The organism is Mycoplasmopsis bovigenitalium (assembly GCF_002356075.1).
Taxonomy (GTDB): Bacteria; Bacillota_I; Bacilli_A; order Mycoplasmatales; family Metamycoplasmataceae; genus Mycoplasmopsis; species Mycoplasmopsis bovigenitalium_A.
This window is the reverse complement of sequence record NZ_AP017902.1, coordinates 461,372-519,042: the sequence shown is the minus strand read 5'-3', so window position 1 is coordinate 519,042 and position 57,671 is coordinate 461,372. Positions and strand designations below refer to the sequence as shown.

The following is a 57,671-nucleotide window of genomic DNA, read 5'->3' as shown; positions in this document are numbered from 1 at the left end:
TTAATCGTTATTTCATTATTTTTAAATGCGTCTTTATAGGCTTTATTGTATTTAAAAGTCAAAATTTTAGACACTGACCCATCTGGCATAATTTTATCTTTAATTTGTACATCATTAATAGCAAATAATTGATAATTATTAAATAGCTGCTTATAATTTCTTGTTTTAATAGCTGCTTTATAATCTATTTTCTCAGGAATATGATTTGTGTAATGTTTATCCCTAATTGTTCCTTTGGTTTTCTCTTTTTTATTATCTACAGTATTGTCACGAGAGTGACTGTTGCCTCTATGGTCTGTATGTTCGATATCAAAAGGAGGGAATTTAATAGGTACATGTTCATTTTTCACATTAAAATCAATTCATTGATTAAAAAGATTACTAAATTCAGTAGTTTCTATAATATTTTCTGCAATTCTTGATTTAAAAACTGTAGTGTTTTTTGATTCAAAGTTACCTGATTCTGATAAATTTTTGTTTAATGCCTCCAAAAAGTTGAAATTATCGATATTTCTAATTGAATTTGAATTTGTATCACTTGTCTCGAAGTTTTTTATTAACCTATAGTTTCTTGATTCATTAAGAAAATTGCTATAAATACCAAGAAAAGCTAAATATTCCTGCTCTACATTTTTTATGATGTTATCAGAAACGTAATTTTTATCTGTAATAGTATTGAAAAAATCAAACAAAACTTCTTTAACATCTGTCATTAATTTATAGTTTTTTATTGGATGTAATTTCTCATTTGGAAAAAAATTGTTAATTTGGCTGGTATTTAAATCAATTGAAAACGCTGTTCAAATAGGGTCTGTGTCTTTTACTTCCTTAAATATATTTTCTTTATCATTTTTTTCATTTTCAATTGGTTTTTCAATGTTTTTGTTACATGATGAAGCAATTAAAACTGGTGAAAGAGTTGATAATAGTAATAGTGACTTATATAATTTATTCATTTACTACCTCGTAATATCATAGAAAATCAGTATTTGAATTTAAATAATCTATATAAAGCTTCTTAATTAAATAATCTGTGTCAACGTATCAATTTTTTTGATAATGGTAATGATATTTGTGTGTCCAAAATCTTGTTTCAGGTAAATATGATTCTTTGAGATTATTATCTTTTATATATTTTTTAAGAGCAAATAAAATACTTTCCATATCATTGAACTTTAATTTCACGTTAATTGTTGCAGCCGGCGAATATTTATAATTGCTAAAATAAACTCTCTCTATTTCAGAGTATGGATCATTGCTAATTGAAATTTTTCTTTCAGGAGCATTACCATTAATGATATCTAAGCTAGAATAAACTTCAAATGTATTTCCATTATTAAATCAATTGTTTGTGTTTAGGTTTTCACCATATACATATTTAATGGCATTAGGTAGAAAAATTTTTAGGTTTGAATAATCGTGATTGAGAGCAAAATCATAGAAATTATTTTTATGTATTTTAACTAAGGTGTTTGTGAAATGTTTAAATTTATCAAGAATATCAATTTGTTCTAAAATTAAATCATTGCCAGTTTGTTCAATGTATTTATATGATCGAAAATCTTGGATTTTTTTGATCTTATTTTTTTGAGCTATATCAAGCATTTTAAAAAACTTAGGAATTCCGTACCCAGACTTATTTTTTGCTCGGTTTTTTCTAAAAAATTCTGTTTTTTCTTTATATTCTAAATCAGTAGTGATTAAAGGGTCTGGTTTTTTTGAAGCATAAGTAGATGATGCACTAAGTAGTAACTTTGCTTCTGCAAGACTGATTTCCCTATTTAATTTATTTTGAAGAAGAGATAATAAACCAGTGATGAGCGGGGCCGACTTGCTAGTGCCACTAAAGTTATATAAATATCTAAATTTATTTTTTAGTTCTTTGTTCGCGGCACCAAGTGTATTATTATCGTTAAAAAGTAAGTCTTTAATTGAATTTTGGTCATGAGTATGCTTATTATTTTTAATAATAACTGGATAATCATGTCTATTGCTATTACCATATGCTGAAACAAGTGGTGCTAATTTGTTATCTTTATAGGAATAAGAACTGAATGATGTAATTGTGTTATCAATATCTACCGAACCGACAAAAATAATATTCTCATTGTAGTTTTGATTTTGAATTTTGTTAGGTGATTGAACAACCGTTTTTCATATATCTTTATTTTTAATAAATTTATAGAAATCAAAATCCAAATAATTTTTATTATTGTCTTCGTGGCTTCTTTTGCCATTTTTATAGTCGATTATTAATTTAAGAGTTCATAAATCACCGACGTATTCAGTTAATTTATTTATAGCATTCTTTGTTTCTGTGTCATCTATTTTTATAGTCTTATCTTCTAAGTCAAAATAATACTCAAATATTGCATTAAGAGATCTTTTCATTAAATCATAAAAATTGCTTAAATCATCATTGTTTATGTTTATTAAATTATTTATTACACCAAAATCTCAAGTTAACCAATTTTCATCATATAAGTCAGACTCATTACCACTTGACATTATTACTTTTAAATTATTTTTAGCAGCGTAAGCGTCTATTTTTTGATGATCATCAATCATTTCCTCATCAGATATAAACAAATCAAAATAATTATTGTTAACTGAAAATAAATAATAGGAAATTGCCTTTGCTAAAGTCACTGCTGATTTTAATTCTTTTAAAGTTATTAAATTGGTACTTATATCGCGCGATATTAGGTCATCTGCAATTTTTTCCTTTGATGTTTTTGAATCATAAACTGAGTCAAAACGTCGTTTTGTGTAAAAACTAGGTTTGCCATTATAACCTAAACTTAAATTAAATATTTTTATATTGTGTTTTTCATGCATTTCTTTAATGACACTAAACTTTGACCTGCCGTTTAAATAAGTGAAATATAATTCCGCATCCGGATTGACACCAATATCAGTGCCTATAATAGAAGTCACCGCCCAAGCATGATTACCATATTTTTTACTCGATAATTGGTCTGTCTCTTTTACTACTTTAAATTTTTCATCTTTTGAAACGAGATATTTTACATCTAAATCTTCAAGCTCAATTATTCCGACTTTGTTTAAATCCGCGTTATCTGTTTTATTATACTTACCAATATCTCTATTTATAACCCCTAGCTTACGGTAGTAAGGCTCATAAATTTTTATGATTTTGTTGTAATCATCAATATCTAGATCAATATTACTAGACACATTTGTTTTTCTAAATTTTGAATTACTTGTAACAGCAACACTTGCCGAAAAAAGCGGCAATGTTGCAATAATAGTTCCGATTTTTATCAAATTAATATTTTTAATCATTTATACCTCTTATATCTATATTCTACTATATATCAAAATCAATATATAAAGCGCATATGGCAATTTCCATATTCAGGCTCAATTCGGAATAAAATATTAAAAATTATTGAAAAGTTCAATGTAGTGGTGGACGGCGATACAAAAATTTTAATAAATGTTATTTATTTTTAATTTCACTGATCTTTTTAATACCATCCACAAATTAATGCAAGCTTGAACTTTCAAAAATATCATTATGCAAATTACAAATAGTTTACTTTGTGGAATTTTTATTTTTTATAAAGCAAATTAGCTTGATTGGCAAAATAAACAATGCATATTTGTATATAATTGCAATCATGAAGATAAGCGTATTAGAGCATGGTGTTTTAACTGAAAAAAACGGATACAAAAAAACTTATAAAAATTTAGAAAATTTGTGTAAATTTGCAGAAGATTTGGGTTTTTATTCATTCTGAATTAGTGAACAACATGATGTTAATGCACTAGTGATTACTAATCCACTTATTCTTCTAAATCATTTAGCAAATAAAACTAAAAAAATTCACATTGGTTGCGGCGGAATAATGTTAAAACATTATCAACCATTTTCTATCGCCGAGCAAATAAACACATTGAATTTGTTGCACGAAAATAGGTTTATTTTTGGTTTTGGAAGCAACGCTTCGACACCAAAAATAACAAAATTATTGAAAAGCGATGAATCAAATTCAAGTTTTTACCAAAAAATGATTAAAACAATTAATTTTGTCAATAACTCAGAAAACATTAATGTTAAAGTTAACCCGCATATTGAACAAAAAATAGATCCAGTTATGTTGATAACTAGTGAACAAAGTGCAATATTTGCTGCAGAAAATAAGTTCAAAATTATTTATGGTTGATTTTTACAACCAATAAAAACCTATGCAAAAGCAGTTATTCAAACATATATTAATGTATATCAAAAAAAATGAGGGATTACGCCCCAGGATATAGGTATAAGCGTAAATGTTGTGGCTGGGAAAAATGACCAAGTTATTGAAGACAATAGAAAAGCTTTAGCTCTCTTTAGAATGGGGCAAAATGATTGAAATGAATTTGAGATTTTTCCATCTGGCAATGATTTAAAAAATTATTCATTTAAGCCCGAGCAAAAATCAATTTTCGAAAGATTTTATTCAAACATTTTTACACTCAAAAATAAGTTTGATGTTAAAAAAATTGATCAATTATGCACAGAGTTAAAAATTCAACACTTAATCATTATGCCAACTATGACTAATGTGCAAGACCGCAAAATTGCTTTAAAAAATGTAGCAAATTACTACAAATTGGGAGACAAACATGAAAAAAATTGTTAAGTATTTAATTGTTGAAAAATTAGAAAACAAAGACCAATACTATTTAAGAATGACACCTGAAATGCAAGATGACATTGGTACAGTTGGACATATTCAATTCAGAAACACCGATAAATCAATGCTTAAGGAAAATGACGAATTCATGGCTTTTGAAGCGTCAAAAGCTATACTAACATTAAAAATGCCTTTTGACGCCAAAGTTGTTGAATGAAACAATGCGGAACTTGCAAAACCTTCTTTAGTTTCTTCACATAAAGATTCAGAAAACTGAATTATGATTATTAGCGATATTGACCCAGAAATATTAGCTAATCTTGAAGACTTTTAATTATGAATAAAGAATTTAACGCAAAGAAACTAAACAATTTAATATCACAAGCAGATGCTATAGTACTTGGAATTGGTTCGGGAATGACGGCTGCTGATGGTATAGGTTATACTGGCAAGCGTTTTCAGGAAAACTTTAGTGATTTTATAAAAGCTTTTGGCTTTTTAGATATGCTTCAAGCTAGCGTCTATCATTTTGATGATATTCAAAATTATTGAGCATTTCATTCTAGATTTATGAAACTTAATTACTTTGACCAACAACCTAGTCAAAGTTTCATAAATCTAAAACAATATTTAGCAGACAAAAATTATTTTATTATTACTACTAATTCAGATAATGCTTTAGAAGCAGCGGAATTTGACGAACAAAAAATATTTTATATTCAAGGTAAATATAATTTATTACAATGCGAAAAAATGTGTCACAACCAACGTTATTCTAATGATGCGGCAGTTTATCAAATGATTGAAAAACAATCAAACATGAAAGTTCCATTAGACTTAATTCCACGTTGTCCTAAGTGCAATTCATTTCTGGAAGTTAATAAAAGACTTAAAGAAAAAGGTATGGTTGAAGATCAACAATTTTTTGATGAAAAAGCTCGTTATGAATCGTTTATTGAAAAATATAAAGATAAAAAAATCTTGTTTTGAGAAATTGGTGTTGGTTATTCAACACCAATGTTAATCAAGCATCCATTCTGATTAATGACCGAACAAATCCCAAAAGCTCAATATTTAGCAATGAATAATAGAGTTTACCGTCTGCCACAACAAATTAGATCAAAAACAATAGTTGAAACTAACGATATTAAAGACTCAATAGCTTCATTATTGGAGGTTAAAAATGATATTGATAGAACCAATTAGAAATGGAAAATACGTCAAAGATGGCGCATATTGATTAGCAATTCAAGTATGAGCCTTAAATCATTTACGTGTTGATGAAACAATAGTTTTTCCAACGGTTGCTGACCCACATATTCAAATTGGATACTTCCAAAACCCTGAAGTTGAAATCAACTTCAATTATTTGAAAGAGAAAAATTTACAAGTTGTTCGCAGAGACACTGGTGGTGGCGCAATTTATATTGACTCAAATTCAGTTAATGTTTGTTATTTAATGCCTTATAAAGATAATGAAAGTATTATTGGCAATTTTGCCAAGTTTTATGAACCAATTATCAAAATATTAAAAGATTTGGGCGCTAAAAATGTTGCTCAAACTGGCAAAAATGACTTAACTATAGATGGGCGCAAAGTTTCAGGTGCTGCCATGATGCTAATCAATAATGTAATTTATGGCGGAAATTCAATTCTTTATAATATTGACTACGATGCCATGTTACAAGTCTTGAATCCAAATCGAAAAAAAATTCAATCACAAGGCATTAAATCAGTGCGTCAAAGAGTTGCTGGATTGAGCGAATATTTTGACGAACCATACAGAAATTTAGATATTTTTGAATTCAAAGATTTAATCATAAAACGTTTATTCAACACTGACGATTTAAGTTCAATAAAACGTTATGTTATGAGTGAAGAAGATTGACTGCAAGTTGATGAATTGATTGAGAAAAAATATAAAAATTGAGATTGAACATACGGAAAAAGCCCACGTTATGAATACAATCGCGATGCGCGATTGTCAATTGGTACAATCAACTTTTCATTGTCAATTAACAACCAACGCATTGAAAAAATAAAAATAAGTGGCGACTTTTTCCCACGAAACAATATTGAGACACTTGAAAAAGATTTAATTGGTACAAAAATGACTTATAACGATTTGCTAAATGCACTTAAAAATGCTGATTTGCAATCTTATTTCTTTACAGAAGTTAGTCCTGAAGAAGTTGCAAAAATAATTCTAGACGAGGAATAATGAATAAATATAAACCATTATTTGAACCTTTCAAATTGGGCAAACACACTCTTTCAAATCGCTTTGTTTTGTCTCCGATGACTCTTTCATTAACAACTATTGATGGCAAAATGACTTCACAAGAAGCAAATTATGCATTAAGAAGGGCCAATAGTGCGCCAATAGCAATTACAGGCGCAGCATATATTGATGAATTTGGCCAACTTTTTGAATATGGTTATAGCGCTAAAGATGACAATGATATTGAGTCACTAAAAGTTTTGGCAAATGCTATGAAGGCTAAAGGTAATCTTGCAATTTTGCAACTTGGCCATGCCGGCAAATTTTCACAAGCTAGTCTAAAAAAATATGGCCATTTATATGGCCCAAGTTATGAGAAAAATCATTTCCCATTTGAACATGAAGTTTTTGAACTCACTTATAAACAAATCAAAGAAAGTATTGAATCTTATGCAAATGCAACGTTAAGAGCAATTAAAGCAGGTTTTGATGGTGTTGAAATCTCTATGGCTCAAAGACTGCTTATTCAAACATTTTTCAGTAAAATCGTCAATAAAAGACACGATTTATATGGAATTGATACATTTGAAAATCGTTCTCGTTTATGTATTGAAGTCGTCGAATCAATAAGAAATGTAATTGAAATTCATGCTCCAGAAGGATTTATTTTTGGCTTTAGAGCTACGCCTGAAGAAACTTATGGAGCTGAATTAGGTTATTCAATTGAAGAATTTTGCCAATTGATTGATTTAACAATTGAAAAAGGAAAAATTGATTACCTAGCAATTGCTAGTTGAGGACACGATATTTACCTAAATAAAGTTCGTTCTGAATGCAAATTTAAAGGTCAATTAATAAATAAAGTTGTTTATGATCATTTTAAAAATAGATTGCCAATAATTTCTTCGGGCGGAATCAATACCCCAGATAAATGTCTACAAGCTCTTGAGAATTGTGATTTAGTAGGCTTAAGTTCAGTATTTGTAGCAGACCCTGATTTTGTTCATAAAATCAAAACAGGAGAAATTGAGAAAATTAATTTAGCAATTATACCCGAACAATTAGATGATCTAGCTATCCCGAAAGATTCATTTAAAGGAATTGTTAATATGTTTGGTTACTGTGAAACAATCCCTGATAAAGCAATGAAAACACTGACTGATAACTCTTTACAAAATAAAAACAAATAATAATTTAAACGAATAGGCATTAATCAAGTCTATTCGTTTTTTTACCAAAATTATTTATATATCAATAGTATATGTGCCAAGTATACATGGTTATTAAATCATTTTTTTGTGATTTTATAAATAAAAAACTAAGCAATGCTAGTGTTTATCCAAATTAATTGTTGTCTAATATTTCCTTGAATTTACCTAAACCATTTCCTGCGTTTCCCAGTTTTAAGCGATAAATTAATCTAATTTAACTATTTTTTTCACTCCATACTATATATAGTATGGAATTTTTCATATTTTTTAATTTTATAATTGCATTTAATTACATTTATGATATAATAAGAATATGGAAAAACAAGATTTGATGCTATTTAATGTTCATGGAAATAAAAAGGGCGTTTTATATAAATATGTTGGCTGGTCAAACGGATTCAATAAAAATCCAACAAGATGGTTTAGTTTAGGAAATGTAGAAAAACTACTTGAAATTAACGAAAACGCAATCGAGATAATAAAAAACAAACTTAAAAACTTCACTAGACAGGATAATCCAGATAAAGTTAAACATGCGCTTCTACACTCGATTGAAAAAGAAAAAATCCAACATACAAGTATTTGCGTTGGCAATGAATTAATAAGTGAATTTATTGAAAAACACAACATATTTAAACAATTAAAAGCCACAAGACATAAAAATATGAATGAAATATTTAATTTCTTAGTGGCGAAAAGAATTATTAATCCCACAAGTATATACAACTCATTTAATGAATCAGATGAATATTCAACAAATATCTTTTCTTCTAAGAATAGCTTTTATAGACTTTTAGACATTGTTCACGAAAACAAAGACCAATTGCTTTTTTCAATAAATAAATTAGTTGAATCGGAAACAAAAAGTAAATTAGATGAAATCTATTTTGATTCATCTACAGTGTATTTTGAAAGTTTTAGCCGCGAAGGACTTAGGGTTCCTGGGTATTCTAAAGATGCCAAATTCAAAGAAGATCAGATTGTGATTGGTCTTGCGTGCGACAAAAATGGTATTCCTATTTACATGAAAGTTTTCAAGGGAAATACAGGGGATTCAAGAACAATGATTCCATTTATATTAGAACTTGAAACTAAATTTGGCATAAAAAATATAACAATTATTGCTGATAGAGGGATGAGTACAAATGCAAATATCCGTTTTTTAGAACAAAGAGGACACAATTTTATAATCTCATATAGAGCAAAATCTGGTAGTCAGAATTTTAAAAATTGGATTTTAGATCGCGAAGGATACATTGGAGATTCTGAATTTAGATACAAAGAAACAGAATATGAATCTAATTGAAAAAATACAAGATTTAATGGTAAATTAAGAAGAAGAATTGTAACTTATTCAAAAACAAGAGCAAAAAAAGATAGAGAAGATCGCGGAATTTTGATTGATAATTTCCGTAAAAAACAAGACAAAAGCGGTTATGTTGATTCAACAAAAATGTTGGGTACAAAAAAATGCAAATTCTTTAAACAAATATCTAAGTTTAAATTTGAATTAGACTTTGAAAAAGTCACAAAAGATTCTGAATTTGATGGTATCTATGTTTATGAAACAAATATTTCAAATATTTCTGCTGAAAAAATCATTGAAAAGTACGCGAACCAATGAAAAATTGAAACAAATTTTAGAGCATTAAAAAGTTTTTTACAAATTAGACCGGTTTATGTGAGACTAGACGAACACATAATAGCACACTCAATATTATGTTTTATATCACTTGTTTTATTAAAACTTATTACTTATAAGATAAACAAGTTTTATGAGGATTATGGTGTAATTGACCATTTATCTGAACAAAAACTTATTAATATATTATCCAAACTAAGAGAAAGAGTTGATATCAACTCAAAAACAAAAGAAATCATTAAAAGACAAAGAGAAGATTCGAAAACAATAAAAGATATTTGAAGCGAATATGATCTTATTAAAAAAATTGTAATTAAAAAATAGCATAAAAATAACGAAAAGCACTATAAATAAGGCTTATTCGTTATTTTTATTATTTGAAACTGGGAAACTCGGGAAAAAACTAAGCAATGCTAGTGTTTATCCAAATTAATTGTTGTCTAATATTTCCTTGAATTTACCTAAACCATTTTGTTCAAGTTCATCATAAGGGATAAATTTTAAAGAAGCTGAATTAATACAGTATCTCAATCCCCCTTTTGATTTAGGCCCATCATGAAACACATGTCCCAAATGAGAATCTGCATTTAAACTTTTAACCTCTGTTCTCAACATATTGTGTGATGTGTCTTCTTTTTCAATAATTAAACTATCATCAATAGGTTTACTAAATGCTGGTCAACCGCAACCTGAGTCAAATTTTTCTGTTGATAAAAATAGTGGTGTACCATCAACAATGTCAACATAAACACCTTTTTCAAAGTGTTCATCGTATTCATTGTCAAATGGTCTTTCTGTATAAGCTTCTTGAGTTACCTTGTATTGTAACTCGGTTAAATGACTTAAATCTCTTTTATTTTTCATAAGTGTATTATACAACCATAACACTATAATTACCAAAGCAAAACCCATAAAAATAATTAAAATTTTTGACCAAAATCAATATTAAAACGATTGAAGAAATCAAATTTATAAAATTAATTTCACATTAAGTAAATTAAATATAAAAAAGGTTATTTAAAGTAAAAAAAATTTGCTACATATTTTCTCGAAAGTTAACTCTAACACATTTTGAAAGTATAATTTAATTATTAGGAAGTATTTATGAAAAGAAAATTGTTAATTCCAAGCATTGCGCTAATTTCACCAATAATTGCAGTTTCATGCAACCAAAACGAGCCTCAATACGAGAAAGATGAAGTGTTAAATCGTCTATTAATAGATGGATATATATCTTTACCAACTAATACAGCATTATTTTCACCTGAAAATAAAAAATTACTATATGAGTTTTTGAATGTACTAGGTGAATTTAAAGTCGCCAAACGTAGTGTTTCAAGTAATCAAACAGGACATTTTCAAGAGGATAAATTAAACCTTATTAAAGAAACTCGCGAAAATATTTCATCAATAATACTTGAACAAACTTATTATTTTAAAGATTTAATCGAACCTAAAAATAAAAAACTTAACATTAACCAAGAAAAATTTACTGAATATTTACAATATTTAATTTCAACCTACAAAGAATATATTCAAATCATAAAAAATAATGCTGTTTTTTTAACTAAGCATTCATTTGAAAAAGAATTGCCATCAAATGTAAAGAAAATGCAGAATTTTGACATAATCGCACCAGTTAACCAAGAATACAAAGAATTAAAAGCAAAAAAGAGAGATTTATCTGAGGAATATTACTTTTCACTAGAAATTTTAAATATTTTAAAAGCTCATGATAATTCACAGCAAAGTTTTAATAATTGAAAAGACACTTATAATGCTTTTGTAAATGTAAAAAAATTAAATTATAAATTTGGCTCGAAACTTTTGAGTTCCCGCGCACCAATATATATAGGGGAAAATCCAAATCCCAACACTTTTAAGGTTGATAATGTTGAACTCTATCAAAATGAAAATAAATATTTACAATTCGATATGGAAGAATTCAACAAAGATTTTAATTATTTTATCTATACAATAAAAAGCAATGATTCAAATGCTCAAAATATAATAATTTCAAAAGTGCCTAAATTCATTCGCTATCGTTCTTTTAAATACAGGGATTGATTTATTTTAAAAAATTCAAGCACCAAAAACAAAAAGATATTAAATTTAAATAAATTTTTTAAGGATGTAAATAGCCAGTTTTGGATGATTAATAGTTATGACTTGCAAAATAAATATCATAAAGTAAACACATTTGAATCTGTTTATCAAGTTATTTTCGATCGGTTTAAATCAAATGATGTCAAAGGCTTCTTCTTTGATATTGACAATATTCAAATAAAACATTTAAATAAAGAACTTATTGAGTGATACAGAGATACTCCAAAGAGAGAATATTATCCAATAAGAGCAGTTCCGGAGGGTAAATAATGAAAAAAATACTAAAATTAGCTGTTATGACATTACCAATAATGGTGCTTTCTGCACACGTAAGAGTGGATAATGATATTGTTGCTAAGGATGGTGTCCCTGGCATTATAATTAGTTCACCATTAGATTTGCCAGATAAAGATTATGAATATTTACAAAATATGTATGATTTTTATTATCGCAAATTAAACATTCATGGCAGAGATTCTGATTCAAAAAATGAGGTTTACAATAGAGTTGGAATAGTAGAACCAAAAAGTTTCGAAACAAATTATTTATTCTTAAAGGATAAGAAAAAAATCAATATTAACCAGGTTACTGAAAAAACCAAATATGGTAACCATGGCTACGCGGTAACATCTATCATTGGAACTGATACAGGAATTAACAAAAATGCTTATTTATATTACGAGGATTTAAGTTCTGCTAAAGAAAATGGGAATGATATATTAGAAAAGATTAAAAAATTGCATGAAAATCACGGAATTAAGTTAATTAATTTAAGCTTGGGGTGGGGTTATAACCCAGTAGGAATTGCAATACCTAATGAATTACCTTCTATAAACAAAGAGAACAATTTAGAAGAAATAGGAAGGTGAGATACCTACATGTTTTTAACTGTTGGCAAGCTTATGTCTTTTTATCATTATTTAAATAACAAGGATTATAAAAAAGATGTAGATGGCATATTTAAAAAAACATTTGATGAAGTTGGTCAATATGCATTGAAGAATGATATTAAGATAGTGAAGTCGGGCGGAAATTTTAATAGCGCTAATTTATTTGAATTAATTAAACAGTTCGAAGAATATTGGAATAATATTGAAGGCTCGAAGTGAACTTATTTTAAAGATAATCTATCTAAATTTGAAAAAATTATTAACGAAGATCCAATATTCAAGGATGATAAAAATGCATTCAAATTTCTCAATTCATACTTTAACAACAAAACATCTATAACTGTATCATCAGAAGATTCATTTGAAAATATGATTAATAAAATTTTAGCCGATAAAAATGAATTTATTAGTGTTGCTAATCAATGAACCGATATGGCCGCAAATAAAAATTTCATAAATGTTGCCGCAATAGAAGTAAACAGAACACCAACTTATTTTTCATCATTTTCAGATGTAAAAGCTGATCATAACCCATTAGTGTCAAACTATGGAGAAAGCCTTATAAAAGAAAATAAAGATTTCAACTACAAAAATCCGTTTCTTACTAAAGAATTTAAAGAAAAAATAGATTACTTGTCGGATTTTAGTGGAACAAGTAAAGCGGCACCATTAGTAACTGGCATGCTTTCTTTACTGCAAAATAAATTAAAAAGAAATTTATCAATAGCTGAAGCCAAAACTCTGTTATCAGCAGAATCAGTGTACTCAAGCGTTAAAATAGAAAAATACCCATATTATCCTAAGAATTTAACTGTTGAAGATTACGAAGTGTGGCGTCAAAATAAATCAAAATCGAAAACTGGTTTTGGTATTCCTGATTTGTATTATATGAATCTTGGTGCGAAAAGAGGTAAATTACGTAATATACGCTTTAATAGATCTAGTTCTTCGATTACTAGTGGAGACGATCCATTAGAAAAATTTATTTTAAAAGAACCAGAGACAATAGATATTGATAAAAATTTTAATCATTTAACACACACAATAACAATAACAACAAAGATTTCGTTCTTTGAATATTTGAAATTACACCACTATAAATTTGTTGAAGATACTAAATTATTTGATCCAGAAATTAATGATAAATACAACATTAATTCGTGATTAACATATACTATGCCGGGACACTCAGGTCTTATAACAAGAAGAAGAAAAAGTTATTCAAAAACTTCTGATGTAGAAAAAGTGTATTATAAAAAACAAGATTATTTTGGAAAAGGAAAACTAACATTTAATATTTTGCTTAATGAACTAGTTTGGTACGATGATTGATTAACAAATAATCCAAATTATGAGGAATACAAAAAGTTTATTATAAAAGAATATGAAAAATATGTTAAAGAATACTTTGATGTTGCAACTTATGTAGATATTGATTAGTTAAAGTGTCTGCACAATTAATAAGTATTTGCAAAAAAAGTTAACACCCGCTTGTTAACTTTTTTTGTTTGCCTAATTTACAACGTAATACATATATTTTTTATGTTATAATTGTTTCGCGCCGTCATAGCTCAGTCGGTAGAGCACATCCATGGTAAGGATGGGGTCGCAGGTTCAAGTCCTGTTGTCGGCACCATATGTTTATTCGCCGCTGCTTAGGCAGTTTTTTTATTGTAAAATTACACGTTTTTTACTATCAAATTGATAATCAATTAAATATAAATCACCATCAATTAATTGAATTTTTGGCGCATTTTTCACTTGTTTTATTGTGGCAAAGTTAATTTTAACTCGTTTGTCATTTATAAAAGCGAATGCTGATGGATTGGGGTTATAAGCTTTAATTATTCTTAATGCTTGCTCACAGGTCATATCATTAGTGATATGACCATTATTTTTGTCTAATTTAGGGCTAAATGTTACTTGCGAAGCATCTTGAATTTGCCTTGAAAGTTCATTATTATCTAATTGTTTGATTCAAGAAACAATGTTTTGTTTTGCAACATTACTCATTTTCGCAAAAAGTGAGCCCGATGTCTCATTTTTATCAATTTCAATTTTTGCGGTAGCAAAAACATCTCCAGCATCCATTTCTTTGACCATTTCCATAAGGCTAATTCCCGTAAAAGAATCACCATTTAAAATTGAGTATTGAATAGGGGCGGCACCTCTATATTTTGGAAGCAATGAACCATGGACATTTAGGTTTAATTTTTTGGCTAAATTTAATATTTTTGTAGGTATATATTGGCCAAAAGCAGCAGTAACTAAGTAGTCAAATTCTAGTTTAGAAAGTTCATCATAGATGTCGGCAATTTTTTCAGGTTGAAAGCAATTAATATTGTATTTTTGCGCCAATATTTTAGTTGGTGTGAAAACAGATTTTCTGCCTCTAATTGATGGGCGATCAGGTTGAGAAACTATCCCTACAACGTTAAAATTATTGATTAATTCCTCAAAAATAGGTACTGAAAATTCGGGTGTTCCGGCAAGTAATAATTTAATCATAGTAGAATTATACAGAATAAGGACTAATATAAGTTTAGAAACTTGTTTAAAGCCTGCAAATATAGATTTTACCAATTCAATTGTAAATGCAATTCAAAAAGTAAAAAAATAGCGAAAGCTTCGCTATTTAGTTATATTTATTTAGTTTGCATCTTTGTTTGTTCATTTGTTTGTGCACTTGGTTCTTTAAGTAAGAATGCACCTAAAATGGCTGAAAGTGAAACTACAATAAGAACAATAAATGTAATTGTTGAATAAATGTAGTTGTTGCCCCCTAGTTTAGCTCCCGCGATAGGAATAATTGAAATTCCGATTAAAATGACTGTAAAGAATATATATCCCATACCTCAAATTAAACTAAACATTCAGCCAATTGTTTTAGGATCAGAATTTTTATATTCATGAGGCATATTCAGCATAACACCTTGAATACCTCATAAACATAAACCACTTAAAAAGCCAAAAATGTAGAATAAAACACTTACAAATACATTCTTTTTAGCAACACCATAAATGAATGTTACGGCTGACAATGCATATAGCATAATACCAATAAATAGTATTAAACCAATGAATCAACGTCTTTTGAAGTTAGTTTTTGATCATAAACCGATTGTTATTGGCGCAATGAATACAGCTGCTAAAAAGCAAACTGATCAAATACGAATTTCATGATCAAATGTATTACGTTTAATGCTTGCTAAGTCGTGGAATATATTAAATGAAACACTAGTTGTTGGGAAAACTACTGCACATAATCATGCACCATATAATAGAACTCATGCATAAGTTGCTTTTGATTTTAGGTATTTACCTAAAATTTTAAAGCCTTCTTGTTTTGGTTGATTTTCTGTTGTGGTTTTATCGAAATGTGAACCAAAAATGATAATTATAATCAATGGAATAACATTTAAGGCGGCTAGAATTGTAAAAATTAATTGTCAATTTTCTCTAACTACTGATGATTTACCCGCAAAAACAAAAGGTAATATAGAAATTATAGTTCCTAAGGGGTAGAATCAAATACCAAATTGAGAAACAATTGATTTTTGCTTTTTACCAAAGAATGCTGAAACAACTGGTTGAGTTAAAATAACTAGCATTGTACCACCAATAGCCATAAAGGTTCTTAGTATTAAGAATAATACATATCCGTATGGCGCTGCTGGCATAAATTGTGCTGGGATACCGATCAAAGTCAATGAAATAGCAATTATTGTGCTATATTTGTGTGCAAATTTAGCCAATAACAATGCAACAGCCACTGAGCCAATCCCTCTACCTAATGTAATTGCTCAGTTGGCGGCATTGTTTGTTAAGTCAAATGCTGCATTTTTAACAATTTTAAAATAACTTAAAAATCCTGCATCAGCAGCACCATTCGCATCAATACCATTACCTGCTAAACCAACTACAAAACCTCAGTTGGCAACAAATAATAAATAACCAATTGAAATAAATGACCATAGTAAAAATCCATATGCCACTTTATTTTTTGGATTATTCATTTTATTAATAATCTTTTGCATATAACTCCTTTCTTTACTAAATTTAGTCACAAAAGCGAATAAATAAAGTTTATGTATTATACTTATAAAATAGTAATTTTCGGCAATAAAATTATTTTACAAATGGCAACATTTCCATAATGACTTTTACAATTATATTTTTAGAATTATTATTGGATTTTTGACCGGATTTTTCAATAAATATAAATTATTAACGAAGTTTCAACTAAATTAACATGCATTTTATAAAGTCTATTTATTTATGGTATATCTTTTAATTAAAAATTAATAATTCGCGATTGGTAATTGTATATTAAATTCCACTTTTACATTAAATCTTTTCTTAGCTTTATTATTTACAACAGTCACATAATTTAAGTTGAAATTTTATATACAGTTTAACTTATATTTAGATCTATAAATTTAAAATAAGTTCAATTTGTACAATAGATATTAATTCATTAATTTTACCAATAACAATATATTTAAATTCAATTAGTAAATTTAAAACAAAAAAACCTTGCTAATAAACAAGGTTTTAATCAGAAATTTCTTTTTTTCTATATATGTCAATACTTTCACCATCAGTGTTTTTTCATCAATCCCAGCCATTAGTGCTTTTTCCAACTACAATCAAGCTTGCAGCACTAGGTGATTTACATATAATATCCTCTTGTAGAAAATTGTTTTTAAATTTTGCGTTTTTTCTTAGTTGTGAAGGATATTTATCATTGTAATCTGCACAATAACTACCTTTTAGTAACGTGAAAACTCCATCGTGAACCCTTGCACGGCCTTCAACTCTTCCAAACCCTTTAACATTGCGCTCCAAAAAATACTCTCCATTAGGAATACATTTAGTATGAATTATTTCTGTTGAATCTTTGAAAACTTCTTCTTTAGTTTTATTTTGAGGGTAAATTTCTTTACCTTCAAATGAAGAAAGTAATAATTTTATTGTTTCAATATCAAGAGCAAATAATTCAGTGTTTGCAATTCTACTTTTGCTAAATATATTGTGAATTAACTTTTCTTTTTCATCATAACTGTCTACTTCAATTGCAAATTCTCTTTTTAAACCCACAATGTTTGCGTATCCATTTCCCTCTAAAATGCGCATTCGATTTTCAAATTGATCGCTACTAGTTTTGCCGATTTTGACAACACCCGAAACAACAGTAGACATTAAATAAATTATTCCTTTGCTCATTTTTTCTCCATATTTATTTTATAAATTATTTTTCTATATCCATTTTAAAAGTTAATTTACATACATCTTTTGGTTCAATATCATGTCGACGATTAAATAAATTAGCCGCAAACTCCTTAACACTATTTGATGCACCAAACGGAAAAATTTCATTGAACTTTTTATTCATATTTTCCATTTCAATCAAAAAACGCTCTCTAGCTAAGACTGATGCACAGGCAACTTCAATTGATAGTGATTCGGCTTTATTTGCTAATAAAACATCACTTTCAAACTGTTTAAATTTTGCAAAAAAATCAGGATTTGTTAGTTTTTTATAGTATTTTTCAATGCTATTAGTAGTGCTATATTTATCAATTAAAACAAAATCAATAATTTCATCTATTTTAAGATTAGTAAAAGCACCTAAATGAGCAAACATTTTTAACTCGTTTCCATTATTAAAACGCGATAGTGAGTTAAAAGTGCTTGGCTTTAAACAATATGTTGAATATTTTGTTAATTTTTTTATTTCAGGGGCTAATAATCTAATCTTTGAATCGGTAATCTTTTTTGAGTCAGTAACCCCAAGCTCTTTAAGCGTATTTTTATTTTCTAGTGGAACAAAAACTGCGGATGCAACAAGAGGGCCGAAGTAATCTCCGACCCCAACCTCGTCAATGCCAACAATGTTTTTGTTGTCAATATTAATTAATTCTTGATTAAATTCAATAAATTTCATCTTAGTCTAAATCAGCAGTTACATAAGTATCTGTCTTCATTTCTTTACGTTTTTGAATACTTTTGGCTATTTCTTGTTCTGGATTGTCTAAAAATTTATTAATGTAGTGGCCAACCCCACCATCAACGTTTGAGTATTCAAGTCTTACTGTCGCATGTCTTTTAACTGGTTCTTTTGAGTTTTTCATTGCAACAGAAGTTGTTGCAACGTGAAACATTGGAACGTCATTTAATCCATCACCAAAAGCAACAACATTTTCCAATGGAATGCCGTAGTAACGACTTAAAAGAGATATTGCCCGACCTTTATTTACTGATACATTTGTAATGTCAAATACAGGTGTTAAACCTTCACCTTTTGATCAATATGAGAACTCTCCTAAGTCACCATATTTAGCTCTTAAATAGTCTCTTAATTCATCTGGGTCTGTTGTTTCTTTAACATCAAAAATAATTCCAGTTGGTTGCAATGGTATTCTGTTTAGGTCCAATCCAACTATAAATTTAGGGTTTTCGGCAAAACCGAAAACTTGCTCTAAATCTGGGTCTCTATGATCGATTTGAACTCAACCAGGTCCTTCGATTGCTAAGTTACTAATTTCATTTTTTACTTTTGGGTCGCCTAAAACATAAAGCATTTCATTTAAGTTTAGATATTTAATTAATGGAATAAAGTTTTCATCGCTTGGGTTATGAATTTGTGAACCATTGTAGTTTGTTACTACAGTATTTAATCCCAACATTTTATAGATAGGTCTTGTTGAACGTCAAGGTCTTCCAGTTATAATGCAAACAACGTGACCTTCTTTTTGGGCTCTCTCAATAGCTTTAACTGCAACTTCATGAACAGTTCCTTTTGCACTTGATGAAAGAAGGGTTCCATCAAGGTCAAGAGCAAACATATATCTTTGTTTTGCTTCCATATACGCCTCCTGTATAGGTTAATTTGATATTCAAATTATAAAGTAATATTTAATTTTTATAATTTTATAGTTTGCCGACGTGCAAAAACATACAAATAACAATTGATTTGGAAAAAACGAATAAAAAAGTGAGCGTTAGCTCACTTATTATTCATTCGTTGATTGAATAAGTTCATCAATATTTAATGATTTATTAGTTTCCTGAATATTGGTTGATTGTTCAGCCTCAGGTAACTTCATATTTGTTGCAATGTATTCAATTTCTTCAGCAACGATTGTTTCTTTTTCAATAAGTGCTTCTTTAATTAATTCAAGTAGTTCTTTGTTTTCTTGGATAATTTTATGTGCTCTTGCTTGAGCTTCAACAATGATTTTACGAACCTCAAGATCAATTTCATGTCCAACTTTTGTAGAAAATCCTGACGATTTTAAATAGTCACGGCCTAAGAATGGAGAACCTTCATCAGCTTCATATTGAATTGGTCCTAATTCAGACATACCTCACTCAGTAACCATTTTTCTAGCTAATTTTGTTGCTTTTTGAATATCGTCACTTGCACCAGTTGAAATATTATTCGAGCCATAAATGATTTCTTCGGCAGCGCGTCCACCCATATATGAAGTTATCATAGCAATTAGATCTTGTTTAGTTAAGTTGTATTTTTCTTCTTCAGGCATCATTAAGTTGTATCCGCCGGCATTACCCCTAGGAATTATTGTTATTTTTTGAACTTTATTTCCGCCAGGAATTTTAATTCCAACTACTGCGTGTCCAGCTTCATGATAAGCAACCATTGTTAATTCTTTTTTCGAAATAACTCTATTTTTCTTAGCGGGACCAGCCATTACACGGTCAATTGCTTCATCAATATCTTCAAGAGTAATAACATCATGATTTGCACGCACAGCTAACAAACTAGCTTCATTAATCACATTTTCAAGTTGTGCCCCTGAATATCCGGGTGTTCTACGAGCAACTTTTTGCATATTGACATTGCTTGAAATTCTTTTTCCTTTTGCATGGAGTTCAAGAATTTCTTGACGTTCTTTAACATCAGGCAAGCCAACTATAATTTGTCTATCAAAACGACCTGGTCTTATTAAAGCAGGGTCCAGAACATCAGTTCTGTTTGTTGCAGCAAAGAATAAAATACCATTATTTTCTTCCATACCGTCCATTTCGACAAGCAGCTGGTTAAGAGTTTGTTCACGCTCATCGTGTCCACCACCTAAACCAGCTCCACGTGTACGCCCAATAGCATCAAGCTCATCAATAAATATAATTGCTGGCGCATTTTTTCTTGCTTCGGCAACTACATTTCTAACTCTTTTTGCTCCTAAACCAACATACATTTCAACAAAATTAGATGCTGAAATAAAGTAGAAAGGAACATTAGCTTCACCAGCTGTTGCTTTTGCTAAAAGAGTTTTACCAGTTCCGGGAGGACCTCCTAATAAAATACCATGCGGCATTCTAGCTCCCGCAGTTGCATATTTTTTAGGATTTTTTAGGTAATCAACAATTTCTCTAATTTCTTCGATCGCTTCTTTATTACCGGCAATATCGTCAAATTTTTTCTTACTGTTGATTTTTTGGGCAGGGTTTCTGTTTTCGCCAACCATGCCAACCATATTCCCGCCTCTTGAAATACTTCTAAATAATCATCACCCAATAACTATTCAAATAAGAAGTGGAAGAACTGATAATAATAGCGATTCTCAGAATGGTGTTTTATTTGATGGAATGCCTAAAGCATCAATTGATATTTGAGATTTTACAGTGCCATTTACAATAGTTTGGCCAGATTTTTGAAGCAAATCAAGTAGTGTTGTGTGATTATCACTTGCATCTATACTAAATTTTGTTTTTAGTGCTTGATTTAAAATAAATGACTGGTCAAATCATTGTTGAGCATTTTCTCGGCCCACTCTTGCAACAAAGTGATGATCTATACCGCCATCTGATAATACATAATAGATTTGTCCATTAAATCAATCCTGTTTAGCAGATTTTATAAATATTCCATCATCACTACCTCTTAATGCTTTAATCACATGTTCTTGGAAAACATTAATACCAACTTGCTGTGCTTCAGGTTTTAATCTTTCATAAAGCATATAACCAATTGCGAATACAGCAAGAGAAATTATGACGAACAATATGAATATTCAAATTATTCTACCTTTGTTTATGGGTTTTTTGTCGTTCATGATGTCCTTTCTAAAATAATGTAATTATTATATATTAATTTTCAATATCAAACTATGCAACTAATAATCCGCGTTTTTTTATTAGATAAACATCGTCTTTGAGTTTAAATTTTGAAGTTCGATTTTCCGATAATACTCATTTTACAATTGAATTAATCTTTTGTGAACTTAGTTTTATGTTTGAGTAAAACTCAATAATATATTTAAAAATTAAGTAATCTTTATGTTCTAAATCTCGAAATTTGTCTTGACTAAATTTAGATTCTCTTCAAAATGAAAAAGTTTTATTGATTTTTAATGATAGGTCTTGCAATTTCAAGTTTAAGGATTGAAATCTCGCAAAAATTAATTCCTTTTCACCATTTGAAAAGTTTGAAAGATTTTTTCTAATTTTATTTCTAGTAAAGTTTGTATTTAAATTAGATGAATCTTCAAAATATTTAATATTACAATTGTGTAAATTTTGATAAATTTCAGATTTCCAATATTTTAAAACAAAGGGTCTGTATATTTGCATTCCAAGTAAGAAGTTGTGCTCTTTTATTCCATAAAAAAGCGGTTTGCGCCCACTTTCTTCTTGCATTAGTGCTGTTTCAATAAAGTCGTCTTTGTGGTGTCCTGTTAATAAAGTTTTGCAATCATATTTCAAGTAAATTTCATTGAAAAATTCGTATCTTTTTTCTCTTGCTCAAGATTCAAAATTACCATATGTTTTTTCATATATAAACGTTTTAAACTCAAATGTGACATTTTTACTTTCACATAACGACCTTACATATTCGACTTCTAAATCACTTTCTTGTCTAGTTTTATAGTTTATTGTTGCAACAACAATATTTTTTGGCCCATAAATATTAAGAGCTCAATGAAAAAGAAAAATTGAGTCAGGACCTCCGCTAACCGCTAAAAGAACTTTATTTTTTGTTGGCTGCATTAAATTTCTCAATCACTATATTTATATCATTGTAAACAAATGAGATTGCTGCGTCTGCGGCGGCGGTAATTACTCGTTCCAAAATTTGCATTTCTTCAAGTTTAAAATTACTTAAAACTCAATCTTTTAGTTCATAATTAGGATTTTTTCCAATACCAATTCGAAGTCTTTTAAAATCATTGTTTGGTAAATTGTTCATCACACTCGTAACGCCGTTATGACCTGCTGACGAACCACCAATTTTAATTGAGGCTTGACCTAAATTAAAGTCTTTTTCATCATAAATTATCATCACATCTGAGGAATTTATTTTGTAAAAACGACAAATTTCGCGAATAAAATCACCTGATTTATTCATATAAGTTGAAGGTTTTGCTAATATGAATCCGTCACCAATTCCATAATGACCATTAAATTTGTCTTTATTTAATTGGACTCCTGTTTTTTCAATAAGTTTATCAATAGTTAAAAAGCCAGCGTTATGTCTTGTAAATCTGTATTCATTGCCAATATTACCCAATCCAACAATTAATTTCATTTAAACCTCCATATTTAGAAAGTTGCTAAAAGATGTAATAAACTCGGTCGTGTTATTTTTTAATGTGATTGAATTTATATAATAATTTATATCACCAACTATCGATAAATCATCTTTCGCGCGAGATACAGCAGTATAAATCAATTTAGTATTGATAGCTCAATTATATTCTTTTAAAACACAAAATATAACACTAGGTGATTCAGATCCTTGGAATTTATGGACTGATATAGCATAACCTAAGGTTATATATTCTAAAAATTCACTATGAGTATATTCAATAATTTTATAACCAAAATCAACTTTAATTATTTTGTTTTTGCTGTCATATGATTTAATAAATCCTATCTCACCATTGTAAACATCTAAAACATAGTCATTTGCGTTTTGAATAACCTTATCGCCAATATAATATTTTTTATCCGATCCAATTGTAAAATATTCAATTTGGTCATTTTTTGTTGAACGATAATCAAGATAAAATTTCTGTAAAAGTTGATTAATGTTTGCTATTCCATGAGGTGTTTTATGCATAGGTATAATCACAGCAACATCCTCTATTCCATAATCGTTTATTTTGTTCGCGAATATTTCAATTAATTTTTCATTAAAATAATCTTCTGTTGAATTTATTCAATGAATATGTTCGGTATTCATTTCTGGTTTCTTGTTTTCTTTAATATTTAAAAAATGGTTTGGGATTTCTTCTCTATCAGTCCGAAAAATTTCAACTAGTTTAGTTATTTTAAACTTATTTGATTTTATTAAATCATCAAGTAAATTTCCAGGCCCTATGCACGGCAATTGATCTACATCGCCAACAAAAACTATTTTTTCTAAATCAATTGAATTTTCAAGCACACAATGCAAAATATCAATATTCACCATTGAAAACTCATCAATTATTAACACTTTTGGCTGTATGTCATTATTATTTGAAACAAGTTTGTTTTTATGATTTTGCTGTGTAATTTTAAAGTAACTGTGAATAGTTTTCGCATCAATATCTTGTTTAATTTTGATATTAACAGCTGCTCTACCTGTTGGGGCGAGAACCGCGATTTCGCTTTTTTTGTATGTTTTATTATTCAATCAAAAAGAAATTAAATGTTTAATAATGTAAGACTTGCCCGTTCCCGGAAAACCAGAAATAATTGAAACATTGTCAAGAACCGCATTATTAAAGGCTTGTTGTTGAAGCTCTGAAAGATCGTTTATTGCATGAGCGGACTCATATTTTTTAGCATTAGAACTTTTTAAACTTAATAATTTAGAAGCTATAAACATTTCTTTTTCTAGCATTTCTTGAGTTGATAGCAAATGTTTTTGATTATCAAAATATAATATTCCTTGATGAATAAGAGATTGAATATCTTCAATAATTTGTTCAGGCTTGTAAAAGTAGGAATCTTTCGCAATCAATTGTAAAACGTTTTGAACGGGAACAAGCGTTGAGTTAAAATTATTAATTAATGAATTCACAGAATGATGAATTAAAGCTTGCAATCTCAGCGGGCTTTCTTGCATCGTTAACAAATGAGCTAATTTGTCAATCACTTCAAAATCATAATTATTTTTAAGGACTAGTGTGTAAGGATTTTTTGTTTTTAGTAATTCAACCAAATCTTCTTTATCGCCAAAATCTTCAACTAATTGTGTGTGTAATTTTTGCAAAGAATTACTTAAGAAAAAATTATAGCTTTTATCAGTATATGTTTTAAAAAATGTTACAAGTCGTTCATAAATATTAGATGAAAGAGTTAAAGCAAAAGGTTGTGGATTATTTTTGAAATTATCGATTCAATTTTCCCCGAATTTATCTCTCATTTTTTCAATCGTTGCCTTGCCAATGCCCGAATTCGTTGCCAGCATTACTTTTTCTAGCTCTGAAGAATTTTTTGGTTCACTAACAGAGATAGATTTCAGCAATTTTGATTTATGGCGCGAATTCGGATTTTCAGTATAAGTGATATCGTAGTGAGTCATTAATTTAAATGAAACATTAGTGCAGTAAATTGAAAAATTTTCGCCTTCATCGGCGACAAAAATTGCAAGAGTATAGTTTCAATTAGCATTAGGGCCGCCTGATAATATTTTTTTAAAAACACCTCTTGATGTTTTTTCTTTTGATTTTAACTCATAATTCATAGTATGAATTATATGCATAAATATTTTTCATTAGTTATAAAAATAAATTATTAAAAATAAATTTTCGCTAAAAATCTTATTTTGCACATAATTATCCACAATAAAATTTTAGTATGTAAATAACTTTAATTTAGTTCAAAAATTCCTATAATTAAGCACTTTTAGCAAAAAATAATTATGTGGATAACTTTTGAAAAAGCACTTTAATAAGTTAATAATTTTAAAAATAATAAAAATTAATTAATATTTTAATTATAAAAGGAGGTTTTGTGAGTATTCAAGTACAAAAAGAAGAAAAGTTATTGGCTTATAATGAAAGTTTTTTAAATGTTGCAAAATCTGAAATTACTGACAAAATGATTTTAAAAAACTTTTTTATGGCATTAAAGATTGTTAATGTAAGTGGAGATAATGTTGAAATTGATGCTGAGTTGACAACAGAAAGTATTAATATCATAAAATCTTCAATGAGAGAAAATTTAGAAAAAATATTAAAAGATGTTTTTGGAAGATATGTAAATTACATTATTAATAGTGTAAAAAAAATAAAAAAACAAGATAATGATTTTGATGCAAATGTTGGCGCGATAAAGAAAAATGTAGTAAAAAACATTAAAAATAATCAAAGCTTTTTAGTTGACTTTACTTTTAAAAATTACATTGAATCTGAATTCAATAAAGATGTTGTTAAGATGGCAAAATCATTAGTAAATAGCGAATTAAGTCCTTTTAATGTTGTTTTTATTTTTGGGAATTCTGGATTAGGCAAAACTCACTTATTCAACGCTATTGGCAATGAATTGGTAAAACAAGATAAATCAGTAATTTACATAAACCCAACCAATTTTGTCACAGAAATATCAATACTCCTTCAAGAAAACAATCAAAAAAAAATATATTCAAGAATAAAAGAACTTAATGAAGTTTCTGTGTTAATGTTTGATGATTTTCAAAATTATGGTCAAGGTAACAAAAAATCAACCTTAAATGTGATAAATCAGATACTTGACCACAGGTTAAACTCCCCTGACAAATATACACTTTTTGCTTCTGATAAACAGGTTTCCGCTCTAAATACCATGTTTGAAAGAAGACTTATTACAAGATTAACACAAGGTTTACAACTTGAAATTAAACCCCCTAAACAAGCTGATTTATTAAAAATATTAGAATATTTCATAACTATTAAAAAATTAAGCCCTGAAAATTGAGAAATTGAGGCCAAAAACTTTGTTACTCGAAATTTTAAAGAATCAATTAGAAGTTTAATTGGTGCAATTGACAGACTAGCTTTTTACGGAAAAGCTATACAAGAAAATACTAATGGCAAATATACCGAAGCAATTGTAAATAACATACTTTCGTCAATTGCCAATAACAAAGAACGAGTTACTCCGGATGTTATTTTAGATTATGTTTCGAAATATTATAAAGTTGCAAAAAAAGAAATTATTGGTAAGAGCAGAAAACAAGATATAGTAGTTGCCCGACATATTGCGATTTATATTATAAGAACCGAATTAGAACTTCCTCTTGAAAAAATTGGTAAATTTTTTGGGAATAGAGACCATACAACCATTTTAAATGCTATAAATAAAATAGAAAATAATAAAGATTTAACTGACCAAGCAACAAACAGAGCAATTGCTGCGATATCAGACGAAATTTACAAATTACAATAAACTTATTAACAAAACAAAATATGATAAAAAATGAATTTGACTTATAAAAATGCTTTATAAAACCGTTTTTTCTAGCTTATTCACAAATTCACAAAATATATTTATTCTATGAAAGGAATAACATGAAATTTCAAATAAATAAAAAAATATTTGATGAAGTTTTAGAAATTGTCTCAAAGTACTCAGATGCTATTAGTACATTTTATGGTTTCAGATGTGTTTTAATTGAAGTCACGGATGAAAAAATAATTCTTAAAACTTCAAACGACTCAATAAACATAATAAAACAAATAGATGTTGATGATATTAATGTAAAAGTTGAATCAACAGGAAAATTTTTAATACAAACTAATGTTATTAAACCTATTATTAAAAAACTATCGGGAAATATTGATATCTCAACAGATAATAATCAATTATTAACCATCTCTCAGGGAACTTCAAACTACCAAGTATCTTTAGTTAATGAAAATAGTTTTCCGGCTTTTGACAATATAATAAATGTCAAGGAAATAAAAATTAATACTTCTAAGCTTAAAAAAGCAATTAAGAGTGTTATACATGCGGCAAGTTTAGACAATAATTTAATTTACAAGTGCATTAATATAAGAAATAAAAACGACTCGCTACACTTCACAACAACTGATTCATACAGACTTGCACTTTATCAATTAAAACACAATGGATTAATAACGGAAAATGTTGATATATCGGTTGTTGCTAAAGATTTAAGTTCACTAATACCAACAGACGCGCCCGAAGAAATTACACTATTCTACAACGATATAAAAGTAGGTATTAAATACGAAAATACAGTTATAACTTCAAGGGTAGTTACAATTCCTTTTAAAGACACAGAACCATTATTTGAAAATTTAAATATTAAACATAGCATTCAAATTGAAAAAACTGAGTTAAATGATTTATTAAATAGAGTGTGATTAGCAAACGGTGACAAGCAAAATAGACTTTCTTTTGCGGTTAAAGAAGGCAGCTTAAAAATCACTAATAATGTTGTAGAAGTGGGATCATTTGTTGCGACTACTGATAAATTTAAATACTCAGGGGATTTAATAGAATTTGATTTAAATTATAATTTTCTAAAAGACGCTATATCAATTTTTGACGAGGAAATTTCAATTCTTATTGACGAAAGAGTTGCTAAATTTTTAATTATTTCTCACTCAGACACTGGTTCAAAACAATTGATAACCCCTTTAAGGAGATAAAATGAATAATGTGGTTTTAATAGATGGTAATTCAATTACACTTGGTCAGTTTTTAAAATTAACTAAAATCATTTCCACAGGCGGGCAAGCAAAATTTTTTATAGAAACAAATAATATTAAAATTAATAACAATACCGCAAATGGAAGAAGTACTAAAATTTTCTCAGGCGATGTTGTTTGAATAAACAATAAAGCATATTTTGTTAAAAATTAATTACTTTAAAGGATTTATTATGAAAAAATACAAAAAATTATTTTTGTGAACACCTATAGTCGCTATTGCGCCGTTGTTTGCGGCTGCATCTTGCTCTAAAAATGCTGAAACTAAAAAAACTCAACCTCTTACAAAGCTTGAGTTACCTATTATAAGGAAACATAAAGACAATCCAAATACTGATGGACAAAAAGATGGAAAAAATAAAAGCTCTCTTATATTTGGGCGAATGGATGGGGCTAAAAACATAAATAAGAAAATAAAAAATAAGAAATTGGAGGGGTTGAAATTGTTGCATCCGCAATTATTAATTAGACAGTTTGAATTTCTTATAGAAAAAAATATGATAGTTTCTTCAATTATTAGGGTTACTGATTGATTTGAACAATTGTCTATTATGTTTCCGAATGACAATGTTATTAAGAAAAATAAGGATCTTGTTTTAAAGGTAAGGAAAGAAATAATTGATACAGAATCTTCTTGAAAAAATAGTGAAGATTCGGAAAGACTAACTGAGCAATTTGGTAATATTTATGAAACAGATTTAAAACTATTGTTTTATAAATATGACTACGAAATTTTAAAAAGATATTTAGAAGAAAATCACCCTAGCTTTAAAGATAGTCTTGAAGATGTCAATAAAAAATTAACTAGCAATCCCGAATATAGTGACTATGAAAAAGCTATAGATCAAATTTTAAAATTAATATCAAGCGATATTGATTTAGTTAAATTCCCTTTCCCTAAAACAATTTACATAGAAAAGCAAACTGAGGCTTCATTCTTTAATGAAATTTTTGAAGACTTTTATAAAAGATTAAAATCCGATTTCAAAGAAAAACCTGATTTAATTAAACAAATCAACGAAGTTTATAATTCTATAAATGGAGATTGATCATTGAGTAATGTTAAAATGGCTTTAACTAAATTGATTAAACTACAGTCTCAAGTAGGAAAAAACACTCAGCAATAAACTGAGTTTTTATATATTAATTTATTGATGTGCTAAGGTATAAAAGAAAAATTTCACTAGTTAACTATTTTTCATGTACAGAGCAAACAACATGTCATAACCGCACAAAAAAACTAACGTTTTTGTTCGTTAGTATTTTTTGTTATTATTCTTTTTTCGCGTTTGTTAATTACATATTGTCTAATTAATAAATAAACTTGTGATAGGTAAATAGATAGTGAAACAAACTGTCACACCATTGTTGTAATTAAACCGGTTGTGAATTCTTTGTTATTGATTCCTAGGTTAATTCTATATATTATTCAAGTTATGTTTATTGATACAAGTGTAAAAAGCATTCCTTTTGACATACCCATAAAACGTTTCTGTTCAAGAGATTTAATCACAGAAGGGAAGAAACTAAATGTTGTAAGCATAGGGAAGACAACAACACAAACAGCGTGTAATTGTGGTCACATTCTCAGTTGGTTTCCATTTGCATCTTTGCCGACTAAACCATAAATAGCAAGAGCACTTGATAAAGCCACTGCCACAACAGCAACAGTTAATGCAATTCAAGCTTGTTTTCTTTTTGCTTCATTTCTTGCATATTTATAAGTAAAGAATATTGTGAATATAAATAACAGCAATGACAACATATTAGCAATTGCTGATGCTGCCATTTTAACTTCCGCAACATCTCACGAGCCTATTAGCATTCAACCAATAGCTCCTACTAAAACTATTCAAAATGAGTAGAAGTTGACTCCCTCTCCCGTGTCTTTATTTTTAAGTAAGTAAACTAGTTGAGGTACACCAATACTTACAGTTAAAATAATTGAAATTGTTGCAAATACTCAAGCTATTCACCCTGAAATGGGACTATCGGCTTTTAAAGTATATATGTCTAATATTTTTTGTTCTCACATAACAACACCCCTTAATTTAGTAATCTAATTATTATATAACTTTGACAAAAAAATTAAACTAAAAATATATTGGCGAGGATAAATTTTAAAGTTATAAGCTTAGTGATTTGTTTTTTCATATTTTACTTAATGAATTGATTTATGAATATATTGGGAAAATAAAAACCCTGGTTTATAGATAAAAATCTAGATGCATTTTTACTACCTTTTTATATAAAATTTAAGTAACAAAAAACAAAAAGGTGAATATATTATATATGAATGTGTATAAGACATCTAAAATTGATTTTTGTATAGGATTTAAGAAACTAAACTTAAAAAGAAACAAGTATATTATAAAACATGTACATTACGTTATTCAAGAAAGAGACTAAGAAAGCATTCTTGAAAAATGCAATATTTCTACAAATGCAAATAATATTTCTGCTAGAAAAATATATAGCAAGAATTGCGTTTCAAATGTTTTATCTATGTAAATTTTATTAAAAAAATGTTTGTTTTGGCGGGTGCCGCCCCCCGGGGCCTTGTTTTCTATATTCTTTTTTAGTTTTTTTCCTAAAAAAGAATATAGAAACATAAATTTAGTATTATTTATCATGTACTTAATGAAGGCATATTTTACTTTTGGAATTTACAATGAATAAATTTAGTTATTTTGTTTTATAATCTATGTATTAAAATCAACTTGAATATTAAATGAAAACTTAAATTAATAAGGAAACTATATGCAAGCTAAAAATAAAACTAAATATTCAACTTCTTTAATTTTATCAATGATAGGTTCAGAAGCGTTTAAATTAGGAACAACAGTATATATCTATAAATTTACTAATAGTTTTTGATTAGTTTCAATTTTATATTTGCTTATTCAAATACCTACTTTCATTTCTTACTTATTAAACTATAAAATAACTAAAAAAGGAAATTTAAAACATATTCTTTTAGGAACTGATTTGGCAAGTTTTATAGTGCTTTCTACAATATTAGTTGGTTATTTTATAATTATTAAAACTAATAATTTATTTGGTTTTTCTATCTTTTTATTAGTAATAAATTCTCTTTTGAGTATTATTCATTCTTTTAGATTTATAGCTTTAAAAACTATCATTTATTATGTTTCTGATAATGAAAAAGATATAAAAACTTATAACATCTTAACAACTATTTCAACTTCCATAGCGTTTTTATTGGCGCCGATATTTTCTTTGATTTTGTTTAGTAAATTACCTTTTTGAACTCTTATATTATTAAATATGGTTACTTATTTTATTTCCGGATTTTTATATTTTTCATTTAAATTAAATGAAAATTCACTTGAATTAGTTAAAGAACAAAAAGAAGATAAACCTAATCAAAATATTAAACAAAATAATATTTTAAAATGAATTTATACTTTCTCTGCTAGTTTTATTATAGGCATATTTTTATTCCCAAAACAATCTGGAATGCCACAATTTTTTAAAATTATAGGTTTTGAACCAGATAAATGATCTTTCTTCTTAACCATTATTTTTGCTATTTTTGGTTTAATAGGTAGTTTATTATCTTTAATTATAAGAAATAAAAATATTAAGTTAATTTGAGTTTTAATACCAATGAATTTAATCTTCTTAATAATTATTCCTATTTTATTTGTAAATATAGATAATAAATTTAAAAATATAGCATATTTAATCACTATTGGATTTCAACAAATGCTTTATTCATTCTTCATTACTATTTTTTATGCTAACTCTTATTTTTTATTTAGTAAAGATAAATTTAAAAATAACACAATCTATACATTAATTTTTAGAATTATCAGTTCATCAATAATTATTATTTTATTAACTTTAATAACTAATGAATTTAACTATTTCATTAGTTTTGTAATATTTGCTTTACTAATAACTATTAGTAGCATAATAATTGTTATTAGTGAAAATTTAATAATGAAAAAACAAAAAAATAACAAGCATAATCTAAACTAGGTATTCATTCCAAAAGTAAAATGCATCTAGCTTTTTATCTAGGTGCATTTTACTTTAAGAATGAATTTACTTTTGGAATTCACAACTTAACTAATGTAAATTCCATTTTTCATTTATAATTTAAAGTATGGGACTATTTTTTAATAAAAGATGAAAAAATGATGGATTCTTTTGATATTTATTTAATTTTTTTTCAATTCTTTTAGTTATAGGAATATTCGTAGCAAGCTTAATTTTTAAGAAGCAAGCATCAAAAAATCCAATATATGAAATTGGTATTTCATTTTCATTTATACTAGCCTTAGGACTCCAAATATGATTAGGCTGGCGAACAAGCTGATTTTCAATAATTACAAAAATTTTTGTATTAGTTTTTATTGCATTTTTTGCTCTTCAAATTACTAAGACAGTTCAGCATCATTCGAACAAAATATTAATAGAAGAAAAAACTCTTAAATGAGTAAATATTGGGTTTGATATAGCGTTATGTTTTTATTGACTTTGAATTCTTATTGGTTCAATTATTAAAATGGTTTTAACAGGAAAAGAAAAAGAATGATTCTAAACTAGGACAAAAAAGTTAACAGTTTAATATGATTTTAACATCATAGCATATTGCTGTGGTGTTTTTCAATTTAAATTCGATTGAATTCTATAGTTGTTGTATCAAAATATATAATCTGCAATTATTTTTTTCAGATCTTCCAAAGTTATTTTACTGAAATCTAATTCGATTAAACATTCACTTTTTATAATTAAAAATCAGTATTCTAAACCCGGACAAAAAAGCCAACACCTTAGTGTTAACTTTTTTGTCCGGGTTTAGGTAGTTTTATTCTTTTCTTTGATTAATTCTTCTATTTTACTTGTAGCTTCTTGTAATTGTATTATGTTCGCTGTCGATGACAAATGCTCATGAATTTGCATTAATTTATCATATAGTGACTTGTCTTTTTCTTTATCAAATAAAGCAGTTGCTTTTTCATATGTTTCGTTGTATTTTTCAGTTGCTGCCTTATATTCTTTATCATTATTTACGTCTTCATTAAATAATTTAAGGAGTAAATGGTTTAATCTAAATAGTGCGGCACTATAATCTCGCATTGTTGAAGAATCATTAAGGGAGTCATTTATTTTTTAATTTTTTCTTGATATTCTGGTTTATTTTTAACTAAACTTTCAACTGATTTATACATTCCAGAATAAGTCATTTTAATTTCTTTAAGATTTTTTTCTGGATATATTTTTGAAAAACGTGAGTCAGGAGGAAAAGTGACATCTGCATCTGGATTCTTATCTAGATACTTTAAAAGTTTATCACCGTATATAACCGTCAAATTACCAAGTAATGAACTATATGCATTTTTTTCATAACCATTTCTGTTTGATAATTCATTGAATTTTGCATCCACTTGGTTAATTTGATTTTGTGCTTCAGGGAATGTCTTTAAAATGTGATCTCGTAAGTCTTTGTAATCATATTTAATATAAATAATCATTAAATAATAATCTAAAAATTGCGAAAACTCGTTTCTCAAATGTTCAACATCGTCAGATTTTATTTCTTTGCTTAATTTAGATTCAAAATCAGTATAGAATTTTTGAATTGTAGGCTTGAAATTTATTAAAAGTTTGTCTTCTGGGTTAGATTTTTCAATTTCTTGGTATATTTGTTTGCTTATCCTTGTGGCTTGTTTTAATTCTTTAATTCGTTTAACTTCTTGCTGGTTTAATACATTTTGCTCACTTGTTGTTGTTTGCTGCGGGTTATTTTTAGTTTTACTTTGGCACGAAGCCGCAATTAATGGAAATGTGCTTAATGTTGCTAACGCTCAAATAATTTTCTTTTTCATTTTTATCCCTTTTTATTTATATATTCATATTATAGTACTTTTAGTAAAATTTGATTTCATTGATAAAATTCAATAATAAAAATTCCGCTTTAACGAGCGAAATTTTTGTTTTTTGTTTTTCAGCAACATTTACAATCAATAGAACAGTTAGTGATAAGTAGATTAATAATGCTAGAACTTGTCAAACTATTGCCATATTTAAGGCAAAATCGAATGAAGAGTTTAGTCCAAGAGCAATTCAATAACCTAATCAACCGATATTTAGTGTCAATAAAGTTATTAACATTCCACTTGACATACCTTCAAATTTCCCTTTCATAAATGAAGAAATAGCGGCAGGCAAGAAACTGAATGTAGTAAGAACTGGGAAGACTCAAACACTAATATTCATTAATCACCCAGGCATACGTTTATTAGCAATAATTCCATATAACGACACAGCAGCTATTGTTAGTGCTAATGTTATTGAAAAAGCCCCTATTATATAAGCCATTGATTTTCTTTTTTGGTCTCTTGAGTATAAATATGATAAAAATATTGTTATTGCAAAAATAATTGATGACACCATGTTGGCTATAGCTGTTGCTAATTTTTTAGTTTCAGCAGCATCGAAAGAACCAATGATTGTTCATCCCAAGATACCTGAAAAAAAGATTCAAAAGGTGTAATATTTTATCCCGTCACCCGTGTCTTTGTTTTTAATTAAGCTTATTAACTGAGGAACTCCGACGCCAATAGTTAAAATTATTGACACTATACCAAACACTCAAGCAGTTCATGCAGATACTGGTTTATTAAAATCAAGACTAAGTCAGACAATATTGTTAATGATATTTGTATTATTTGATCCAGATTGATCCATTAATATAGACCCTCCTTTTTGATAATAAAATTATTTATGTAATTATGTATTTTTTGTGTGTTTTTGTAAAACATGGCATGACCTGAATCATTCAGTTCATACGTCCCCAAATTATATAGTTTTATATAATTTTCAACATCAGAAAAATTAATATATTTATCATTTCTACTTACGATAGCAGTAAAATTTTTGTTTTTTGCAAAGAAATTTTTGTATACATTTTCAATAAAAGTCATAGCAAAAATTTCGTGTGCCAATACAGAAAATACACGTTTACGTTCATCAATATAATCTTGCGGAGTATCTAATATTTTTTGTTTTACATCAGCTCTTATAATTCAGTCATTATCAAATTCAGAAAAAAGATTGAATTGAGAGTCATATCAGTCCTCAGGGTTATTTGGCAACATTCATTTAATTCGTTTATCATTTTTTAAAGCATTCGCTGTTGGCATTGCCGGTGCAACCCCAAAAACATACTTGATATTTGGGTTGTTTGTTGCATTATATAAAGCCGGGATTGTGCCTAAAGAGTGATTAACTATATAAATTTCGCGGTTAGGAAGGAATTTATCAATAAATTCGCCTACAATATCACAATAATATTGCAAAGTCGGCTGACCAATATTATTGCTTGATTTGCCGCAACCCGGCATATCAATGGAAACCATTGAATAAAGTCTATTTTTGCATTGAAAAAGTGTTGTTGCCCGCGTTGCATCGTCTCCAAAACCATGCAAAAATAAGACAACTATATTTGATAATTTTTCATCAGTTAAATAACTAATTGATTCATTTTTCAATTGAATTTGTTTTCTTATCATCTATTATCCTAGTATTAGTGAAAGCAATTCTTCTTGAGTTATTGTGCCAAAATATTCAGCAAAATTAAATTTAGTAAAGACTGAACGAACAGCATCTTCTGAAAGTAAAATTTCATTAAATAATGGTTCAATTTCGCTAACATCTTTTTTACTTAAAAAATCGCCTTCAAATTTGATATTTTTTATAATTCCCTTTTCAATATTTCCTTTAACATTAATTATTCCGCCCTTGAATTTATTTCCACTTTTGAATGTAAAAGTCGCTGCTTTATTGTATATTCATTCATCTGAACTCACAAATTTAGATAATTCATCAAGTTGTTGTTTGTACTTGTCGTATGGTATTTCATGCAGTTTTGCATTTTTATGTTCAACAAAATATGCGATAAGTCTTTGAATAAATTCTTCTACATCCATTTTTTCAATTAATTCGTCATAAACATTAGTTACACGCGATCTAACAGATTGAATGCCTTTTGATTCGTATTTAATTCTAGCTGGGTTTAGGGCATTTGATAATTTGGTTAAATCGACATTATATAAAATGGTTCCGTGACTTACTATTCTATTTTTGCTTAGGTATTGAGCATTACCACTTATTTTTGCGCCATTAACGTGAACATCATTACGCCCGTGGAATTCAGCATTTAAGCCTAGTGAGCGTAAAAAATCAATGATAGGAGCTAAAAAGCGTTCGTATCCGCTTTGGCCATTGTAATCAGTAATAAAACTAAAGTTAATATTACCCATATCATGGTATACGGCACCACCGCCTGATTTTCTTCTTGCTAATTTAATGTCTTTTTCAATAACATAATGTCTGTTAATTTCTTCGTGTGTGTTTTGGTTTGCACCAATAATTATTGCATTATCGTGTTGATATAAAATTAATATATCACCAGTCATGTCGGGGTCATTAAGGATTATGTTTTCGATTGGGAGTGTAATATAAGGACTAGTTTCCTTGATTCTATATATTTTCATTTTGCCTCTTTTCTATAAACAAATTTTACCATTAGATTTATTTTACAATTGATAATGGCAAAATAAAACCGGGTTAATTACCCGAATTTATTATGAAACAATTTTTTTGTTATATCTTTTTTTGTAGAATTCAGTTTTCTTAAAGAAATGAATTGCGATTGCTTGCAATATTGATCAAATATTGGTTATTATTCAGTATATTTGAACACCCGCATTGAAAATTACAGTCATAACAATGAAAACTAACATCATGACTCATTGCATTTTGTCATTTTTTCTCATTGCTTGTTTTTGTTCGATTGTTAGGTGTTTATTGTTTCGTTTATTTAGCAATCTTGGAATAAGCATTGACAACACTTGTGTTAATGCTGTTGTAATCAATAAAAAGATATATCATCATTCACCAGAAAGTAAACGTTTGTAAGATGTAGCTGCGAAGTCGAAACCTAATCAACTTGTTGATTTAAGCTCGGGAACTGATTGAATAACACGTCACATAGCCAAGAAAATTGGTATAGAAATTATTAGTGAAAGCATTGAGTCAAATGGGTTTATACCATTTTTTTTGTATAATGCTGATACCTCTTGTTGTTGACGCATTCTCATTTCTTTATTGTTTTTAAATTCAGCATATTTAGCATCAATTTTTGCTTTTTTAACACGTAATTCTTCTTGCATTGATTGAGACATTGTTGCTTTTCAAGTGATTGCAAGAACTAATAAACGAGTAATTATTACTGCAACAATTAAACACAAAATTGTTGTTCAACCAGCGGCAGCAGGCAACGGAACCCTAATTGCCATTGTTAATTGTGCAATTGGTCAAATTAGAAACATAAAGAATGGCCCGTATTTTGCGGTTTCAGCAAATGAAGTAAATGCAATTTGTGGTTCATCTGCTGACAATATTAATTTAGTATGGTTTGCGAAAACCGGTGATCCATATACTAAGTTTTCATCGGCAACACCTGAGTCTTTAACGTTTCCATTTTTATCAAATTGCTGAACACCATTTTTATCTAATAGGGGCTTAAATATACTTGGTTTTGTCATATTCGTTATATTTAAGTATTCAGCTAAAGCATTTTGATAATTTTTGATAAATTCGTATTCACTCGAGGTTAAAGTTGTTTTTTGACCATTTAAAACTTGAGTTATTAAGTCTTTGTAAGAAATATTCGATACGCGTTTATAGTAATTTCCCTCTTTTAAGAATGTTTCTCTGTATAAGAATTCCAAAACATCACGTGCGTATTTTAATTTTGGATTATCAATATTCTGGTCAGAATAAACAGAATATAAACTTGCCTTTTTGACTGTAATATCTTCATTTTCAGGGTGTTTAATTTCTAATTCATCTTTATTTAAGGTGTATGATTCACCCTCTTTTTTGAATATTTTATCAAGTTTGAAATCAGGATCTAGAAATACGATTTCGTTTCAATTATTGTAAATTGATTCGTATTTTTTCATTTTTGCATCTTGATTTCTTGAGTTATCAACCGCAAATAAGTATCTATTAGGTTTTTCGCCTTTATGGATTGGTTGTTCCTTAACAGCGAATTCATTTTTGCTATTTAAATATTGAATTGATGAAGAAAAACCATGTCATTCGCCATATTTTGCACCATCTGATTCGGCTTGATTTCTCAATTCTTGAATTGTTTTTGAATATTCTTTGTGTGATAAGTGAAAGTTAGATTCAGGAGAATAATGTATTGAGTAATATTCACCTGGCTGTAAATTCTTATCACCTTTTGGTGCGGTTGATTGTTTAAATGTTCTAACAGTAGGTGATATTTTTGCTGATGAATCATAAAATTCAGTACCAGCCCCAGTAAATCCAGAGCTTTTAACTATCATTGTCTGAACGCAACCACCTAGAGTTAGCGCAAAAAGTAATACGTAAAAAATAATTTTTACGACAAGCCAGACAATTTTTCTGATTTTTTTAGGGTCTTTTCCTTTTTTTGATTGTCCTGAAGGCTTGAAATAATCAAAGTTTTTTGATCTATTTTCCATTTTCTACCTTTTTAATTAACCTTTTGGTAGTATCAAATTTTGTTTTATAAGTTTGGGTTAAAAAATCTTTACGCAAAATTACAACAAAGTGATAATTTAAATGATAAACATTTAACTCGTGAAAAATAGCCTTTAATTGTCTTTTGTAATAGTTTCGGTAAACTGCATTACAGAATTTTTTTGGCACTGTTATTCCAACTTTAAATTCTGAAGCTTCTTTAAAATAAACAATTAAAAACTTGTTAACAACTTGCTTTTTATGCTTAATTACATTGTCAAATTCTCAACTTTTTTGTAATCTAAATTGTTTTTTCATTTTTAATTCCAAACAAAAAACTAATTAGCACTTGATACAGTTAATCTTGCTCTACCTTTTGCTCTTCTAGCTGCTAAAACTTTACGGCCGTTTGCAGTAGCCATTCTTGCACGGAAGCCGTGAACTTTAGCGTGTTTTCTTTTATTTGGTTGGTATGTTCTTAAACTCATAATATTACCTCCTGTATTAAGTTTTATTATCTAAATATATAAAACGCTTTTATATTATAAACTAAACCATTTAAAACAAAACAATTGTTTGAGCTTTTTAAAATGCCAACAAAAGTGTACTATTTTTTATTTTAAATTTTACTTTTTCAATTGAAAAATGAATAAATAAATAAAATATAATAATTATAAAATTTAACAATAATATTTTTAAATAGAGTCAAAATCGATTTAATGTATTATTAGTGCTATAATTTACAAGAAAAAAATATAAGGATAAAATAGTATGCTAAATATTAAATATATACAAGAAAACAAGGAAAAAGTTAGAGACTTACTTGAGAAAAGAAATTTCGATGTAGAAATTTATGATGAGCTTCTTTCATTACTTGAAAAACGCGGAAAATGCATGTTTGATGCACAAAGTAAAAAAGCAGAATTATCAAAATTCGGTAAACAATTTGTTGAGTTTAAAGATGACAAAAATAAACTAAATGAATTGAAATTACAGGCATCTAAGTTAAAAGAAGAACAAGCACAATTAGAAGAAATAGCAAAAAAACTTGAACAAAAAACCGAGGAAATTTTACACATAATTCCCAATATTGCGCTTGATGATGTTCCAGTTGGCGATTCTGATAAACAAAATATTGTTATAGCCACACACGATAAACTTGGCAGAGGTCTAGTTTCAGGGGTTAAAGCTCACTATGAAATAGCTCGTGATTTAAATTTAGTTGATTTTGACAGGGGTGTCAAATTGTCTGGAACTAGATTTGTAGTTTATAGCGGACTTGGAGCAAGACTTACAAGAGCTATCCAAAACTTTTTACTTGATTTGCATACTGAAAACGGTTATATAGAATATTCAACTCCAGTTATTACAAGACCAGAAATTTTATTTGGTACTGGCCAACTTCCAAAATTTAAAGAGGATTTATTTAGTGTGGATAGCAATGGGTGATATTTAATTCCAACTGCTGAAGTAACATTGACAAACTTACTGAATAATGAAATAGTTGATTTAACAAAACCACAATGCTATACTGCATTCACTGAATGCTTTAGGTCAGAAGCGGGAAGTAGTGGTAAAGATACAAAAGGAATAATTCGCCTACATCAATTTAAAAAAGTTGAATTGGTAAAAATTACAAATGAAAAAGATGCGCTTATTGAGTTTGAAAAAATGTTAATTCAAGCTAAGAAAACACTTGAATTATTAGAAATACCATTTAGAGAAGTGCAATTATGTACCGGTGATACTGGTTTTTCATCAAGAAAAACAATTGATTTAGAAGTTTGACTACCTTCTGAAATCAAGTTTAGAGAAATTTCATCTATATCATACATGGGCGATTTTCAAGCAAGAAGAGCAATGATTAGATACAGAGATGAGCATGGCAATACACAATACGCACACACAATGAATGGGTCTGGGGTTGCAATAGATAGATTGGTTGCTGCAATATTAGAAAACTATCAAAACCCAGATGGAACAATAAGTGTGCCAAAAGCATTAATACCTTATATGGGTTGCTCAATAATTAAATAAAAATAGTGGCGCGCCACTATTTTTCTTGACTTTTTATGTATTCATATTCAAATTCAGTTGGCACATATTTGCCAAAATATTCAACTTCAACGGTTGCCATTTTAGTTGAGTCGTTTGCTTGTGTTACTTTACCACTTTGACCCTTGAATGGGCCATCAATAATTTCAACTATTTCACCAATAGCGAATTTAGTTTCTAATTTACCTTCATTAAAGTCATTTAGTAATTTTTGCTCAGATTTGAAGCATTTTCTAATTTCGCTCGCAGAAACTGGGGTTGGTTTAGCACCTTTTCCTGAAGAACCAATCAACCCAGTTACATATTGAGTGTTCCGAATAACAAATCAAGCCTCATCACTCATGTACATGTTTATAAAAATGTAACCACTATACATATTAATCATTTTAACTTTGTATGGTAACCCATTTAATTTATTTTCAGCTTCTTTAACAGTTAAACTAGGTTTTTTAAATATTTTAAAAGCACCTTCAGGAGTTGCTTCATTGTTAAAACAATCATCAACTTGCTCAGAAACAATTCTATTTTTCAATGATTCAACAACAATATCTTCTTTTCCTGAAACTGTACTAATCATGTATCATAAAAATTTTCTTTCTTCCATATTAACCTCTATTTAATACCAATTCTACTTCACAGCAATCCAACACAGGTTGCGAATAACACGACAATAATAGTGAATAATGTTGCAAAAATTATTACTTTTCAAAACGAAATTCAATTAGTTCTGTTAGATGGCCATCTAACCCTTTTTAGCTCCCTAAAAAACTTTTTGATTCTATATTTTTTTGGTTTTTTGTTTTATTCATTATTTTTCCTCTTTGTGAATAGCGTGTTTTCTACATTTTGGGCAGTATTTTTTTATTTCAATTCTTGAAAGATTTCCTGCTCCTTTATTAGTTGCATAATTCATGGCAAAGCATTCTGAGCAACTAAGTAATACCTTAGTTTTTTTCATAATAATATTTTACACCACCTAAAGCAAAATAAAAAAGTGCCTAGCACTGTTATTATTTTACACTATATTTATACATATGAAATAATCTTTTTTTAAGTTCGAATCGCAGTGAGTTAATTTTTGAAGTCGTAACCATTTTTGACTTTTTTCATAAATTGATTTTTTGTTTTAATTCATTGAAAAAATTCTTGTTTTTTTCAATGAATGATTTTCAATCTTCAATTGTTAATTCTTTGTTAAATCTTCGCTCGGAATCATTGTCATATAAATCAAATAATTCACTAGAGGGTATTGGGATTAGTTTGGCATCTCTTTTTTGAGTGGAATTAGCACGATTATACATATAAGTAAAGTTTTTTAAGGATTTAAGAATAAATGTTTTAAAAGTAGCGCCTTTTTCTTGATTGAAAGACAAAATAATTTTCTTAATACCACCTAAAAAATCATTGTAAATATCTTGTGGTTCAATGCTTGAGTTCACCTTTTTATTTAAATTGTTTTTAATTGTATAAATTAGAATATCTTTGTAACGAAAATCAATCAATTTAATTGATTTAAGTAAATTTTGTTGCTTTAAAAATTCACCAACTTGGTTTTCCGGAAGTTGTGTAAATTTTTCAATTAAGGTCATATTATTCCTTTGTTAATTTGTACAATAATAAACCAGCAGCTACTGAAGCATTAAGGGATTGGACTGTTCCTCTTTGTGGTATATAAATTTTAACATCAGACTCATTTAAAACTGGTTTACTAACGCCGGATGACTCATTTCCGATAATTAATGCCGCAGGTTTGTTGTACTCAATTGAGTCAAAACTAACTGCTTCTTTGTTCAATTCAGATGCGTAAATTCAATAACCCATATTTTTGAGTTTTTTTAGTGAAGCAACAAGGTTATTGACCTTTATTATTTTCATATTTATAAATCCGCCTGAACTGATTTTTAAAACAGTAGAAGTTATGCCAACGCTTCTTTCCTTTGTTAGAATGATATGTTTAATACCGAAAACGTTTGCACTTCGCATTATTGCACCTAAATTGTGCGGGTCTTGAATATGGTCTAATATTAAAATATTTTGAGGTTTGTCTTTTTTTAATATTTCTAAATCATAAATTGGAAAATCTTTAAGGACAGCAATTATTCCTTGGTGATTCTCGCTAGTTATTGAGTTGAAAAATGAATTATCTTCAACAATAACTCTGGTTTTTGTTTGATTTGCGATTAATTGTGAGGATTTAACTGAGTTTACATAAATAACTTCAATAGGTAATTTTGAATTTATTGCATCTAAAACAGAATTTTTTCCTCACAACATCAATTTTTCCATATAACACCTCTTAATTTTTATATTTTTTTCCATTTTAAAAATGTTAATAAAGTCCCGAATCCTGAAGTTTTTTTCTTAATATATCTGCTTGTTCGAAATCTTTATTTTTTACTAATTCAATTCATTTTGAATATATTTGGATAAATTCATTGTAATTTTGAACATCAGTTAATGTAGGATGAATTATTGACAATGTTTTGTGAATATTTCTAGCATATTGGATGTCTTTTGTTTTGTTGTAATTTTTTATTTGTTCATTTAATAAAAGGTTATATTTTGCAAAATCATATTTTGATAAAGCTTCAAAAATTTCTTTAATTTCTTTATTATTTTCAAAACCAACTAGGTTTGTACCATGATTTATAAAGATTGAAAACATTGTTTTTTTATATTTTTGTTCAATATTTTTTAAGTTTTCAATTAATTCATCGCTCATATTTATTGGAGCAGACAGTTTAGCTGTAAGAATCAGTAATTTGTAAATTTCAACACCATGTTTGTTAAAGAAATCTTGCGGATATATTATGTTTCCCAATGATTTGGACATTTTAACTCCATCTAAATTAATTTGACCGCATCTAATTCATTCTTTAGTTATATTTTGATTGTGTAGTGCAAAATGTTGAATGTTTTCATTTTCATGATGTGGAAAAGTCAAGTCCATCCCACCGCCATGAACATCAATTCCGTCTTTTCCGAAATGTTTATCTATTAATGCACAACATTCAGTATGCCAACCAGGTCTACCTAAACCAAAAGGTGAATTATATTGAATTCCTTTTGATGTTGACTTCCATAGTGCGAAGTCGGCATTGAATTTTTTGTCATTTGATTTTTCATCAAACTCCATATTTTCAAGAATTTGACCCGATACATTTCCATACTGTTTTTCATTGTTTTTAACATTAAATCATATATCAGAATTGGATCCTTTATATGCTTGATTTAAATTTACCAATTTGTTTATATATTCAATAATTACGTCAATATTGTCGGTTACTTTTTCTACATCTGTTATTGTGTCAATATTTAATTGTTTAAGCAATTCAAAGTATTGTTCTGTGTATTTTTCGCTAATTTCTTTTTCAGTTACTTTTAGCTCAATTGACTTGTTAATAATTTTGTCATCAATATCGGTAATGTTGTGAACAAGTTTAAATTTTTGACCTAAAAATCGATTTGCTTTTAAAACCAAATCGAATGTTGTTATAGCACGCAAATTGCCAATGTGTGGGTCATTATAAACAGTTGGTCCGCAAATATATATTTTTAACATATGTTAATTATACATAATTAATTCATTGGCTTTTTGCCAATTTTTTCAATGGTTTTTGAAAAATGATAGTTAAAAATCAATAAATATTCAAAATTTTAATTTATGTATTATTAATATAAATTTTTTAACTTAATTTAAAAAATAATACAATTATAAAATATGTATAAATATGATGAAAATAGTATTCAACAGTTAAAAGGGCTTGAAGCTGTTCGCAAAAGACCAGGGATGTATATTGGCAGTACTGATGTCAATGGACTACACCATTTAGTTTGAGAAATTGTAGATAACTCAATTGACGAGGCGCTAGGCGGTTTTGCTACTGAAATTTCAGTTACTTTGACAAAAAGTGGGTCGGTAATTGTAGAGGATAATGGCCGTGGAATACCCGTTGGAAAAACTGAAACAGGTAAAACTGCTGTTGAAAGAGTTTTCACTGAACTTCATACTGGTGGTAAATTTGATAGCAGTGCCTATAAAACTTCAGGAGGTCTTCACGGTGTTGGTGCATCAGTTGTAAATGCACTAAGCCATAAACTAATAGCAACAGTTCAACGAGATGGCCAAGTTTACGAAACAATTTTTGAGAATGGCGGCGAGGATATAACTCAACGAACTAAAATAATCAAAAAATCTAATAAAACTGGAACCCGTGTTGAATTTTGACCAAATTATGAAGTTTTTAAGCGTTCTAAATTTAGTTACGAAAAGATTTCTGAGCGCTTGCGTGAAAGTAGTTTTTTAATTGCGGGACTTAAAATAACCCTTAAAGATGAAACAAAAGATTTATATAACGAGTTCAAATTTGAAAATGGAATTAGTGCTTTTGTTGAATTTATGAATGATTCAAAAACGCCGATTGGCGAAATTTATAGCTTTAAAGAAACAAAAAAAGAAATAGAAGTTGAATGTGGTTTTCAATACACCGACAGCTATAATGAAACAATTTTGTCTTTTGTTAACAATGTTAAAACTAAAGATGGCGGGACTCACGAAGTCGGACTTAAAACAGCACTAACGAAATTATTCAATGAAATAGCAATGGATGAAAAAATTATCAAAGGAAAAAATTCCTTTGATGGCGAAGACATTCGCGAAGGTTTAACTATTATAATTAGTGTAAAAATTCCCGAAAAATATCTTGAATTTGTCAGTCAAACTAAAGATAAATTAGGTACACCTGAGGCAAAAAGTGCTGTTGAGGAAGTTGCTTTTAAACATCTAAAAATTTGGTCAGTTGAAAATAAACCGCTAGTTAAAAAAATACTTGACAAAATCAAAAAAGCAGCCGAAGCTCGCGCAAGTGCTCGCAAAGCAAGACTTGAGGCGCGTTCTACAAAAAATGCTTTAAAAGAAAAGCAAATTTTAAGTGGAAAATTAACCCCTGCCCAATCAAAAAATCCGGCTGAAAAAGAATTGTTTTTAGTTGAAGGGGATTCTGCTGGTGGTACTGCCAAAAAAGGTAGAAACAGAAAATTCCAAGCAATTTTACCATTGCGCGGGAAAGTTTTAAATACTGAAAAAGCAAGGCTTTATGACATTTTAAAAAATGAAGAAATAGCGACAATAATTAATACTATAGGCGCAGGTGTTGGCGAAGATTTTGATATTAAAAAAGCACAATATAGCAAGGTTGTTATTATGACTGACGCCGATACTGATGGTGCTCATATTCAAATTTTACTTTTAACATTCTTTTTTAGACACATGCGTCAATTGGTTGACGCAGGAATGGTTTATATTGCATTACCGCCTTTATTTAAGATTTCTAACAAATCAAAACAAGTTACATATGCTTGAGATGAAAGTGAATTAAGAGAACTTTTAAGTGACCCTAAATTCAAAAATTCTGAAATTCAAAGATACAAAGGTCTTGGTGAAATGAATGCTGACCAAATTTGAGAAACAACTATGGACCCTGAAACTAGAACCTTGATCCAAGTTCGAATCAATGATGTTTCATTAGCAGAACGAAGAGTCTCTACATTAATGGGAGATAATCCAGAATCAAGAAAAGAGTGAATTAACGCTAATGTTGAATTCACAATGGAAGATGATTTTACATATTAAGGAGGCAATAAATGAAAAAAGATATTAAGTCTAAAATTGACCAAATTATTGAAAAGATCGTTTCCGAAAATATTGATTCTGTAATGGAAGATCGTTTTAGTCGCTATTCAAAATACATTATTCAGCAAAGAGCGTTACCTGATATCCGCGATGGTCTAAAACCAGTTCAAAGAAGAATACTTTATTCAATGAGTGATTTAGGTTTGTTATCAAGCAAACCATTCAAAAAATCAGCTAGAGTCGTTGGCGATGTTATTGGTAAATATCACCCACATGGAGATAGTTCAATTTATGAAGCAATGGTAAGGATGGCTCAAGATTGAAAAATGGGGCAAACCTTAATTGAGATGCACGGTAACGTTGGTAGTATTGACGATGACCCAGCAGCCGCAATGCGTTATACTGAAGTGCGATTAGAAAAAATCAGTGAATATATCCTTGGAGATTTAAAGAAAAATACAGTTAAATTTGCACCAAACTTTGATGATAGCGAAAAAGAACCAGTAGTTTTACCTTCAATAATTCCTAATTTATTATTAAATGGAGCTAAAGGTATTGCGTCGGGTTTTGCAACCGAAATTATGCCTCATAATTTGAACGAAATCATTGATGCTACAATTGAAAAGATAAAAAATCCAACTGCAACCCTTGAACAATTAATGAAGTTTATTAAAGGGCCAGATTTTCCAACCGGCGGGACTATTTTTGGTACACAAGGAATTTATGAAGGATTTGAGCTTGGTAAGGGTAGACTAACCCTAGTATCAAAATACAAAATTTATGATGATAATAAATTTAAGTACATTGAAATTTTTGAGATTCCATATGGGGTTGTAAAATCTAAATTAGTTAAAGATATTGATTTATTGATTGCGAATGAAAATATTAATGGATTACTTGAAGTTAAGGATATGTCTGACCGCGATGGGATTAGCATCTTAATTACACTTGATAAGAATAGCAATGTTGACACAATATTGAACTTTTTATTGCAAAAGACTGAAATGCAGGTTTATTTAAACTCAAATAATGTTGCTATTGTTGATAATTCACCAAAATTATGTGGTTTGCATCAGTTGCTTAACTCATATATTAGTCACGTTAAAGACGTCAAAACTAAAACACTTCAATATGATTTAGCAAAATATAAAGCGCGACTAGAAATTGTTCAAGGTTTTATTAAAGTTTCAGAAATTACTGATGAAGTAATAAAAGTTATTCGCGAAAGCGAAAATGGAAAACAAGGTGTTATTGAAAATTTAATTAAACACTTTGCATTTACAAATAATCAAGCTTCTGCAATCGCTGAATTAAGATTATACAAACTTTCTAAAACCGATAAACAAGCATTTTTACAAGAAGAAATCGAATTGTTGGAGTTAATAAAAAAATGTGAAATTTTATTAACTCACCCAAGCAAATTTGATCAATGAATAATTGAATTATTAAAAGAAATTAAGAAAGAATTCGGAAAACCGCGTAAAACTGAAATTGTTAATGAACAAATAAAAATTAAGTACAGTGAAGCGGATTTAGTTGTTGACGAAGAAGCAGTATTAACAATTTCAAAACATGGTTATATAAAAAGGTTTTCAAACAGAGTTTATGAATCAAATGATTGAACTACCTTTGGTGTAAAAGAAGAAGATTCAATAATATTTTCAAATAGAACAAGAACAACCAACACCCTATTACTTTTTACAAATTTAGGGAATTATGCTTTAATTCCGGTTTACAAGATAAATGAAGCTAAATGAAAAGAATATGGCAATCATTTATCAGAATTTGTGGAGTTAAAAACAGGTGAAGAACTTGTGTCAGCAATTGAAATTAAGAATTTTAATGAGAACATGTATGTTGTGTTACTGTCAAGACAAGGACAAGGTAAAAGAGTTCTTTTAAAAGATTTCGAGGTTTCCAGAAATAATAAAGCATTTAATGCAATTAGTTTAAAAGCTGATGACCAATTAGTGGGTGCGAAATTATCTAATGGTTTTGGCGATATTTTAATAGTGACTGATTTTGGGCTAGCTTCAAAATACAGTGAAAATGACATGCAAATTTATGGTACAAAAGCATCAGGCGTTAAATCTTGCTTTTTATCAGGGGCGGATTTAGTGGCGGATTTTGCAATTGTTAATGATGAGAATTTAGTAGCACTAATTGACGAAAATAAACATATTAAGATTGTAAAAGTCGAAAATATTCAACCAATATCTAAGAAACATTTAGGAAAACCAATCTTCAAGCAATTTAAAACTGCTCCGATAAATGTTAAGTCAATTAACGTTGTTGACCAACATAGTGAACTTTTTGTAAAAAATACAAATAATGAGACATATGTTGAGTTAATTAAAAACTATCCAACATCAAAAGTTGGTGAAGGATTTTCAAAAATTAAGATTGAAAACATTCAAAAAATAACATTTAAAACAATTTGTCAAGAACTTCAAAAACCTTCTGATAAAAAAGAAGTTTCTTATGAAAAAAATACTGAACAAGAAGACAAAATAATCGAAAATGCCCAAAAAACAATTGATAGCATTCTTGACATGGATGTTGAAGCAATACTAAAAAAATATGAAATTAAATAAGGGGGGGGCATGTTTAATACACCAGGTGCAGCGCTAAAAGTATATTGAAATCCAACTGTTTTTAGTTTTGAAATAATATGTGTGTTTTTGATTGTTTATTTATTGCTAATTTGAAAATTGATTGCAATAATGAATAAAAAACAACATAATAAATTATTTATGTCTAGCGGTTATATTGTTGTTATTGCCATTGCTATATTGTTCCCATTTGGATTGGGTAGTATAGGAGCTAAAACAGCAATTTATCCATTTATAAATCCATTTAATATAATAACAAATAGCATTATTAAAGGATACGGAGTAATTGGTCAATCTAAACAACATCCCGCACCACTTTTAAAAGGTATTCCATACATTTTTGGCGGACAAATTATTGGTGCATTGGTTGGTTTGATTCTGTTTTGAGTTTCGTTTAAAGGCATAAAAAGCTACTTTAAAAATAACGAAGATTATTCCGAGTTAAAAAGATACAGTTTTTACCATTTTTTTAAAAGTGACACTAAAACAAATTTTGGTTCATGAGGGACAAAAGAAATTGTATTCATTGCGCTTTTTGTTTTGGCAACAACTTTTACAGGTTTTATAAACAAAACTAATTATGATACAGACCATTTCCAAGTTGTTTTAATTCAAATTTTGCTAATTGGATTCATAACAATAATTTCATCATATTTTGGATATTTTGAATTTCACTTGTTATTCCCATTAATTATAATTTTCGTCCAAACTATTGAACTTATAGGATTAAAAGGCTATAAAGAAGCGAGAAAAGAGCTAAGAAAAGAATATTTAAAAAGTTTTTTAAGATTCATTTTTATAACAATTGTTTCAATCATAATTCCAATTTTGGTTGGCTTTATGGTTATAGCCATTAAAATAAAACAAAATGTGAATATTTCACTTTCATAATATTTGGAGCATATATGAAAAAGTATAAAAGAATTCTAGCTCAATTAAGTTTAATAGCTGCCTTTCCATTTGTTGTTGCATCATGTACATTGCAAGAAAAGCAAAATTCGCAAAAACAAGATTCAGCACAACAAAGCAACAAATTATTAGTTTTTGACAGAACCCAAAACAAAGAAGACCAAAATTACGAACTTTATAATCAGGTATACATTCTTTCACAAATTAATGAATATTTTGAAAATAATAGAAATTACGATTTATTTAAATACACGGAGGGCGGATCGCCCGAAACTGTTGAGTTCAAGAACATGATGGCAAACAATTACATGTACAAGTACATGAAATTTGACGAAAATCAATTTAAAACTATTGTCAAAAGTAAATTTAATATAAGTGATAAAGTATTAAATAAACTTAAATTTAAGGTGGACTATAGCAACGTTTATAGAGATTTGGGCAATAATTTTGATGTAAAAGTTCCTATCATTATTAGACTTGATTTAGAAAATCATGAAAAAGCGAATTATCCAAAAGGATTATATAGTCAGCAAACGATTAATGTCTATTTAAAAAACGTTAAGATGACAAGCAATGAAGAAAAAAATCTTAAAGAACTTAAGGATTCAATTAAAGACATTGAAGCACTTAAAGCTCAAGATTTTACAACTTCAATAAACATTGATGATTCGCACAAAGAATTGATTCAGAAATACGGAATTAATGAATTAAATTCCAAGCAAATTTCATCCATTTTTAATATCCAAAACAAGAAATTTAGTGAATTAGTAGAACAACTAAAGGCAAAAAATATTGAGCTTAAGGCCACTATCAACAAAGTATATTTTGATGAAAAAGAACCTAACTTCATCAGAATAAATTTAAGAATAGGCGCTAAACATAATGGTAAAGAAAAAAACTTTAATGAATTTGGGTTTAATTTACCTGTTTTAGTAAACATTGAGAAAAATGAATATTTAAAACAATTAAAACTTGCGGAATCAATCAAAGTTAAAACAATTGTTAACCCCGATATAAATACTGATTTATCTAAAATCACAAGTGATGACTTACTGGTTGAATTCAACAATGAAAGTATTGAAAAAATTGAACTAGACAAAATTACTTCAAATAATTTTAGATCTGCGTCAGTTAGTCTTAATGTTAAGTTGAAAAACATTGAAAAACCATTGAAATTGGTCAAAATGTTGGGAACACAAAATTATGGGTTGCTTTACAGTGAAGAGTTCACAAAAAACAATATTCAAGCATATAATTTTGAAATGAATAGACTAACTCAAGAATTGTTACCAAGCATTAATAAAGACTTTTTTGGACACTATAAATCTGAATTATTCACTGGCGGTTATGGAACTTCAAGATCATTTTATTCAGAAAAAGTAAAAACCCCTAGCTTTTTACACTGGGGAGAAGACTATTTGGCTCCTGATTTTCAACCAGTATTAATGCCATTTGATGGCGAATTAATTGGTGTTTACGAAATTGAACAAAAGAGAGAGTTTGAGGGTGTGGGAACTGTAGCTTTAATAAAAGTTAAACACGATAAATTGAATTTAACGCCAAGAGAAAGAGAAATTTATTTAGACCCTTCTGTTGATTATGTTTACATTGGTTACATTCACTTGGATGGAGCTAAAACGCTTAATAATTCCGAACTTGGCTTAAGTTCTCAGCAATATTCAAAAAGTGGCAAAAATTATTTTGTAGTCCCACAAGCTTCTCCAAAAAATCCAATTAGCGTCAATAAAAATCAAATAATTGGTTTTTTAGGAAATAATGCTTCAAATGGTGGTTGGATGTCGCATGCCCATGTTAATTTCTATGCAAGAATAAAAAAATCTACAACAGAAAACTATTTTACCAAAGACACAAGAACTGACATATCGGACAAAAGATTAAAAGATTATTTGAATTTTAGTGATCAAAAAAATGTTAATTACATAATTCACAATATAGGTGTTTTTGGTAACGTGCTGAATATTAAAAATGATGTAGTTTATCCTGTAGATCCTAAAACAGGCGAAAAAATTAAAAACTCAAAAGCTATTGAAAGTGAAATTTTATACTACAAAAAAAGTTTAAGCAAGTACGAGCAAGAAGTAAAAAGAGGATATTCTGATCCAAATATTATTTTTAAACTTCGTGACCAGAGAACTTTATCATTCAGTGTTGATGACACATTTAATATAAAAACTCAATAATGCGGGAATCCGCATTTTTATTTAAAAAACCGGGGAACCCGGTTTGAAAATGAATTAGTCATTTTCGTGTTTGATTTGCTCTAAAATTTTTTCAATTTTCATAGCGCCATCAATGACGGTATCTAGTTCAAAATGAAGTTCAGGAACTTTGCGTCAATCTAGAGAGTGCGCTAGTGTTTTTCGAATAAAACCAGCAGCATTTCTAATTGCCTCAATTCCATCGCTTGATTTTTCACTAAAGGTTACAAATACTTTAGCGTGTGAAGAATCGGCAGAAAGTTCACAATCAACAACAGTTGGATTGATAATATTTGAATTAGTTAATTCTGTTGTTACAATCTGAGCAATCATTGTTTTAAGTTGACTTTCTTTTCTTAGTGCATTTATACTTTTACTCATAATTCTTCCTTTCTAGTAATTGTATTTAGGAGCTACCAACTCCTTATTTAAATTATATTATTTAATGTTGAGATTGTCGACTAAAAGGAATTTTTTAATAAATTTTCAGATATTTTCTTTTGGATTTTTTATTGAAAAATAAAACCCCTTTTAAAAGGGGCAAGAATTAAAATTCGTATTTTTCTGGGTGCTCTTTCATCATTTTAGCAACGAATTCTTTTTTAGGCATTTTTCCGTATTCATTCATTAAATGAATGCATTCGTCAAGTTCTTCCAATGCTCATTCAATACCTTCAAAACCTGTAACTTTTGTTGAACCAGGTTTTTTTCAATTTTTGTAATTGTTAAAAAATGTTTCAACATCTCTTAAGAATGGTTCAGGAAGCTCTTCAAGTTTATTAATTGACTCTAAGCGATAATCATCTGCGTGAACAGCAATTAATTTTGTATCAGTTTCGCCCGAATCAATCATTTTCATTGCTCCGATAATTCTTGCATTCAATACAACTCCGGGAATGAATTTTTCTGGTGAATAAACTAAAACATCTAATTCATCACCGTCTCAGTCAAGAGCATTAGGAATAAACCCGTAGTTAGCTGGGTAAACAAAATCTCCTCTTAAAATTCTATCAACGTGAATTTGACCATCTGCACGGTCAAATTCGTATTTAATATTTGATCCCTTTGGGATTTCAATTTTTATTTCGATAACATTATTTTTTGACATATTCTAATTATAAATATTTTGTGGAAATTTAAGATAAAAAGCCCTTTTTAATTTGTGAAATTGATTTCTTAATTATAATATGTTTATTATTTTATATTAGCTTATTTAAAAGGGGAAAAATATGAAAAAAGCTTTTAGCGAAAAAGGTGTTCAATACACTGGGCACATTGATGAAGAATTTGATGTAATTGTCGTTGGAGCTGGCCCTGGGGGTTATTTAGCTGCTGAAGAATTAGGTAAATCAGGCAAAAAAACATTAATTATTGAAAAAGAATTCTGAGGTGGTGTTTGTTTAAATGTTGGATGTATTCCAACTAAAGCAATGTTAGCTTCTGCACACGTAATTGACACAATAAAAGATGCTGCTAGCTATGGAATTGTTGCAAACTTAGAAGATATTAAGATTGACAACCAAGCAACTTGAGTAAAAATGCACGAAAGAAAAGCTGCTGTGGTTAAACAAATTTCGGGCGGTGTAAAAATGCTTATGAAAGGAAGCAAAGTTACTATTGCTGAAGGGACTGCTGAGTGATTAGCATCTCATGTTGTCAAAGTTAACGACAAAATTTACAAAGCTCAAAATATTATTATGGCAATGGGAAGCCGTGCGCGTAAACTTGATAAATTGCAAGGATTTGAACAAGGATACAAAGATTTCAAAGTTCTATCTTCAAAAGAAGCAATCAATTTTGATAAGGAATTACCAAAATCAGTTGTTATTGTAGGTGGTGGAGTTATTGGCGTTGAATTTGCACAAGTATTTGCAACAGCAGGCTCAAAAGTAACAATTATCCAAAATACAGATTCATTACTAACTGGATTAGATAAAGACGTTATTAAAGAAATTACAAAACACTTTACAGCTCGTGGAATTGAAGTAATTTACAATGCGTCAACAACAGCACTAAATGATCAAAAAGAGCTTGTTTACGAAACAAATGGTGAAACTAAAACAATTTCAGCTGATGTATATCTAATCGCTGTTGGGCGTATTCCAAACTCTCAAAATCTAGAAAATACAGGTGTTGAAATTGGACAAAGACAAGAAGTTATTGTTGATGAATACCTAAGAACTAATGTTGAAGGTGTTTATGCTATTGGTGATTTAACAGCTCAAAACATGTTAGCACACGTTGCATATCAACACGCATTAACTGCGGTTGCTCATATTTTAGGACACGATGTTAAATACGAATTAAGCAAACCAGTTCCGGGCTGCATTTACACACATCCTGAAATTTCAATTATCGGTATTACTGAAGAAAAAGCTAAAGAACTTGGTTATGACGCATTTTCATCAAAATATTCATTTGGTTACTTAGGAAAAGGTATTGCAACTCGTGACACATCAGGATTCTGCAAACTAGTTGTAGACAAAGCAACAGGGCTAATTCTAGGTGCTTCAATTGTAGGTGCTAACGCAACTGACTATATTGCTGAAATTGGACTTGCTATGGAACATAAACTAACTGTATCAGATGTTACATACACAACTCACCCTCACCCGACATTCAATGAAATTGTTTGAGAGGCAGTAAGAGCAGCACACTTAAAAATGGAATTATCAAAATAACAATACTTAACAAGCTGCAAGGCTTGTTTTATATTAATTCTATATATTAATAACTAAATGTATATAATTAGATTATGGCTATTTTAATAAACTTAAACAAGAATTTTAACAATACTTATGAGGTTGTATTTGATTGCAACATTTTGACTAATTCAATTGAAAAGATAAATGAATCGGGAACATTATATGTTTATAATTTTGATTCTGAAACTAAAAAAGTTGGATATGTAACAATTGTTAGTGAAAAAGAAATAACAAGTAAACAATGGTCTATTGTGAACCAAAATCTTTTTGATAAGATATTAGCTAATTGTCCAACTTCATTAGTGATGGAAGATAAGGCAAATATTAAAATTGGTAAAATTGTTGCTCGAAACACTCATCCTAAATCAGAGAAATTATTTATACTTGATGTTGATTTTGGCACCAAAATAGACAAAATAGTTACAAATACATTGTATACAACAACTGAAAAATATTTGGCTTGATATCAGTCGGGAAGTATTACTCCACAAGGTATGGAAATCAAAACAAATGAAGTTATGGGTATTTCAAGTGATGGAATGCTATGTAGTGCAAAATCATTGGGTTTAAATGATAAAGAAAACTTATTCGAAAATAATGTAATTGATAATATTCCAATTGAATTGAAAAATGAGTATATTGGTAAAAATATTGAATTAGTTTATAAAGAATTGTTATGCTAGGAGAATCATGAAATTTTTAGATGAATTAAAAACCAGAGGAATATTAAAACAAATTAGTAATGAAGAAAAATTTAATAACCTTGAACCTTCAAAAATTAATGTTTATGCTGGCTTTGACCCAACCGCTGAGAGTCTACACTTAGGAAATTACATTATTATTTCTGTATTAAAAAGATTTCAAAAAGCGGGTTTCAACACTATTGCTTTAATTGGCGGCGCTACTGGAATGATTGGCGATCCTTCGTTTAGAGATTCTGAACGAAAATTATTGAATAACGAACAAGTTCATTTAAATAAATCTAAAATCAAAAATCAGTTAGAAAGTTTTGGTTTAACTGTTTTTGATAACTATGATATTTATAAAAATATGAATATTTTAGATTTTCTAAGAGAAGCGGGAAAATTAGTAAATATTTCGTATATGTTGGCTAAGGATTCTGTTTCATCAAGAATTGAAAGAGGTTTATCATTCACAGAGTTTACATATCAACTATTGCAAGGATATGACTTTTTACATTTATATAAAAACCATAATGTTCGTGTTCAAGTTGGCGGCTCTGATCAATGAGGGAATATAACTACTGGTCTAGATATAATAAGCGATGTTGTTGGTGAAAAAGAAGCTAAAGCAGTTGGGATAACTATTGATTTATTAACCGATGAAAATGGCCACAAAATTGGTAAAAGCACTGGTGGTGGCTCTTTATGGTTAGATAAAAAAATGGCATCTCCATTTCAAATGTATCAATACTTATTTAATAAAAGTGACGCAGTGGTTGAAAAATTATTATTGTGATTAACTTTCATTGAAATTGACGAAATTAAACAAATTATGATTGAACACGCAAAAAATCCTTCAAATCACTATGCACAATATAAACTTGCGTTTGCGGTTGTTAGTGATATTTTTGGTGAACAAGAAGCTATTAATTCCCTTAACATCACAAAGATATTATTTGATAAAACATTTGATGCAACACAGCTTAAAGTTGAAGAAATTCAAAACTTGGAAAATTACTTAAAAGTTGCTAATTTATCAATTGGCGACAACATTATTGATTCATTAATCAAGCAAAATATTATAAGTTCCAAACGTGAAGCAAGAGAATTTATTGAAAACAATGCCCTTAAAATTGATGGCAAAAGTATTGATGAAAGCACCATTTATGAACCACAAAATTACTCTAAAAAATACGCCATCTTTAAAAAAGGGAAAAAACAAACAATATTATTAAAAACAGTTTAGTGCTGTTTTATGCCGGATTCGCTTAGTGGTAAAGCAGCTGACTCGTAATCAGTAGCCACGAGTTCGATTCTCGTATTCGGCACCATATGCATATTGCAAAAATTCAAACAAAAAAAGTTAACCATTTCGTGTTAACTTTTTTTGTTTGAGAAAATTAGAATTTATTTTTCATTAAATTTTTAGCATATTTTGCAATAACAATTTCTTCATCTGTTTTTACCTTATAAATAGGAAATTCAGAACCATCGGTCGAAATTTTTAGATAGTCATCATAAGACATATTGTTTTTTGGCATCGAAATTTTAATTCTATGAGCATTAATTCCTTGGACAATCATGTCTCTAATTATATTATCGTTTTCACCGATACCCGCAGTAAAGACAAGTGCGTCAATACGTGGTCCAATTTTGTTTAAATAATTTGCTATATAATCAACACATCTTGCGACAAACATATCAATTGCTAATTTTGCATTTTGGTCAGTGTCATAAACTTTGTGTAAATCTCTAATATCGTTTGATATTCCAGAAATACCCAATAAACCTGATTTTTTAACCATCATATCTTGAACTTCTTGAATATCAGCACCCTCAACTCTAACTAAATAATCAGTAATACCTGGGTCGATTCCACCAGCTCTAGTTCCCATCATTAACCCATCATATGAGCTGAATCCTA

Annotated in this window: 51 protein-coding genes and 2 tRNA genes (2 of these 53 running past the window's edge); 24 read left to right on the top strand and 29 right to left on the bottom strand. The window is 28.6% G+C overall.

The genetic code is table 4. The annotated features are described in order from the left end of the window. Positions 1-956, bottom strand: the 5' portion of a protein-coding gene (locus MBVG596_RS02275) for a hypothetical protein (protein WP_096386678.1). 505 nt of this gene lie to the left of the window's left edge; only the first 956 of its 1,461 coding nucleotides appear in the window; its start codon is at positions 954-956; its stop codon lies beyond the left edge, outside the window. Then, positions 949-3,306 (bottom strand): S8 family serine peptidase, encoded by a 2,358-nt coding sequence (locus MBVG596_RS02270; RefSeq protein ID WP_096386673.1) that lies wholly within the window; start codon positions 3,304-3,306, stop codon positions 949-951. Before MBVG596_RS02270 ends, MBVG596_RS02275 begins: the two co-directional genes overlap by 8 nt. A gap of 338 nt (positions 3,307-3,644) precedes the next feature. Between MBVG596_RS02270 and MBVG596_RS02265 the strand changes: the two genes are divergently transcribed. The 6 genes from MBVG596_RS02265 to MBVG596_RS02240 all read left to right on the top strand — a co-directional run bounded on the left by MBVG596_RS02265 (position 3,645) and on the right by MBVG596_RS02240 (position 10,041). Continuing rightward, complete coding sequence (locus MBVG596_RS02265; protein ID WP_096387409.1) at positions 3,645-4,649, top strand: MsnO8 family LLM class oxidoreductase; 1,005 nt, start codon at positions 3,645-3,647, stop codon at positions 4,647-4,649. Then, positions 4,633-4,977 carry a glycine cleavage system protein H gene (locus MBVG596_RS02260; RefSeq protein WP_096386668.1) on the top strand — a complete coding sequence of 115 codons (345 nt, stop codon included), beginning with the start codon at positions 4,633-4,635 and terminating at the stop codon, positions 4,975-4,977. Before MBVG596_RS02265 ends, MBVG596_RS02260 begins: the two co-directional genes overlap by 17 nt. A 2-nt stretch (positions 4,978-4,979) precedes the next feature. Then, positions 4,980-5,849, top strand: a complete 870-nt coding sequence (locus MBVG596_RS02255; RefSeq protein WP_096386664.1) for a deacetylase SIR2 — start codon at positions 4,980-4,982, stop codon at positions 5,847-5,849. After that, the gene (locus tag MBVG596_RS02250) at positions 5,827-6,864 is read left to right on the top strand and encodes a lipoate--protein ligase (protein WP_096386661.1); all 1,038 of its coding nucleotides are present in this window, start codon (positions 5,827-5,829) and stop codon (positions 6,862-6,864) included. Before MBVG596_RS02255 ends, MBVG596_RS02250 begins: the two co-directional genes overlap by 23 nt. Then, the gene (locus tag MBVG596_RS02245; protein WP_096386656.1) at positions 6,864-8,054 is read left to right on the top strand and encodes an NADH-dependent flavin oxidoreductase; all 1,191 of its coding nucleotides are present in this window, start codon (positions 6,864-6,866) and stop codon (positions 8,052-8,054) included. Before MBVG596_RS02250 ends, MBVG596_RS02245 begins: the two co-directional genes overlap by 1 nt. 334 nt (positions 8,055-8,388) lie before the next feature. Then, on the top strand, positions 8,389-10,041 hold the full coding sequence (locus tag MBVG596_RS02240; protein WP_096385711.1) for an IS1634 family transposase: 1,653 nt from the start codon (positions 8,389-8,391) through the stop codon (positions 10,039-10,041). Between the two features lie 105 nt (positions 10,042-10,146). Here MBVG596_RS02240 and msrB read toward each other — a convergent pair whose 3' ends face one another. Beyond that, positions 10,147-10,581, bottom strand: coding sequence for a peptide-methionine (R)-S-oxide reductase MsrB (gene msrB, locus MBVG596_RS02235; protein ID WP_096386651.1), 435 nt, complete (start codon positions 10,579-10,581; stop codon positions 10,147-10,149). A gap of 240 nt (positions 10,582-10,821) precedes the next feature. Here msrB and MBVG596_RS02230 point away from each other — a divergent pair, with 240 nt between their 5' ends. From MBVG596_RS02230 to MBVG596_RS02220, 3 genes are all read left to right on the top strand, one after another. Further along, positions 10,822-12,093, top strand: a complete 1,272-nt coding sequence (locus MBVG596_RS02230) for a hypothetical protein (RefSeq protein ID WP_096386646.1) — start codon at positions 10,822-10,824, stop codon at positions 12,091-12,093. After that, on the top strand, positions 12,093-14,153 hold the full coding sequence (locus MBVG596_RS02225) for a S8 family serine peptidase (RefSeq protein WP_096386641.1): 2,061 nt from the start codon (positions 12,093-12,095) through the stop codon (positions 14,151-14,153). The genes MBVG596_RS02230 and MBVG596_RS02225 overlap by 1 nt, the downstream gene beginning before the upstream one ends. A 120-nt stretch (positions 14,154-14,273) precedes the next feature. Beyond that, positions 14,274-14,349, top strand: a tRNA-Thr gene (locus MBVG596_RS02220). A 32-nt stretch (positions 14,350-14,381) separates the two neighbouring features. On the opposite strand, the gene fmt is transcribed toward MBVG596_RS02220, so the two are convergent. The 9 genes from fmt to MBVG596_RS02175 all read right to left on the bottom strand — a co-directional run bounded on the left by fmt (position 14,382) and on the right by MBVG596_RS02175 (position 25,413). Beyond that, on the bottom strand, positions 14,382-15,218 hold the full coding sequence (fmt, locus tag MBVG596_RS02215; protein ID WP_096387406.1) for a methionyl-tRNA formyltransferase: 837 nt from the start codon (positions 15,216-15,218) through the stop codon (positions 14,382-14,384). 140 nt (positions 15,219-15,358) lie between these two features. Next, the gene (locus MBVG596_RS02210; protein WP_096386637.1) at positions 15,359-16,750 is read right to left on the bottom strand and encodes a hexose phosphate transporter; all 1,392 of its coding nucleotides are present in this window, start codon (positions 16,748-16,750) and stop codon (positions 15,359-15,361) included. A gap of 517 nt (positions 16,751-17,267) precedes the next feature. Next, entirely contained in the window at positions 17,268-17,939 is a 672-nt protein-coding gene (locus MBVG596_RS02205) for a DUF4357 domain-containing protein (protein ID WP_096386633.1), read from the bottom strand. A gap of 25 nt (positions 17,940-17,964) precedes the next feature. Then, positions 17,965-18,660, bottom strand: coding sequence for a ribonuclease HIII (locus MBVG596_RS02200; RefSeq protein WP_096386629.1), 696 nt, complete (start codon positions 18,658-18,660; stop codon positions 17,965-17,967). Between the two features lies 1 nt (position 18,661). Continuing rightward, complete coding sequence (locus MBVG596_RS02195) at positions 18,662-19,582, bottom strand: Cof-type HAD-IIB family hydrolase (RefSeq protein WP_096386625.1); 921 nt, start codon at positions 19,580-19,582, stop codon at positions 18,662-18,664. Between the two features lie 147 nt (positions 19,583-19,729). After that, on the bottom strand, positions 19,730-21,793 hold the full coding sequence (ftsH, locus tag MBVG596_RS02190) for an ATP-dependent zinc metalloprotease FtsH (RefSeq protein ID WP_096386622.1): 2,064 nt from the start codon (positions 21,791-21,793) through the stop codon (positions 19,730-19,732). Between the two features lie 52 nt (positions 21,794-21,845). Then, the gene (tilS, locus tag MBVG596_RS02185) at positions 21,846-22,727 is read right to left on the bottom strand and encodes a tRNA lysidine(34) synthetase TilS (RefSeq protein ID WP_096386617.1); all 882 of its coding nucleotides are present in this window, start codon (positions 22,725-22,727) and stop codon (positions 21,846-21,848) included. Further along, complete coding sequence (pth, locus tag MBVG596_RS02180; protein ID WP_096386613.1) at positions 22,708-23,265, bottom strand: aminoacyl-tRNA hydrolase; 558 nt, start codon at positions 23,263-23,265, stop codon at positions 22,708-22,710. The genes tilS and pth overlap by 20 nt, the downstream gene beginning before the upstream one ends. Beyond that, on the bottom strand, positions 23,266-25,413 hold the full coding sequence (locus tag MBVG596_RS02175) for an AAA family ATPase (RefSeq protein WP_172412427.1): 2,148 nt from the start codon (positions 25,411-25,413) through the stop codon (positions 23,266-23,268). Between the two features lie 269 nt (positions 25,414-25,682). Between MBVG596_RS02175 and dnaA the strand changes: the two genes are divergently transcribed. The 4 genes from dnaA (at position 25,683) to MBVG596_RS02155 (ending at position 29,511) form a co-directional block, all read left to right on the top strand. Continuing rightward, a complete protein-coding gene (gene dnaA / locus MBVG596_RS02170; RefSeq protein ID WP_096386607.1) occupies positions 25,683-27,095 on the top strand; it encodes a chromosomal replication initiator protein DnaA in 1,413 nt (470 codons plus the stop codon). Positions 27,096-27,217: 122 nt separating this feature from the next. Then, positions 27,218-28,324 (top strand): DNA polymerase III subunit beta, encoded by a 1,107-nt coding sequence (locus MBVG596_RS02165; protein ID WP_096386602.1) that lies wholly within the window; start codon positions 27,218-27,220, stop codon positions 28,322-28,324. Position 28,325: 1 nt separating this feature from the next. Then, positions 28,326-28,538, top strand: a complete 213-nt coding sequence (locus MBVG596_RS02160) for an RNA-binding S4 domain-containing protein (RefSeq protein ID WP_096386598.1) — start codon at positions 28,326-28,328, stop codon at positions 28,536-28,538. A 19-nt stretch (positions 28,539-28,557) separates the two neighbouring features. After that, on the top strand, positions 28,558-29,511 hold the full coding sequence (locus MBVG596_RS02155) for a hypothetical protein (RefSeq protein WP_148664013.1): 954 nt from the start codon (positions 28,558-28,560) through the stop codon (positions 29,509-29,511). A 113-nt stretch (positions 29,512-29,624) separates the two neighbouring features. On the opposite strand, the gene MBVG596_RS02150 is transcribed toward MBVG596_RS02155, so the two are convergent. Next, a complete protein-coding gene (locus tag MBVG596_RS02150) occupies positions 29,625-30,419 on the bottom strand; it encodes a PQ-loop domain-containing transporter (RefSeq protein ID WP_096386590.1) in 795 nt (264 codons plus the stop codon). A 725-nt stretch (positions 30,420-31,144) separates the two neighbouring features. On the opposite strand from MBVG596_RS02150, the gene MBVG596_RS02140 reads away from it, so the two are divergent. After that, positions 31,145-32,389, top strand: coding sequence for a hypothetical protein (locus MBVG596_RS02140; RefSeq protein WP_096386584.1), 1,245 nt, complete (start codon positions 31,145-31,147; stop codon positions 32,387-32,389). 127 nt (positions 32,390-32,516) lie between these two features. Beyond that, the gene (locus tag MBVG596_RS02135; protein WP_096386581.1) at positions 32,517-32,954 is read left to right on the top strand and encodes a hypothetical protein; all 438 of its coding nucleotides are present in this window, start codon (positions 32,517-32,519) and stop codon (positions 32,952-32,954) included. A 257-nt stretch (positions 32,955-33,211) separates the two neighbouring features. Here the strand turns inward: MBVG596_RS02135 and MBVG596_RS02130 are convergent, their stop codons facing one another. From MBVG596_RS02130 to rpmH, 8 genes are all read right to left on the bottom strand, one after another. After that, on the bottom strand, positions 33,212-33,493 hold the full coding sequence (locus MBVG596_RS02130) for a hypothetical protein (protein WP_096386578.1): 282 nt from the start codon (positions 33,491-33,493) through the stop codon (positions 33,212-33,214). Positions 33,494-33,519: 26 nt separating this feature from the next. Further along, the gene (locus tag MBVG596_RS02125) at positions 33,520-34,242 is read right to left on the bottom strand and encodes a variable surface lipoprotein (protein WP_096386573.1); all 723 of its coding nucleotides are present in this window, start codon (positions 34,240-34,242) and stop codon (positions 33,520-33,522) included. 40 nt (positions 34,243-34,282) lie between these two features. Then, positions 34,283-35,104, bottom strand: coding sequence for a PQ-loop domain-containing transporter (locus tag MBVG596_RS02120; protein WP_096386569.1), 822 nt, complete (start codon positions 35,102-35,104; stop codon positions 34,283-34,285). Continuing rightward, entirely contained in the window at positions 35,104-35,928 is an 825-nt protein-coding gene (locus MBVG596_RS02115) for an alpha/beta fold hydrolase (protein ID WP_096386564.1), read from the bottom strand. Before MBVG596_RS02115 ends, MBVG596_RS02120 begins: the two co-directional genes overlap by 1 nt. Positions 35,929-35,931: 3 nt before the next feature. Next, a complete protein-coding gene (locus MBVG596_RS02110) occupies positions 35,932-36,912 on the bottom strand; it encodes a lipoate--protein ligase (RefSeq protein WP_096386559.1) in 981 nt (326 codons plus the stop codon). A 90-nt stretch (positions 36,913-37,002) separates the two neighbouring features. Then, positions 37,003-38,934: a membrane protein insertase YidC gene (yidC, locus tag MBVG596_RS02105; protein ID WP_096386556.1), complete on the bottom strand. Its 1,932-nt coding sequence runs from the start codon at positions 38,932-38,934 to the stop codon at positions 37,003-37,005. After that, entirely contained in the window at positions 38,924-39,250 is a 327-nt protein-coding gene (rnpA, locus tag MBVG596_RS02100) for a ribonuclease P protein component (protein ID WP_096386553.1), read from the bottom strand. The genes yidC and rnpA overlap by 11 nt, the downstream gene beginning before the upstream one ends. Positions 39,251-39,270: 20 nt before the next feature. After that, complete coding sequence (rpmH, locus tag MBVG596_RS02095) at positions 39,271-39,420, bottom strand: 50S ribosomal protein L34 (RefSeq protein ID WP_004420851.1); 150 nt, start codon at positions 39,418-39,420, stop codon at positions 39,271-39,273. A gap of 283 nt (positions 39,421-39,703) precedes the next feature. Here rpmH and serS point away from each other — a divergent pair, with 283 nt between their 5' ends. Beyond that, positions 39,704-40,969, top strand: coding sequence for a serine--tRNA ligase (gene serS / locus MBVG596_RS02090; protein ID WP_096386550.1), 1,266 nt, complete (start codon positions 39,704-39,706; stop codon positions 40,967-40,969). 16 nt (positions 40,970-40,985) lie between these two features. Here the strand turns inward: serS and nusG are convergent, their stop codons facing one another. From nusG to MBVG596_RS02060, 5 genes are all read right to left on the bottom strand, one after another. Continuing rightward, entirely contained in the window at positions 40,986-41,591 is a 606-nt protein-coding gene (gene nusG, locus MBVG596_RS02085) for a transcription termination/antitermination protein NusG (protein WP_004420811.1), read from the bottom strand. Between the two features lie 204 nt (positions 41,592-41,795). Beyond that, a complete protein-coding gene (gene rpmG, locus MBVG596_RS02075) occupies positions 41,796-41,945 on the bottom strand; it encodes a 50S ribosomal protein L33 (RefSeq protein WP_004420806.1) in 150 nt (49 codons plus the stop codon). Positions 41,946-41,997: 52 nt separating this feature from the next. Next, positions 41,998-42,576: a hypothetical protein gene (locus tag MBVG596_RS02070; RefSeq protein WP_096386547.1), complete on the bottom strand. Its 579-nt coding sequence runs from the start codon at positions 42,574-42,576 to the stop codon at positions 41,998-42,000. Between the two features lies 1 nt (position 42,577). Beyond that, positions 42,578-43,273 (bottom strand): 23S rRNA (guanosine(2251)-2'-O)-methyltransferase RlmB, encoded by a 696-nt coding sequence (gene rlmB / locus MBVG596_RS02065; RefSeq protein ID WP_096386544.1) that lies wholly within the window; start codon positions 43,271-43,273, stop codon positions 42,578-42,580. Between the two features lie 43 nt (positions 43,274-43,316). Then, positions 43,317-44,549 (bottom strand): class I tRNA ligase family protein, encoded by a 1,233-nt coding sequence (locus MBVG596_RS02060; protein ID WP_096386540.1) that lies wholly within the window; start codon positions 44,547-44,549, stop codon positions 43,317-43,319. Between the two features lie 159 nt (positions 44,550-44,708). Between MBVG596_RS02060 and parE the strand changes: the two genes are divergently transcribed. From parE to MBVG596_RS02040, 4 genes are read left to right on the top strand one after another with little or no spacing between them, the layout of a single operon-like run. Then, entirely contained in the window at positions 44,709-46,619 is a 1,911-nt protein-coding gene (gene parE / locus MBVG596_RS02055) for a DNA topoisomerase IV subunit B (RefSeq protein ID WP_096386535.1), read from the top strand. 11 nt (positions 46,620-46,630) lie between these two features. Continuing rightward, positions 46,631-49,213, top strand: a complete 2,583-nt coding sequence (parC, locus tag MBVG596_RS02050; RefSeq protein ID WP_096386530.1) for a DNA topoisomerase IV subunit A — start codon at positions 46,631-46,633, stop codon at positions 49,211-49,213. Positions 49,214-49,222: 9 nt separating this feature from the next. After that, positions 49,223-50,122, top strand: coding sequence for an MAG4940 family membrane protein (locus MBVG596_RS02045; RefSeq protein WP_096386526.1), 900 nt, complete (start codon positions 49,223-49,225; stop codon positions 50,120-50,122). Positions 50,123-50,136: 14 nt separating this feature from the next. Then, the gene (locus MBVG596_RS02040; protein ID WP_096386521.1) at positions 50,137-52,341 is read left to right on the top strand and encodes an MSC_0775 family lipoprotein; all 2,205 of its coding nucleotides are present in this window, start codon (positions 50,137-50,139) and stop codon (positions 52,339-52,341) included. A 54-nt stretch (positions 52,342-52,395) separates the two neighbouring features. Here the strand turns inward: MBVG596_RS02040 and rbfA are convergent, their stop codons facing one another. Next, positions 52,396-52,740 (bottom strand): 30S ribosome-binding factor RbfA, encoded by a 345-nt coding sequence (gene rbfA / locus MBVG596_RS02035; protein ID WP_004420690.1) that lies wholly within the window; start codon positions 52,738-52,740, stop codon positions 52,396-52,398. Positions 52,741-52,906: 166 nt separating this feature from the next. After that, on the bottom strand, positions 52,907-53,467 hold the full coding sequence (locus MBVG596_RS02030; RefSeq protein ID WP_096386514.1) for an inorganic diphosphatase: 561 nt from the start codon (positions 53,465-53,467) through the stop codon (positions 52,907-52,909). Between the two features lie 121 nt (positions 53,468-53,588). Here MBVG596_RS02030 and lpdA point away from each other — a divergent pair, with 121 nt between their 5' ends. The 4 genes from lpdA to MBVG596_RS02010 all read left to right on the top strand — a co-directional run bounded on the left by lpdA (position 53,589) and on the right by MBVG596_RS02010 (position 57,078). Continuing rightward, positions 53,589-55,040 carry a dihydrolipoyl dehydrogenase gene (lpdA, locus tag MBVG596_RS02025; RefSeq protein WP_096386509.1) on the top strand — a complete coding sequence of 484 codons (1,452 nt, stop codon included), beginning with the start codon at positions 53,589-53,591 and terminating at the stop codon, positions 55,038-55,040. 74 nt (positions 55,041-55,114) lie between these two features. After that, complete coding sequence (gene tapR, locus MBVG596_RS02020; protein WP_096386504.1) at positions 55,115-55,747, top strand: TyrS-associated PheT N-terminal domain-related protein TapR; 633 nt, start codon at positions 55,115-55,117, stop codon at positions 55,745-55,747. A 7-nt stretch (positions 55,748-55,754) separates the two neighbouring features. Continuing rightward, positions 55,755-56,993, top strand: a complete 1,239-nt coding sequence (tyrS, locus tag MBVG596_RS02015) for a tyrosine--tRNA ligase (RefSeq protein WP_096386499.1) — start codon at positions 55,755-55,757, stop codon at positions 56,991-56,993. Between the two features lie 11 nt (positions 56,994-57,004). Then, positions 57,005-57,078 (top strand) — tRNA-Thr (locus tag MBVG596_RS02010). 69 nt (positions 57,079-57,147) lie between these two features. Here the strand turns inward: MBVG596_RS02010 and MBVG596_RS02005 are convergent. After that, positions 57,148-57,671 carry the final stretch of an acetate/propionate family kinase gene (locus MBVG596_RS02005; RefSeq protein ID WP_096386496.1) on the bottom strand. Its footprint extends 667 nt past the window's final position, so 524 of the gene's 1,191 nt are visible here — the last part of the coding sequence; the start codon falls outside the window, past its right edge — the gene reads right to left on this strand; its stop codon occupies positions 57,148-57,150.